A 55,092-nucleotide genomic window follows, 5' to 3' on the forward strand; every position below is an offset into this window, starting at 1 on the left:
TGCATGACCAGCCAGGTAATGATTTACAGCGGCAAGTTTTACTTCAAATGAATGTTTCATAAACTGCACCTTCAGATGTCAGATTATGTCCAACATTTGGGGTGCAGTTCATGATAGCGTCTTATCAGGCCTACACTCCGGGGGTTATTTTCCCCACAATCGGCGGGAAAAATCTTCGATCTTGCCGCTCAGTCGGCGCTTTTGCATCGTTCGCGTCCAGCTTTTCGATAACCCTGCGGCGGAGAGTAAACGGTGATACTGATCGTCATCAAACGGCATATGCCATGCGATGGCGGCAGCCTCCTGCACGGTCACATCGCTGACACGGGAAACCAACTCCAGTGGCGCATCAGCAGATACCAACCCTGGTGCAATTACGCTATACAACCACCCCACTTTACCCGTGTTTTGCATCAACTGCGCTATATCGCTGATATCAAAATGGTAATTGAGTTTATAGCAAGGTGAGCGTGGCTGGCTGACCTGAATTAATGCCTCTCCCCAGCGGAAAATATCACCAATATAAACATTACTTTCCGTCAGACCGTCGGTTGAGAGATTTTCGCCAAACGCAGGCGCAACAAACAGCTCCGCCTGTTCCGGAAATTCCCGCGCCCAGTAGAGATAATGCTCACGAGGATAATGACACAGCGCTCTGTCTGGCCCGCCGTGGATCTTTTTCTCCGCCTGTTCGTCACCTTCCAGCCCCAGGTCCGTCAGCATCAACTCACCATCAACCTGGATTTTGGCAATTGCGCTGGGTTTGCCTTCGGGATAAGCCTGAATCTTGCCTGTGTATACATCAACCGGATATCGCATCTGTTCCCTCTCCACGAGAAATTTCCCCATTAGACCATATTTATTTTATGTCAGGCGTGCTGTTTTCGCGGTAAGTATCCAGGCAGAAACGCAATTGAAAACCGGACGAACGTTAGTTCATCCGGCTGTGGGGATTAAGGAAGTTGGTTTATTTCACCGTACCTAAAATTTCGATTTTCGCCGCTCTGGCTTTGACTTTACGTGACCAGATAGAGGTAAGAATTGGCACCAGAATCGAAGTCACAATGACCGCCGTCGCTACCAGCGAAGTTGCTGCCGGAGCCATAGGTTTAAACGCAGGCACCATTTCTGCAATCAGCACAGGTGTCGCTACCGCGGCCCCTGCGGAACTGGAAGCGGCAATTCCGGCAGTGCCATCGCCACCGCCAATCAATTTATCGGCGATAATCAACGGAATACCGGTCACGATAATTACTGCCACACCCAACAGGATCCCCAGCAAACCTGTCTGGGCAATTACAGTCAAATCAATGGTATTGCCCAGTGCGAAGGCAAAGAATGGAATCAGCGTCTGCACCGCTTTGCTAAAAAATTCTCGTAACTCAGGGTCAAGGTTCCCCAGGGCAAAGCCCACCAGGAACGGCAATACTGCGCCGACGAAAACATGCGGTTCAAACGAGGCAATCCCGGCAGTGCCCAGAATAATCATCGTCATGAGCGGCCCGGACTCCAACGACATCAACACAAATGCCCCAGCTTCTTCTTTTGTGCCGTACTGCTGCATGATGGAAGCGTAAAGTCCGCCGTTGGTCATATCCATCGCCGCCACCAGCGCCAACGTTGAAAGTCCGGCAAAAAATCCAACTTCAACACCATGTTCCGGAATAATGCGCGAGGCAATTGCCGCAACCACCCACGCGACGGCAATTTTAGTTACCACCAGCGTACCGGATTTACGCAGTACCGTTCCCGTCGCGCTTAATTTTATTGACGCCCCCATGCAAAAAAACCACACCGCCAGAATGGGCACCGTACCGGTAATCATCCCGTTGGTGAATGATCCAAAATATTTCCCCGCCCCCGGCGAGAAGGTGTGGCACAGTGCGCCAAGGAATAGCGGGACGAGCATCATCCCCCCCGGGATTTTCTCAATCGAGCGTTTTATCTGCATTTCCATCACCTGTCGGCATATTTTTAAGGGCTGATGCGTCATTCCTCAACGGAGCATCAGTGTTGATGGAAACGAAGATAAACATTCATTTGATCAATAAAAGTGATCGAAACCACATCAATTGAAACGCTGTTTTATTTTTATCGGATCATTGTTTTTATTTTGAAATTGATCACAAAAAAACCACCGCCGTTGGCGATGGTTCATTTTTTAAGCTGCAATGCGGCGTAAACGCCTCATTGCAGCAGGCGGCAAATGATTATTTTTTCGCCGCGAAACGTGCCGCTGCTTCGTCCCAGTTCACCACGTTCCAGAACTCTTTAATGTAGTCCGGACGGCGGTTCTGGAATTTCAGATAGTAAGCATGTTCCCACACATCCAGGCCCAGAATCGGGAAGCCGGAAGCGCCAGAAATGGCTTCGCCCATCAGCGGAGAGTCCTGGTTAGCAGTAGAAACCACCGCCAGTTTATCGCCTTTTTGCACCAGCCATGCCCAGCCGGAACCAAAGCGGGAAGCTGCCGCTTTTTCAAATTCTGCTTTGAAATTATCAACGGAACCGAAATCACGTTCGATAGCCGCTTTCAGGTCGCCCTGCAGGGTGGTGCCTTTTTTCAGACCTTTCCAGAACAGACTGTGGTTAGCGTGACCACCAGCGTTATTGCGCAGTACGGTTTTCTTGTCTGCTGGCAGCTGGTCCAGTTTGGTGATCAGCTCTTCAACCGGCAGGTTGGCAAATTCTGGCAGGTTTTCCAGCGCCGCGTTGGCGTTGTTGACGTAAGTCTGATGGTGTTTGGTGTGGTGGATTTCCATGGTCTGCTTATCGAAGTGCGGTTCCAGGGCATCGTAAGCATACGGCAGGGATGGCAGGGTATAACTCATATTCATCTCCAGTGTTGTCGGGCGGCCGATTGTTAATGCCGCGTAAGCAGTTGGTTCATTATAGTTAATTAAATGATATTGAAAATGATTATCAATGCCGTACTTTTCATAAGGGTATGGTTTTGCAGGAAAATGCCCAAGATGTGAAGCAAATCACCCACTTAATGCCGTGATTGCCAGTAAATCGGCAGCGGCGGCAACAGGCGAAAGGTTAATCGACAGCTCAATTTTTACACTCATCTCGTCGGAGATGTGACGCGACGAAAAAATGATGAGGATAAGAAGATGAGTAACGCGATTACGATGGGGATATTTTGGCATTTGATCGGCGCGGCCAGTGCAGCCTGTTTTTACGCTCCGTTCAAAAAAGTAAAAAAATGGTCATGGGAAACCATGTGGTCAGTCGGTGGGATTGTTTCGTGGATTATCCTGCCGTGGGCCATCAGCGCCCTGTTACTACCGAATTTCTGGGCGTATTACAGCTCGTTTAGTCTCTCTACGCTGCTGCCTGTTTTTCTGTTCGGCGCTATGTGGGGGATCGGTAATATCAACTACGGCCTGACCATGCGTTATCTCGGCATGTCGATGGGAATTGGCATCGCCATTGGCATTACGTTGATTGTCGGTACGCTGATGACGCCAATTATCAACGGCAATTTCGATGTGCTGATTAATACCGAAGGCGGACGCATGACGTTGCTCGGCGTTCTGGTGGCGCTGATTGGCGTAGGGATTGTAACTCGCGCCGGGCAGTTGAAAGAGCGCAAGATGGGCATTAAAGCCGAAGAGTTCAATCTGAAAAAAGGGCTGGTGCTGGCGGTGATGTGCGGCATTTTCTCTGCCGGGATGTCCTTTGCGATGAACGCCGCAAAACCGATGCATGAAGCCGCTGCCGCGCTGGGCGTCGATCCCCTGTATGTCGCTCTGCCAAGCTATGTTGTCATCATGGGCGGCGGCGCAATCATCAACCTCGGCTTCTGCTTCATTCGTCTGGCAAAAGTGAAAGATTTGTCGCTAAAAGCCGATTTCTCGCTGGCAAAACCGCTGATCATTCACAATGTGTTACTCTCAGCACTGGGCGGGTTGATGTGGTATCTGCAATTCTTTTTCTATGCCTGGGGCCACGCCCGCATTCCGGCGCAGTATGACTACATCAGCTGGATGCTGCATATGAGCTTCTATGTATTGTGCGGCGGTATCGTCGGGCTGGTGCTGAAAGAGTGGAACAATGCAGGACGCCGTCCGGTAACGGTGTTGAGCCTCGGTTGTGTGGTGATTATTGTCGCCGCTAACATCGTCGGCATCGGCATGGCGAATTAATCTTTCTGCGAATTGAGATGACGCCACTGGCTGGGCGTCATCCCGGTTTCCCGGGTAAACACCACCGAAAAATAGTTACTATCTTCAAAGCCACATTCGGTCGAAATATCACTGATTAACAGGCGGCTATGCTGGAGGAGATATTGCGCATGACACACTCTGACCTGTCGCAGATATTGATTGATGGTCATTCCAGTCTGCTGACGAAATTGCTGACGCAAAACGCGCTCACTGCACGATGCCTCATCACAAAATTTATCCAGCGCAAAGGGACTTTTCAGGCTAGCCGCCAGCCGGGTAATCAGCTTATCCAGCAACGTTTCGCTGGATGTTGGCGGCAACGAATCACTGGTGTAACGATGGCGATTCAGCAACATCACCAACTGCCCGAACAGCAACTCAGCCATTTCGTTAGCAAACGACACATGCTGACTACTTTCATGCTCAAGCTGACCGATAACCTGCCGCGCCTGCGCCATCCCCACGCTACCTAAGCGCCAGTGTGGTTGCCCTGCGCTGGCGCTAAATCCCGGAATCGCTCCCTGCCAGTCAAGATTCAGCTTCAGCCGCTCCGGGCAATAAATAATATTCTGCAAAACCAGATCGTTAACGGAAGCGTAGGAGTGTTTATCGTCAGCATGAATATAAAAGAGATCGCCACGGGTAATGCGATAAGGGCGATCGTTGAGTACATGCAGACCATTACCGCGCCAGACAATCACCAGCTCACAAAAATCATGTGTATGTTCGGCAAAGACATCTTGCGGATAACGGTCAGCCACAGCGACTGCCTGCTGGTCGCTGGCAAAAAAATCATCTTTGAGAAGTTTTAACTGATGCGCCACCGTGGCTACCTCGGCCAGAGAACGAAGTTGATTATTCGCAATATGGCGTACAAATACGTTGAGAAGATTCGCGTTATTGCAGAAAACCATCCCGTCCCTGACGAATATCACGCGGTGACCAGTTAAACTCTCGGCGAAAAAGCGTCGAAAAGTGGTTACTGTCGCTGAATCCGCAGCGATAGGCGATGTCAGTAACGCTGGCCTCGCTGTGGCGTAGCAGATGTCGGGCTTTCATCAGTCGCAGGCGGTTCAGGTAACGCTGAGGCGTCAGCCCCGTTTGCTGCTTAAGCTGGCGATGCAGCGTACGCAATGAAAGAGAAAATTGATCCGCCACAGCGTCCCAATTCACCTCATCGGCAAAATGGTCCTCCAGCCAGGCCAGAAGCAAGTTGAGACGTGATGCGCTGTTTTCCAGGTTCTCCTGCAAACTGCTTTTACGCAGCAAGAGCAGTAATTGCATAAACAGAATTTCACGACTGGCGGTCGAGGGTAAATCATTTTCCCCTTCCTGCTGTTCCATCTGTGCAACCAGCTGTCGCACCTGCTGCAATACGCTGTGGTTAACACGCCAGTGAGACGGATACTGCCCATCCTGCTCTTGTGGCAGCAACTGATTCAGCCCGGCGAGAAACTGAAATCGATCCGGCGAGCGATACAGCACATTGGTCAGACACAGATTATCGGTATGTTCATACAGATGCCGATCATGATCGCGTACGAAACAGACCGTCCCACCGGTGATGGTATAGGGCTGCCCATTAAATACATGAATACCCGTGCCATGTTCGACAATCACAATTTCATGAAAATCATGATGATGTTCAGGAAAATCCGCCTGCGGGAGCCGGGGTTCTATCGCCACGGACGCGTTACCAGACGGAAAAAAATCCACACTATGTAATACGGTCATACTGGCCTCCTGATGTCGTCAACACGGCGAAATAGTAATCACGAGGTCAGGTTCTTACCTTAAATTTTCGACGGAAAACCACGTAAAAAACGTCGATTTTTCAAGATACAGCGTGAATTTTCAGAAAATGCGGTGAGCATCACATCACCACAATGAAGCAAATTGTGAACATCATCACGTTCATCTTTCCCTGGTTGCCAATGGCCCATTTTCCTGTCAGTAACGAGAAGGTCACGAATTCAGGCGCTTTTTAGACTGGTCGTAATGAAATTCAGCAGGATCACATTATGACCTTTCGCAATTGTGTCGCCGTCGATCTCGGCGCATCCAGTGGGCGCGTGATGCTGGCGCGTTACGAGCGTGAATGCCGCAGCCTGACGCTGCGCGAAATCCATCGTTTTAACAATGGCCTGCATAGCCAGAACGGTTATGTCACCTGGAATGTGGATAGCCTGGAAAGTGCCATTCGCCTTGGATTAAACAAGGTGTGCGAGGAAGGGATTCGTATCGATAGCATTGGGATTGATACCTGGGGCGTGGATTTTGTGCTGCTCGACCAACAGGGTCAGCGTGTGGGCCTGCCCGTTGCTTATCGCGATAGCCGCACCAATGGCCTAATGGCGCAGGCACAACAACAACTCGGCAAACGCGATATTTATCAACGTAGCGGCATCCAGTTTCTGCCCTTCAATACGATCTATCAGCTACGTGCACTGACAGAGCAGCAACCAGAACTTATTCCACACATTGCTCACGCTTTGCTGATACCGGATTACTTTAGTTATCGCCTGACCGGCAAGATGAACTGGGAATATACCAACGCCACGACCACGCAACTGGTCAATATCAATAGCGACGACTGGGACGAGTCGTTACTGGCGTGGAGCGGTGCCAACAAAGCCTGGTTTGGTCGCCCGACGCATCCGGGTAATGTCATAGGTCACTGGATTTGCCCGCAGGGTAATGAGATTCCGGTGGTCGCCGTTGCCAGCCATGATACCGCCAGCGCGGTTATCGCCTCGCCGTTAAACGGTTCACGCGCCGCTTATCTCTCTTCTGGCACCTGGTCATTGATGGGCTTCGAAAGCCAGACGCCATTTACCAATGACACGGCGCTGGCAGCCAATATCACCAACGAAGGCGGGGCGGAAGGTCGCTATCGGGTGCTGAAAAATATTATGGGCTTATGGCTGCTTCAGCGAGTGCTTCAGGAGCGGCAAATCAACGATCTTCCGGCGCTTATCGCCGCAACACAGGCACTTCCGGCCTGCCGCTTCATCATCAATCCCAATGACGATCGCTTTATTAATCCTGACGAGATGTGCAGCGAAATTCAGGCTGCGTGTCGGGAAACGGCGCAACCGATCCCGGAAAGTGATGCTGAACTGGCGCGCTGTATTTTCGACAGTCTGGCGCTGCTGTATGCCGATGTGTTGCATGAGCTGGCGCAGCTGCGTGGTGAAGATTTCTCGCAACTGCATATTGTCGGCGGCGGCTGCCAGAACACGCTGCTCAACCAGCTGTGTGCCGATGCCTGCGGTATTCGGGTGATCGCAGGGCCTGTTGAAGCCTCGACGCTCGGCAATATCGGCATCCAGTTAATGACGCTGGATGAACTCAACAATGTGGATGATTTCCGTCAGGTCGTCAGCACTACCGCGAATCTGACCACCTTTACCCCTAATCCTGACAGTGAAATTGCCCACTATGTGGCGCAGATTCACTCTACACGACAGACAAAGGAGCTTTGCGCATGACCACTCAACTGGAACAGGCCTGGGAGCTGGCGAAACAGCGTTTCGCGGCAGTAGGGATTGATGTCGAGGAGGCACTGCGCCAACTTGATCGTTTACCCGTTTCAATGCACTGCTGGCAGGGCGATGATGTTTCCGGTTTTGAAAACCCGGAAGGTTTGCTGACCGGTGGGATTCAGGCTACTGGTAATTATCCGGGCAAAGCGCGTAATGCCAGTGAGCTACGTGCCGATCTGGAACAGGCTATGCGGCTGATTCCAGGGCCGAAACGGCTTAATTTACATGCCATCTATCTGGAATCAGACACGCCAGTCTCGCGCGACCAGATCACACCAGAGCACTTCAAAAACTGGGTTGAATGGGCGAAAGCCAATCAGCTCGGTCTGGATTTTAACCCCTCCTGTTTTTCGCATCCGCTAAGCGCCGATGGCTTTACGCTTTCCCATGCCGACGACCGCATTCGCCAGTTCTGGATTGACCACTGTAAAGCCAGCCGCCGTGTTTCAGCCTATTTTGGTGAGCAACTCGGCACACCGTCGGTGATGAACATCTGGATCCCGGATGGCATGAAAGATATTACCGTTGACCGTCTCGCCCCACGCCAGCGTTTGCTGGCAGCACTGGATGAAGTGATCAGCGAGAAGCTAAACCCTGCGCACCATATCGACGCCGTTGAGAGCAAATTGTTTGGCATTGGCGCGGAGAGCTACACGGTTGGCTCCAATGAGTTTTACCTGGGGTATGCCACCAGCCGCCAGACGGCGCTGTGCCTGGACGCCGGGCATTTCCACCCGACTGAAGTGATTTCCGACAAGATTTCCGCCGCCATGCTGTATGTGCCGCAGTTGCTGCTGCACGTCAGCCGTCCGGTTCGCTGGGACAGCGATCACGTAGTGCTGCTGGATGATGAAACCCAGGCGATTGCCAGTGAGATTGTTCGTCACGATCTGTTTGACCGGGTGCATATCGGCCTCGACTTCTTCGATGCCTCTATCAACCGCATTGCCGCGTGGGTCATTGGTACACGCAATATGAAAAAAGCCCTGCTACGTGCGTTACTGGAACCTACCGCTGAGCTGCGCAAGCTGGAAGCGGCGGGCGATTACACTGCGCGTCTGGCGCTACTGGAAGAGCAGAAATCGTTGCCGTGGCAGGCGGTATGGGAAATGTATTGTCAGCGTCACGATACGCCAGCGGGTAGCGAATGGCTGGAGAACGTGCGGGCTTATGAGAAAGAAATTTTGAGTCGCCGCGGGTAAACACTGCCGGATGCGGCACGAGTGCCTTATCCGGCCTACAGATCGTACATCCGGCAACAGGCACGGACGTCCAATTAACAGGAACACAGAACATGCAAAACATAACCCAGTCCTGGTTTGTCCAGGGAATGATCAAAGCCACCACCGATGCCTGGCTGAAAGGCTGGGACGAGCGCAACGGCGGCAACCTGACGCTGCGCCTGGATGACGCCGATATCGCACCATATCACGACAATTTTCACCAACAACCGCGCTATATCCCGCTCAGCCAGCCCATGCCTTTACTGGCAAATACACCGTTTATTGTCACCGGCTCCGGCAAATTCTTCCGTAACGTCCAGCTTGATCCTGCGGCTAACTTAGGCATCGTAAAAGTCGACAGCGACGGCGCGGGCTACCACATTCTTTGGGGGTTAACCAACGAAGCCGTCCCCACTTCCGAACTTCCAGCTCACTTCCTTTCCCACTGCGAGCGCATTAAAGCCACCAACGGCAAAGATCGGGTGATCATGCACTGCCACGCCACCAACCTGATCGCTCTCACCTACGTGCTGGAAAACGACACCGCGGTCTTCACTCGCCAACTGTGGGAAGGCAGCACCGAGTGTCTGGTGGTATTCCCGGATGGCGTTGGCATTCTGCCGTGGATGGTACCCGGCACGGACGAAATCGGCCAGGCAACTGCACAAGAGATGCAAAAACATTCGCTGGTGTTGTGGCCCTTCCACGGTGTGTTCGGTTCCGGACCGACACTGGATGAAACCTTCGGTTTAATCGACACCGCAGAAAAATCAGCACAAATATTAGTGAAGGTTTATTCGATGGGCGGCATGAAACAGACCATCAGCCGTGAAGAGTTGATAGCGCTCGGCCAGCGTTTCGGCGTTACACCACTCGCCAGTGCGCTGGCGCTGTAAGGAGCAAACATGATCCGCAAAGCCTTTGTCATGCAGGTAAACCCCGACGCCCACGAAGAGTATCAGCGTCGGCATAATCCCATCTGGCCGGAACTGGAAGCCGTGCTGAAATCTCACGGTGCGCATAACTACGTCATCTATCTCGACAATGCGCGTAATCTGCTATTTGCCACGGTAGAGATTGAATCTGAAGAACGGTGGAATGCGGTTGCCAGTACAGATGTTTGCCAACGTTGGTGGAAATATATGACCGACGTTATGCCCGCTAATGCGGATAACAGCCCAGTCAGTAGCGAACTGCAAGAAGTGTTTTACCTGCCTTAATGAGTTGCGGTGCCGGAAAATATCCAGCACCGCCCTTTCATCAGAAGAAGTATTTAAAGCGAACGCGTGCGCCGTAACGGTCATCACTATCGTCGCCGTGTATCTTATCGCCGTCGCTATCCAGAATGGAGTAATACGTCCCGAGGTAAATATTAAAGTTCTCCATATCCATCACATTAGCGAACTGATAAGACGCATGAATGGTGTGAATGTTGTATGTTCCTTCATCATCAATCCAGCAATCGTTATCACAAACCACGCCACTAAATTCATCAATCTTATTATGTGCGTAGATATAACCCAGCTCGAAACGTTTCCACAGCGCGTTAATTCCAGCGGTGAAATCTTTTTCATTATTAGCATCTAAATAGGCGGTATTAAGATTAACCACGATGCCATTTTCCGGATCGGTTTTCAGGCCATTCCAGGTCATGCTCATGCCATAACCGGTACGTTCGGACTGATCGACAAAATTACCCTTGCTATCGGTATAACCATAAGCATTATTTACCACATTCGCTTCCATCGCTGCGGAAACGGTGAATTCTTCCGTCGGCGACCAGGCAATTACCGGACGCAGATAAGCAACATTTTTCTGCTGTTCCATATCGCGTCCATGATAATTACCGTCGTTATATAAAGATGTTCCGTCTTCCAGTAACGTGTTTAATTCAAAATACCAGTTATCGAGTTGTTTGCTGACGAGGAAATTACCGCCAGCGTTAGAACGTCCGCGGCCCTCTTTCATCATATAGATATAACCGCTGCCATCGTCATAAAGATCGTTCGCAGTATTACCGGAATGTTCAACAAAGGTATCCTGATTCAGCGGGAACATATCGTAGGCTTCAAAACGGCCTACTTTGACCTTCCAGTCGTTTTCTTTGCCAAAGAAGAAAACCGCATCATCGATATTTACTGAACCGTGCATATCCCCCAGCGGTTGTGCGGAGAACCCAGCGAAATAGCCATTATCCAGTTTTCGCATACCATCAAAACCTAACAGAATACGACCATTGAGATTCCACTGTTCATTAGTGGGATCGCTATTCACATCAGCGTTGGTCATTGCCAGCAGGCCATGATTACTTTCCGCATCCATATTAAATTCGACGTCACCGTAGATTTTTAAATCGCCATACCCTGAAAGCAGGAGATTAGGCGGGGTGGCGTTTTTCTTCTCTGACTCCGTCGTTGATTGACCGTTTACCGGCGTGTTGCCCTGTGCGGTTTTAATTTCGCGGATCTCGGCGGCTTGTTGTGTCTGAAGCTGTTTAACCTGCCCCTCTGCTTTTGCTGCCCGCATTTCTGCCGCTTCCAGGCGTTCTTCCAGCAATGCCATGCGTTGTTCCAGCGTTAAATGCTGTGTTTTTGCCATACCGGTACTACATGCCAATAATAAACCGATGGCTAAAGATAATGTCGATCTTTTCATTATTTACGTTCCCTGAAATAAAGGAGACCCTACGCTTTCCAAAAGGAATACGTATATAGAGAAATATAAGGTGTGCACTTTCGAATTTTTAATCCAACTTCAGCAGGCCGATGGATAGTATCCCGCCGCATAATATGAGTAAATCCGCTGATTTCCTGGAACGTGAGGAATATAACAATAGTGCCGTTTTTAACTAAATATCGTAAAAAATATTAGATATGATTCACGCTGACTCATAAGCCACAAATATAAATAACGCTTAAACAAATTATCTGAGACATTTTAACATTCACAAAATCATTAAATAATGATACTTTATTCACAAAATTTATCCTTCACTCTGCTTTATATTGTTACGACTTCGTGACATATCCGTGCTCATCACAAACCCGCCCCGCGATTACAATTAACTGTAATATTTCATCGACCATTTCGTTGTAATCGCATAACGCTCGTGGAAATGAGTCTTCGGCCATCCAGCTTGAGTTTGCGTCCTGAAGTTGCTCTTTATCCCAGTCAGAGTACGGGACTTTATCTCTGATGCGGCGAACGTATTTTTTAGCCTCGAGTTGATACTGGCCTGCCGAATTAATAAACGAGAAATTCATGCCGCTTTTATCCGCTTCTTTGGCTTGCGCCACCAGCGTTTCCAGTTCAGACACTTTCTTCATTGCCGCTTCTGCATCAAACTTATCTTGCGATATCAGGTTATTAATTTGTTTCGCTGAAATCATGACTGCCAGAGAGTAGTAGTGGAATGTTTTCCCTTTCGCAAACGCATCGTCTTTATAATTTTCCTGGGTGTAATATTTATCCATTTCGTTAATGGTATTACCCAACGCTACGGCAGCATCAATATAACTCACCGCCACGCCATCAATAGGTTGCAGCGCAGGCGTTAACGCCACTACACGCGTTTTGTTTATAAAAAAATAACAAAATTCACGAAATGAATAAGTCCTGTAATTTAATATATATCGCAGGACTTATTTTAATTAATTGCTCAAACGCTGCGGATGGGTATAAACCGTTGCCCGACCCGGTTTACAAAAGCCCACCAGCGTCAGATTACAGCGCTCAGCCACTTCTACAGCAAGTGTGGTCGCGGCAGACACCGCAAACAAAATCTCTACGCCGCACATCGCCGACTTTTGCACCATTTCATAACTGGCACGGCTGGAAACCAGCACCGCACCTTGCTGCCAGCTTTCCCCTTCTTGTGACCGGCGGCCTAACAGTTTGTCCAGCGCCACATGGCGACCCACGTCTTCATGCCCGCCGACCAGTTCGCCAGATGGCAACATCCATGCAGCGGCGTGAGTACAACCAGTCAGTTGCCCCACTGGCTGGAAATCATTGAGATGACGTAATGCATCATCCAGTTTGTTGAGATCAAACGTCTGGGTGAACGGCAGCGGCTGCACCGGTTTACCGATATCGTTAAGCTGTTCTACACCGCATACGCCACAGCCCGTACGTCCCGCCAGCGCCCGGCGGCGTTCCTTCAACCCCATAAAGCGGCGGCTGGAAAGCTCAATTTGTACTTCCAGGCCATTACAGGAAGGAACGACATCCATGCCGAAGATATCGCGCGGGCTTTCGATAATTCCTTCGGAAAGCGAAAAACCGAGCGCAAAGTACTCAAGGTCTTTGGGCGACGCCATCATCACCACGTGCGAAATGCCGTTGTAGACCAGCGCAACGGGAACTTCTTCCGCCACCTCATCTAACCGTGGGTGTTGTAAATCATCACGCCGCCATAACTCAATTTGACGAACACCTGTGATATTTGTCACATTCTCGATTTCTTTTTGCTGTGTTTTTTTCACTTTCTATTAACCAGATAAGAACACACACACCAACATTATGGTATTCTGTTACAAACCCTTCCTGGATGGAGGGAAATTGAGCCAATTCTGGACCTTTGCGGCCCCTTCCGCAAAGAAAAATAACTCCCACTCCCTGCACACGCAGCAAGCGAATGTAAATGGGACGTGACAATGTCGAAACAAGGAGCAATCCATGCAGGTCAGCAGAAGGCAGTTCTTTAAGATCTGCGCTGGCGGTATGGCAGGCACCACGGCAGCGGCACTGGGTTTTGCACCCAGCGTAGCACTCGCGGAAACCCGGCAGTATAAACTGCTGCGCACCCGCGAAACCCGTAATACCTGCACCTATTGTTCCGTAGGCTGTGGGCTGTTGATGTACAGCCTCGGTGACGGAGCAAAAAACGCCAAAGCATCTATCTTCCATATCGAAGGTGACCCGGATCACCCGGTCAACCGCGGAGCACTTTGTCCGAAAGGCGCTGGCCTGGTGGATTTCATCCACTCCGAAAGCCGTCTGAAGTTTCCGGAATACCGTGCGCCAGGTTCTGATAAATGGCAGCAAATCAGTTGGGAAGAGGCGTTTGATCGCATCGCCAAACGGATGAAAGAAGACCGCGATGCAAACTACATTGCGCAAAACGCCGAAGGCGTGACTGTTAACCGCTGGCTCTCCACCGGGATGCTGTGTGCTTCCGCGTCGAGCAACGAAACCGGCTATTTAACGCAAAAATTCTCCCGCGCGCTGGGTATGCTCGCGGTCGACAACCAGGCGCGTGTCTGACACGGACCAACGGTAGCAAGTCTTGCTCCAACATTTGGTCGCGGTGCGATGACCAACCACTGGGTCGACATCAAGAATGCCAACCTCGTCGTGGTGATGGGCGGTAACGCCGCTGAAGCTCACCCGGTCGGGTTCCGCTGGGCGATGGAAGCCAAAATTCACAACGGCGCGAAGCTGATTGTGATCGATCCTCGCTTTACGCGTACGGCGGCGGTGGCTGACTACTATGCCCCTATCCGTTCCGGTACTGACATTGCTTTCCTGTCAGGCGTATTGCTGTACCTGCTGAACAATGAAAAATTCAACCGCGAATACACCGAAGCCTATACCAACGCCAGCCTGATCGTGCGTGAGGATTACGGCTTTGAAGATGGCCTGTTCACCGGCTACGACGCGGAAAAACGCAAGTACGATAAGTCCACCTGGACTTACGAACTGGACGAAAACGGCTTCGCCAAACGTGATACAACCCTGCAACATCCACGTTGCGTGTGGAACTTGCTGAAACAGCACGTTTCCCGTTATACGCCAGATGTGGTTGAAAACATCTGCGGTACGCCAAAAGACGCGTTCCTGAAAGTCTGCGAATACATCGCCGAAACCAGTGCTCACGATAAAACAGCGTCGTTCCTCTACGCCCTCGGCTGGACGCAACACTCCATTGGTGCGCAAAACATTCGTACGATGGCGATGATCCAGCTGCTGCTCGGCAACATGGGGATGGCAGGCGGCGGCGTTAACGCCCTGCGCGGTCACTCCAATATTCAGGGGCTGACGGACCTGGGGCTACTGTCGCAGAGTCTGCCAGGTTACATGACGCTGCCAAGCGAGAAGCAGACCGATCTGCAAACTTACCTTACCGCCAACACGCCGAAACCACTGCTGGAAGGCCAGGTTAACTACTGGGGCAACTACCCGAAATTCTTCGTCTCTATGATGAAGGCATTCTTTGGTGATAAAGCGACGGCGGAAAATAGCTGGGGCTTTGACTGGTTGCCGAAGTGGGATAAAGGCTACGACGTCCTGCAATACTTCGAGATGATGAAAGAGGGCAAGGTCAATGGCTATATCTGCCAGGGCTTTAACCCTGTTGCCTCATTCCCGAACAAAAACAAAGTGATCGGCTGTCTGTCGAAGCTGAAATTCCTCGTGACTATCGACCCGCTGAACACTGAAACCTCTAACTTCTGGCAGAACCACGGTGAACTGAACGAAGTTGACTCGTCGAAGATCCAGACCGAAGTGTTCCGTCTGCCATCGACCTGCTTCGCGGAAGAGAACGGTTCTATCGTTAACTCAGGTCGCTGGTTACAGTGGCACTGGAAAGGTGCGGACGCCCCGGGGATTGCGCTGACTGATGGCGAGATCCTCTCCGGTATCTTCCTGCGCTTGCGCAAGATGTATGCCGAACAGGGTGGCGCGAACCCGGACCAGGTGCTGAACATGACCTGGAACTACGCCATTCCGCATGAGCCATCTTCAGAAGAAGTGGCAATGGAGAGCAACGGCAAAGCGCTGGCTGATATTACCGACCCGGCAACCGGTGCGGTTATCGTCAAGAAAGGCCAACAACTTAGCTCGTTCGCCCAACTGCGCGATGACGGTACAACCTCCTGTGGCTGCTGGATTTTCGCCGGTAGCTGGACGCCGGAAGGCAACCAGATGGCGCGTCGTGATAATGCCGATCCGTCTGGCCTCGGTAACACGCTGGGCTGGGCATGGGCATGGCCGCTTAACCGCCGCATTCTGTATAACCGCGCCTCCGCAGATCCGCAGGGTAACCCGTGGGATCCGAAGCGTCAGTTGCTGAAATGGGACGGCACTAAGTGGACCGGCTGGGATATTCCGGATTACAGCGCAGCGCCTCCGGGCAGCGGCGTAGGGCCGTTTATCATGCAGCAGGAAGGCATGGGACGTCTGTTTGCCCTTGATAAGATGGCGGAAGGTCCGTTCCCGGAACACTACGAGCCGTTTGAAACGCCGCTGGGAACTAACCCGCTGCATCCAAACGTTATCTCGAACCCGGCTGCGCGTATCTTTAAAGACGACGCCGAAGCATTGGGTAAAGCCGATAAGTTCCCGTATGTCGGAACCACCTATCGTCTGACCGAGCACTTCCACTACTGGACCAAACACGCGCTGTTGAATGCGATTTTGCAACCAGAGCAGTTTGTGGAAATCGGGGAGTCGCTGGCGAATAAACTTGGCATTGCCCAAGGCGATACTGTGAAAGTCTCCTCCAACCGTGGCTATATCAAAGCCAAAGCGGTAGTGACCAAACGTATTCGCACGCTGAAAGCAAACGGCAAAGATATCGATACCATCGGTATTCCGATTCACTGGGGCTATGAAGGTGTTGCGAAAAAAGGCTTTATTGCCAATACGTTGACGCCATTCGTCGGTGATGCGAACACGCAGACGCCGGAGTTTAAGTCCTTCCTTGTGAATGTGGAAAAGGTGTAACGGAGACGACATATGGCTTATCAATCGCAAGATATCATTCGTCGTTCCGCGACTAACGGTCTGACCCCCGCGCCTCAGGCGCGGGACTTCCAGGAAGAAGTGGCAAAACTCATCGACGTTACCACCTGTATCGGCTGTAAAGCCTGTCAGGTGGCGTGTTCAGAGTGGAACGACATTCGCGATACCGTCGGCAATAACATTGGGGTGTACGACAACCCCAATGATTTAAGTGCCAAATCGTGGACGGTGATGCGATTCTCGGAAGTGGAGCAGAACGACAAACTGGAATGGCTGATCCGCAAAGACGGCTGTATGCACTGTTCCGATCCAGGCTGCCTGAAAGCGTGCCCGGCGGAAGGGGCAATTATTCAGTATGCCAACGGTATCGTCGACTTCCAGTCCGAGCAGTGCATCGGCTGCGGTTATTGCATTGCGGGCTGTCCGTTCGACATTCCGCGCCTCAACCCGGAAGACAACCGCGTCTACAAATGTACGCTGTGCGTTGACCGCGTGGTGGTTGGGCAAGAACCGGCCTGCGTGAAGACCTGCCCAACGGGCGCGATTCACTTCGGTACGAAAGAGTCGATGAAAACGCTGGCGAGCGAGCGCGTGGCGGAGCTGAAAACCCGTGGTTACGACAATGCGGGTTTGTACGACCCGGCAGGCGTCGGTGGTACACATGTTATGTACGTGCTGCACCATGCTGACAAGCCAAATCTGTATCATGGCTTGCCGGAGAACCCGGAAATCAGCGAAACCGTGAAATTCTGGAAAGGCATCTGGAAACCGCTCGCAGCTGTTGGCTTTGCGGCTACCTTCGCAGCCAGTATCTTCCACTACGTGGGTGTCGGTCCGAACCGTGCGGATGAGGAAGAGAATAATCTGCACGAAGAGAAAGACGAGGAGCGCAAATGAAACGACGTGACACCATCGTGCGCTACACCGCGCCGGAACGTATCAACCACTGGATCACCGCCTTCTGCTTCATCCTGGCGGCGGTGAGCGGGCTGGGCTTTTTGTTCCCGTCCTTCAACTGGTTGATGCAAATCATGGGCACACCGCAGCTGGCGCGCATTCTGCACCCGTTTGTCGGCGTGGTTATGTTTGCCTCGTTCATCATCATGTTTTTCCGTTACTGGCATCACAACCTAATCAATCGGGATGATATCTTTTGGGCGAAGAATATTCGTAAGATCGTCGTCAACGAGGAAGTAGGTGACACCGGGCGTTATAACTTCGGTCAGAAATGCGTTTTCTGGGCGGCGATTATTTTCCTGGTCCTGTTGCTGGTGAGCGGCGTGATTATCTGGCGTCCTTATTTTGCGCCTGCTTTCTCAATCCCGGTGATCCGATTCGCGTTAATGCTGCATTCATTTGCCGCAGTGGCGTTAATTGTGGTTATCATGGTGCATATCTACGCCGCCCTTTGGGTGAAAGGCACGATTACCGCCATGGTGGAAGGATGGGTGACCAGCGCATGGGCAAAGAAACATCACCCGCGCTGGTACCGTGAGGTCCGCAAGACAACGGAAAAGAAAGCTGAATGAGTATTCGCATAATCCCGCAAGATGAGCTGGGTTCGAGCGAGAAACGTACGGCGGATATGATTCCGCCGTTATTGTTCCCTCGGCTCAAGAATTTATACAACCGCCGCGCCGAGCGTCTGCGCGAGCTGGCAGAAAATAATCCGCTGGGTGATTACCTGCGCTTTGCTGCGCTTATCGCCCACGCCCAGGAAGTGGTGCTGTACGACCATCCGCTGGAGATGGATCTGACCACGCGCATTAAAGAAGCCAGCGCACAAGGCAAGCCCCCGCTGGATATTCACGTTCTGCCGCGTGATAAGCACTGGCAAAAGCTGCTGATGGCGCTGATTGCTGAGCTGAAACCTGAAATGAGCGGCCCGGCGCTGGCAGTGATTGAGAATCTGGAGAAGGCATCGACTCAGGAGCTGGAAGATATGGCCAGCGCACTGTTTGCCTCTGATTTCTCGTCCGTCAGCAGCGATAAAGCGCCGTTTATCTGGGCTGCGCTGTCGCTCTACTGGGCGCAGATGGCTAATCTGATCCCCGGCAAAGCCCGCGCTGAATACGGCGAACAACGTCAATATTGCCCGGTATGTGGCTCTATGCCGGTGTCCAGCATGGTGCAAATTGGCACCACTCAGGGTCTGCGTTACCTGCACTGCAACCTGTGTGAAACTGAATGGCACGTAGTGCGCGTAAAATGCAGCAACTGTGAACAAAGCGGCAAACTGCATTACTGGTCGCTGGATGACGAACAGGCCGCGATTAAAGCCGAAAGCTGCGATGACTGCGGCACTTACCTGAAGATTCTTTATCAGGAAAAAGAACCGAAAGTTGAAGCCGTGGCAGATGACCTCGCCTCTCTGGTACTGGACGCGCGAATGGAGCAAGAAGGCTATGCCCGTAGTTCCATTAACCCGTTCCTGTTTCCGGGTGAAGGGGAGTAATCTCTGACGTTTTCCGGGTGGCGCTGGTCGCCCGGATTACAGCTCATAGGGTGTGACGACACCTGCTATTCCCGCAAAATCTCTCGTATTTCGCGAGGCGTTTTCCAGATATGATGTAACAGTTGCAGTTATTATAAGTTCAAGTAAAACAGCCTTGTATTAATACCAGAATAAGGGCATCTGGTTTTTTATATTCATGAATAAAAAAACTTTTGTCATTCCTTATGCTGCTTACATAGTTCTTCAACACCAACTGCCTCGTCCCTTTGCCTGCCGCCTTTTGCCTTACGCACCGGAAATTGCTGCCGCTCCAGATATTGCTCTACCGCTTCGCGTAAAATTGCAGAGCGCGAAACCTTACGCCATCCCCTGAGTTTATTCAGCCGTTTAATTGCCTCTTCTGATAAATGAAGAAAAACCGTATTCATCACCATTACCACCACCTTACATATATTACTCATTAATGTATGTGCGAAAATTACGCCGGAAAGTTAATTAACGAAAGCGGATTCTTTCATATTGTTTTGTTTTTGCGAGACGCTTTCCGGATTTTTCACGCCCGTAAATTTCCCTGTTTCCATCCAGCAAAAACGGGCGTATAAGGCTTTGCATTCGTACAGCAAAATGAGTTCTCCAATGGCACTGGAAAAAGGAATTGCAGAGTTTATCACCACGGATTTTTTCAGCGAGGCAGCGCGTACGGCGCTACGGGATGTGGCCTGGAGAGCAGGTAGGTAACTCCGGATCCAGATAAAAATTGTTTTCAACTTGAAAATATCACAGGCCTGCCTTACAGTGTTTTCAGGTTGAAAACTCGTAATGGAATTACACCATGCATGTCATCAGCCACAAACCTTTTAACGAGGCGATAAAACGCTTTCCACCTTACGAAGGTGCACTTATTGATTTATTAAATCTTCTTGAGAAAACAGAGTTTAGCGATCCGGGTGAGATGAAGAGATATATTCCCTCACTGGATAATTTTAAATACAGAGATAAATGGTGGGTTATTAATATTGCAGGTAATCATTTACGGCTTATCGCATATATTGATTTCAGGCTCCAAAAATGTTTTATCAAACATACTGTTATCTACAATGAATACGACAGATTCACAACCTGGCACCGGAGCCATAAAAATGAGAACCCATCACACCCCAGCAGAAGACTCGGCCAATTTTGGAATGCTGGTTAAGACCTTCACCCACGCAGTGAAAGACATCCCTTTATGTGGCCCTAAAGCGGATCAAGAGGAATACCATAATGCGCTGAAACTGATCGAATTTTTAGTCGATCGTGACGATCTGGAAAACCCTTTATTTGAATTACTCTGCGTGCGGATCCGCGAATATGAAAATAACGCTCCAGAATTTCAGCATTTTAATCAGAGATTAGCATCGACCCCGTGCGGTGTAAGTCTGTTACGGATCCTTATGGATCAACATGGGCTTAAAGCGGCTGATTTGGCACAAGAACTTGGCTCTAAATCTAATGTGAGTAATATTCTTAATGGTCGCCGGGCGCTCACCGTTCGCCATATCAAGGCGTTAAGCGAGCGTTTTAATCTCCCGGCTGAAGCGTTTATTGATAAGTAAAATCTCCACCCTACTCTTCTTCGTTCCCGCCCTCTTCATACGGGCCAAATGGCTTCGCGGGCAGAACGATATACGTGCCTTCAAACACTGCACCCGGCGTCTCGTCGCCAAAGATTTCGACCTGCATTTGTACCCGCGCTTTTCGTCCGCGCGCCAGACGGTCGAGATCGCCACTTAAGGCACCAAGGTCGGCTACCGCATGGGGTTTTCCGCTAATCGGTTTGCTATAGCGGATATGCGCATCCGCCAGAATAATCGTTCCGCCGAGGTGGCGTTCGCGCAGCATCAGCCAGATAAGCCCCCAACCAGTGAGCGTTGCCAGCGAGAATAAACTCCCGGCAAACAGCGTGTGATGCGGATTCTGATTGCCTGTTTCCGGCATGGTGGTGATAAATTTTTGCCCGGTATATTGCTGAATGCGCACACCCATTTTTTCACTCAGCGGGATGTGTTCATACCACGCTTGCTGGAGCTGGGCGCACCAGTCGCCGCGATGAAGAATATCATCCAGAGTGGCAACAGGTTTTATCATCAAAAAATGGCGAATAGGCGTGGTGGTTGGCGTGGTGATTTCTCCCTGATTAACAAACCCCAGCTTGGCGAAAAACTCCACCGCGTCTTCACGGGCGCTACAGGTCACGCGCTTAACGCCTTCCTGACGTGCCACCGACTCCAGGGTCATCGCCATCAGCGTGCCTAACCCTTTGTCCTGCACGTCGGGATGAACGGCCATAAAGCGAATGGACGCTTCATTGTCGGCATTAATATACAGTCGGCCTACCGCTACCAGATTACCCTGCTCGTCGACGACCATCTGGTGATGCGCCATCGCATCCCACGCGTCGCGTTCCGAACCTTTTGGTTGATGCAGGGGCTTACGCAACATTTCCCAGCGAAACTGTTAGTAACGCTCTAATTCTTCTTCTGTTTGTGGAACCCGAAGGTGATACATAGCGATACTCTCTCTTGTTTCCCGTGACAACCCTGGAAGCTGGCTCATACCTGCAACCAGAATGTCACGGGGCCATCATTGACCAGCGATACCTGCATATCCGCAGCGAAGCGTCCTGTTTGCGTGTTCATCTCTTGCTGACGGCAGCGTTCGACGAAATAGTCATATAACGCCTCTGCGCGATCCGGTGATGCGCCTTTGGAGAAACTTGGGCGCATCCCCCGTTCGGTATCTGCGGCAAGGGTAAACTGGGAAACCACCAGTACACTGCCGCCCGCCTGTTGCACGTTGAGATTCATCTTGCCTTCGGCATCGCTAAAGATGCGGTAGCCGAGCACACGCTCGCACAGACGGTTTGCTTTCTGTTCGTCGTCATCCTTTTCGACACCCAATAACACCAAAAGTCCCGCGCCAATTTCACCCGTCACTTCTCCCTCCACGGTGACGCTGGCACGGGTTACGCGTTGAATTAATGCAATCATGGTTCGTCGTCTTCTTCTTGTTCAGCAGCTTGTTTTAATTTGCGGTATTCCCCGAGAGTGACAGTAATTTCCGCGCCAAGCAAGACGATACACCATGTCCAGTAGACCCAAACAAAGAGAATGGGGATCACCGCCAGCACACCGTAAATGAGCTGATATGATGGGAACATGGTGATATAAAGCGCGAAACCTTTCTTTCCTGCTTCGAACAGGAGCGCGGCGACAAACGCGCCGACAATCGCGTCGCGGTTAGGTACACGGATGGTAGGAACGATGCTGTACAGCAGCCAGAAAGAGATCCACGACAACAGCAGCGGAAAAATACGCAGCACGTTGTCGATGACAGTATTGAGATCGCTCGCCCAGCGCAGAGACAGCAGATAGGAGCTGATCGCCAGACTGGCCCCTGCCAACAGCGGCCCCAGCGTTAAAATCATCCAGTACACGGCAAACGAGTAAATTTTGGGTCGCGCTCGTTTACTGCGCCAGATGGTATTCAACGCGCTATCGATGGAGTACATCAACAATAACGCCGTGACGATCAGCCCGCACGCCCCGACGGCGGTCATTTTGTTGGAATTGGCGACAAACTGTTCGATATATCGCTGGATAACATCGCCAGTAGCAGGCAGAAAGTTGGCAAAAATAAAGTGACGCAACTGAATGCTGACGTCGGAAAACATGGGAAAAGCGGCGAAAAGCGCAAAAACAACGGCAACCAGCGGCACTAATGAGAGCAACGACACATAGGCAAGGTTACCTGCCAGGGTTGTCATGTTGTCCTCATCAATGCGTTGCCAGAGTAGTTTTAGCCAGGCCCATAGTGGACGGGTACGATGCCTGGCTTTGTCCTGAATGGTTTTTAGCATAACACCTTCGCGAAATAGTCCGGGATGGTGGTTTTATCTTTCACCAGAATACTAGTAATGCCTAGCCGATTAGCTCCTTCTATATTATCGGCGTTATCGTCGAAAAAGACCGTATCGCTGGGTGAAAAACCTTCTGCCTGCAAAACATGCTGATAAATTCGTGCTTCAGGTTTGCGCATACCCAAGTCTTGCGACAGATAGATATGGTCAGCAGCATCACGGATTTCCGGATATTCCTCCGGCCAGAAGGTAGTATGCAGGCGGTTAGTATTGGAAAGCACCACCACGCGATGCCCCTGCTCACGCAGTTTATGCATGATGGCGATCACTTCCGGTCGTAGCGCAACAAATACCGCCTGCCAACCGTGGGAGAACTGCTCATAGCTTAGCGGCAGGGCCATCTCATGACACAGTGCCTCTGCAAACGCTTCGTCGCTAATTTCCCCACGCTCATGCTGATGAAACGCCTCGCCCATGTGGAAACTCTTCTTAAGCGTAGCCAGTGGAACACGCGTTAAATCGCTCCAGGCTTCCAGCACACGGTTAAAGTCGATATCGACAATCACATTACCTAAATCAAAGATATAGAGCATTTTTGCCTCCTTTCGCGCCACAAGAAATTAACTGTAGCGGGAAAGGATGGGTTTGGCTATGTGGCAATAAGGGTAATCTTGTGATGCTGATTGCGAAAAAGCAGAGTAATTTCACTGGCTTTTTCGCAATAGATGAATGGTTAAGATTCAGGTGTAAATTGCCAACGAGTTTCGATGACCAGCGGCTTATCTGGTGTCACAAATTCCGGCGTTAGATTTATTGCGTTAGGTGCCTGAGTCAGCGGGTTAATACAGGTGGCATCGGGCTGTTTATCAAATACCACCAGACTGTTTGCAGAAGAGGTCATGGTCATCGCGAGTTTACCAGGCCACAGTAACTTAACCTTCACCCCGTCATAAAAACCAAAACAGTCATCCCAGGGACCGACTTGAGGAGAGATACGATTTCCAGTTGGCAGTTCATCACTACCCGCTTCTTCTTGCCAGTCCGCATCAAAAAGCACCTGCAACGATTCTGTATTTTGCGGAGTCAGCTTTTTCGCAAACCACGGATGCCAGCCTGCGGAGGCCGGGAATGTATCGGCATATGAATGGACTTCCAGTTGCAAAACCAGCGCATCGTTCTCCAGCAAAAAAGTCTGAATCACTTCCCCTTGCCAGGGCCACGGTGAAGCCAGGGGCATACGTAAAGTCAGGGAATCTGCTGTTTTGTCGATGATTTCCCACGTTGAGTAACAAGCCATACCATGCAACGCATGTGGTGGTTTATTGGCGGGTAAAGAATAACATTGCCCACCAGCATTCAGCGTCGCATTCCCCAGTCGCCCTGCCCACGGCACCATTGGGAAACAGCCATACTGAAAAGCTCTGCGCTGCGGCTGCCATTGGCGTAATACTTCAGAACCAAATGCCTTTAACGAGGTTATCCTGGCACCATCATGCGGATAAATCTGCAGGTGAATATTGCCTTTTTCCAGCGTCACTAACTCTCCTACAGGCCCAGGCCATGGCGCGTCAAACGCCTGTTGTAGCGCCAGGTAATGCTCGTTTTTTCGTTCAGTTTTCATGAGATTGTTCCCTGATGTAGCGGTAAGAAGCGGTTTCTTGTTCATCGGTTGGCTCAATCAGCCAGACGCAAACAAAGGAAAGAACTGAGACAGCAAATAAAAACAGAGCGACATACCACGGTTTTCCTCCCCCTAGCGCCAGCAAACTTGAGGCGATAAGGGGGCTTAGTCCGCCAAGAATCGCGGAAAATTGATAAGCAAAAGAAAGGCCGGTATATCGTACTTTGGTACCGAACATGCGGGTGAAAAGTGTTGGCTGCACGGCAAACATCATCGTCGGACCTAAGTTGTAGCCAAGGATCATACTGCACCAGATGATGAGCGTACTTTTGCTATCCAGTAATAAGAAGAAAGGAAACGCGAACAGGACACAAAATCCTGCTCCCGACAAATACAGACTTTTTTGACCTATACGATCTGATAACCATCCAACCAATGGACAACTGAAAATACCGATCGCCGAGGCAATCAACATACCCGTCAGGGGAATATCTCGCGACAATGCTAATTGGCTGGAAATATAGACAATACCAAAGGCGTTAATAATATTAGAGGAGACACTTTCCGCCAGCCTCGCACCCAGTGCCAATAAAATATTTCGTGGATGTTTTTTGAATAATTCAATCAACGGAGGAACGGACTTTTCTTTATTATTCGTCGTTTTTTGCTTTTGAAAATCCAGCGTTTCTTCGGTATGCAGGCGGATAAACAGCCCAACGATCAACATCACCGCAGAAAGCCAAAACGGAATGCGCCATCCCCAGGAGAGAAACTGCTCCGAAGTAAGAAAATGGTTACAGAGAGCAAAAATACCGGTTGCCAGCATAATACCCACAGACGCAGCCGTTTGCGGGAGTGAACCTAAAAATCCGCGTCGGGATTCGGGCGCTGATTCTATGGTCATCAATGCCGCTCCGCCGTACTCGCCACCAAGACCAAAGCCCTGAATCAAACGCAGCACCATTAATACAAGCGGTGCCCAAATGCCAATTTCCTGATACGTCGGAATAAAACCAATCAAAAATGTGGAGCAACCGACAATAGCCAGCGTCCAGATAAGTGTTATTTTTCGCCCGATTTTATCGCCAAAATGACCAAAGACGATGCCACCTAAAGGACGAGTCAGAAAACCAACACCAAAGGTCGCAAAGGAAGCTATAAGACCTATAAAAGGATCGCTGTCTGGATAAAACAGCGGTGCAAATACCAGTCCTGCTGCCGTGCCAAAAATAAAGAAGTCATACCATTCCATTAACGCGCCTGCGAAACTGCCCATAACGACACGTCTCATGGCTTTACCGGAAAGCCCTTCACGCGGTGCGGGTAACTTTTCAGACATAATTTTCCTCTCCTGGTAGGCGAGAAATCTGGGATACGAACCACTAAACGTGGGCAGTTTGAATTAATGCGCATCGGCTTAAACCGATGCGCATTAAATTATTTCTTCAATTCAGCCAGAACCTCTGCGTCCTCAGCATCAACATTTGCACCCAGTGGTTCCCAATTAATCAATACACAGGTCAGGAATCCCAGGAATGGCACGATTGCCAACCAGTAAAACGCTTCGGTTTTCAACGCACCCCACAGCATCGGCCAGAAAATGAGTCCTGCAATTGCCCCTGTGCGCATAATAGCGCGGGCAAATCCGACCCCAGTAGGGCGAATAGCGGGAGGATAAGAGAGTGTGGCAATGGTCATGCCCAGCCCACCAGGACCCGCTGAATGGAAGAAAATAATTGATCCCAATAACCCTAAAGACAGCCAGGGATTAGTCGTTGCCAGTGCGCCTAACGACAGCAATGCTAAGGTCACAACAGCAAATCCATACATCGACTGTCGGCGAGTACCCAGTCGTTGGAGAATAAACGAGCCGATCATCCCGCCTGTCACCCCACAAAGGGCATTCACGACGGCAGAACCGGTCAACGCGCCAGTAAGCCCGCCACTTATTATTCCCGCCAACGTAAGAGGAAGATAAACACCTACGGCGTTATATTGCCACGCCTGCATGGTTGCCACGACACAGCCAAGAATGGTGCGTTTGCGGTAACGATCATTAAATAAGATGCCATATCCACCACTATATTTATTCTCTGCTTTTTCCGAGAATTTCGCTTCTGTTGTACCCGATGCCGCAACGCGAGCCTGAACACCATAACGTTTTCCCAGAATGTCGCACGCTTCCTGGTAACGCCCGACGCGTGCGGCCCACATTGCGGATTCACCAATAAAGAAGTAACGCAAAATCATGAAGATGACTGCAAAAATAGCTCCGATGAATATTCCGTAACGCCACAATTGTTCTTCAGCGATACCCGACAGAAGCAGCGGCAAAAGCACCAAATAAACAACGGTTGTCGAAACATACCAGGCCATTTGCCAGAGGTTGACCGACGTTCCGGTTTTCTTCGACGTTGAACCACGAAGCTCTGCCACGGCATTGGTTGCCAAAGGGAAGTCGATGCCTAAACCAAAGCCCATGATGACGCGGCACACCAGCACCCACCAGATACTGGGAGCAATAGCTACCGCTGCAGCACCGATGGTGCACAGCCCCATGCCAATAATAAATGCCCGCTTTTGCCCAAAGCGGTTTATTACTCGGTTCGCTAATAAACCGCCAATTAACGCGGCGATTAATACTGATGCATTGACGGTTGCAGCAAGACCCGGCGAAATGCCGAATTGAGCGGCAATGTATTTATTACCAAACCCCACCATCGCCGCCTGGTAGGCATCAATCAATATGCCGCCCAAAGCAATAAAAATAACGCCGATACTGGTGTTGATTGCAGAGTTCTTATTAACAATATCAATTACGTCCTGTGGCCGACTAATTGAATAAGTTGCAGGACTGGTGATTTGACTCATCGCAGTGTCCTTTTTAATTGTTGTAGGGTGGCGCTGACGTGACGCAGCGCCAGACAGAGATTTAGAAAATCATTCCGGCGCAAATTGCAGCATGACCTTTATGGAGTCATTTTGCTGCGCGCGTTCGAATGCCGCCGCTGCATCCTCAATGGCAAATAAATCGGTAACCAGTTCACTGGTATCAAACCGCCCATCCGCCAGCCATTCGATAACAGCATCGAAATCTTCAGGGATGTACATGCCAGAGTTGAGCAAGTCACGCTCGAAACGTTGCATCATCGGTAATGGTATTTCACGCGGCCCACTTGGTACGCCCATGCACACGACGGTGCCTCCGGCATATACACGGGTACATGCATCGTTAAGCGTGGCCTGCGCTGCAACGACATCAATCGCCCCCGTAAATCGCACATCTGCGGCCAGCTCACCTGGTGCCCAAACTTCTGCTGCGCCCAGTTTTAACGCCAGCGCGCGTTTGGCAGCGTCAGGTTCAATCACGGTAATCTTACCTGCCCCCATAATGCGCAGTGCCTGCACGATGGATAAGCCTATCGTTCCGGCACCAATCACCAGTACGCTTTCCAGAGAAGCTTTCGGCATTCGGTTAACGCAGTGACGAGCACAAGCCGCCGGTTCGGCAAAGGCCAACACTTTTAGCGGTAAAGAGGCTGGTGCGACATGGCAATTACGCGCAGGAACAATGTGTTGTGAGCGAGCAAAGCCCGGTGCGCGAAAACCAGCAACCTGCGGTGGTTCACAAAGATTAAAACGTCCTGCTTTGCAGGCTCGGCATTCCATGCAAGCCATGATGGGATCGACCACAACATGATCGCCCGGCTGTACATTTTTAACGTCGCTGCCCACTTCCGTAACGCGCGCTGCAATTTCATGACCGGGGACGACAGGCGGTTTGGCAAACGGATGACCGCCTTTCAGAACATGCAGATCCGAACCGCATATCCCGTAGAACACGGGCGCAATCCGTACTTCGTGCGGTTTAAGTTGCTGGTGTGGTACTTCAACATATTGAGTGGTGACTTTCCCAATATCTGAAAATAAAACCTGGGTAATTTTATCCATTGTTATTCTCCAGAATCGATATCCATAGGGGATTAGCGTTGCGCGATACCTTCATCGACAATTTCAGCCAGCCGTTGCAAGCGTGGAACGGAGACATCGCGCAGCATGGTTTGTGGATCTTGTGCACCAACAACCGACGCCCAAACCGCTCGTCCAGCCAGGAAGCCCGACGCACCACCTTTCATGGCAATACTTACTGCACGGCCAAAAATATCGGCATCAACGCCAGAAGAAAGAATTACCCACGGCATCTTCATCTGATCGTTAAGTTGCTGACAGGCAGCAAGTAAGGTTTTTTCATCGCCTTTGCCCCCTAATGGCATCTCGGCTTTGTAAAGATCAGCCTCTGTTCCACCAAGCTCTGCGGCGGCGGCAACAATGGCGCTTTCACGATCAAAGTCCCAACCGCGACGAGGTGGACGCACCACAGGTTCAATAATGCTAACCAGCCCGGCACTACGGCAGCGACGAACAAATTTATCAACCATTGCCAGACGTTCCTCTGCGGGTTCATCTTCACGCCAGAGTACAAGTAATTTCATTGCCTTAGCCCCCATTTCACGGGCTTTATGCGGGTCGACGGACATATCTATTTCAACGCTATCAACCGGGATGCCATTACCTGGGATAAAAAGATCGGCAGCGACAATCAGGCCGCAAGAATTAGCCACAGCGCCCTGCTCGACTATTTGTTCAAGACAAAATTGTTTATCCGCCAGAACGGCAGAAGCATAAGGAGAAAGGATTCGGGTCGCGGCAACTTTAAAATCGGTGAGTACACTGTCGGCGATGGGTTTTGGCTGCCCTGCTGCCGCAAACATCAGGCGCATGGCCTCACGCTGATCGACAGCTAACATGGCGAATCCACCACCTGGGCGGGAGATATCTTTCAGCGTAAATGGGGTGAAGTGGGATGACATAGAAACTCCTGTTAATAGATAAAATTAAAGACCAGCCTGCTGGCGAACCTGATTTAGCAGGGCGCTCCAGTCCTGCCGCCCTTTGCCGTCTTGACTTGCTGCGGCGTAATAACTTTCTGCTGCAATCCCCATATTGAGCGGCGCCCCCGTTTCCCGAGCGACGTCAACTGCAATACGCAGATCTTTCAATGCCAGGTCCACCATGAAGGCGGGAGAAAGATCACCTTTCAGCACTTTGCCAGGCCAGGTGGTCGTAAAATGTCCTTTCCCTGCTGCCGTACCACTCATCACCTTAATTGCGACATCAAGATTTAATCCCAGTGACTCACATAACACAGCGGCTTCGGAGGACAGCGCATTAAGCGCAATGCTCATATAGTTGTTAATTAGCTTCACGCGGATCCCCATTCCTGGGCCACCAGCCTCGACCAGCTCATTACCCATGCACATGAGAATCGGGCGTGCACGCGCAATCTGCTCATCAGTGCCGCCCGCTAAAATCAGCAATGTGCCATCAATCGCATTCACTGACGTTCTGCCCACGGGGGCGTCCATCATATTGATGCCTTTTTCTTGTAATTCCCGTATTAATGCATCGGTCTGTAAGGGATGAATAGTCGACATATCAATCACTAACGCGTCAGATGAAACAGTTTCACAGACGCCTTTTTCCCCCAACAGCACCTGTCGAACAATGTCCCCATTGGGAAGCATAGTGATGATAAATTCAGCGCTTGCTGCCGCTTCCGCTGGGGTTTGTGCCGCAGTGGCCCCCTGCGTAACTAGCGCATCGACGGCCTGTGTATTGACATCAAATACCTGTAATGAATGCCCTTTTTGCAATAGATTGTTAGCCATTGGGCTACCCATCTGCCCCAGCCCGAGAAATGCAATGGTTGCCATGAATACTCTCCTGTCTGACATTGACAAAATAATGACAATTGAAAATTCGTTTTCGTCTGTTTTTGAGCATATTTGTAATTTATGTTCAAAAACACGACACGCATCACTAATTTGATCATTTGTGTCATTTAAATTGACCAAAGACGACAAAATTAAACAGGACAAGACAAATATGACCAGAATTGCATGCGTGGGTATCACAGTTCAGGACAGAATTTATTCTTTGCCCACTCTGCCGGAGGGTGGCGGGAAATATCAGGCAAATCATTATCTTGAGATTGGTGGCGGCCCGGCAGCAACAGCCGCTGTTGCAATCGCAAAGCTTGGCGTGGAGGTTGATTTCATCGGTCGCGTCGGCGATGACAGTTGTGGAAATACCTTACTTGCAGAACTTGAGGGTTGGGGCGTCAATACCGCATTTTGCCGCCGATATCCTAACGCCCGTTCGTCGCAATCAGCGATCCTCGTTGATCAGCATGGCGAACGGATTATCGTTAATTATCCAAGTCCTGATCTCGGTACTGATGCCGAATGGTTAGAAGCGATCGATTTCTCTCGTTATGATCTGATTCTGGCCGATGTTCGCTGGCATAGCGGTACTGAAAAAGCATTCTCGCTAGCGCGCCTTGCGGGTGTGACAACGCTTTTAGACGCCGATATGACACCGCAGGATATTTCTCCACTTGTCGCGCTTGCCGATCACGCCGTGTTCTCAACACCAGGGCTGAAACGCATGACTGGCCTGCAGTCACCTGAAGAAGGTTTGTTCCAGGCAACGACACAAACAGCAGGTAAAGTGTATGTTACGCTGGGTTCTGAAGGATCGTTGTGGATTGAAGATGGTCATTTGTGTCAACAGGAGGCATTTTCTGTCAATGTGGTTGATACCACTGGAGCAGGCGATGTTTTTCACGGCGCACTCGCGGTAGCGTTGGCAGAAAAAATGCCAACAAAAGAGGCTATTCGTTTTGCCAGTGCGGTTGCCGCGATGAAATGTACCCAGCCTGGCGGTCGGGCCGGCATTCCTAATCGTGAGCAAACCGAATCATTTTTGTCACTTTATGCGTAAAATGGTAAACATCTACCGAGGAGGGGCAAGGGAGTATTCATGAGTATCATCGAAGTGACAGGTAATCCACGCCATGACCAACTCGTTCATCTAATCGCAGAACGCGGTTATATGAATATTGAAGAACTGGCACAACTGCTGGATGTTTCAACGCAAACCGTGCGCCGGGATATCCGAAAACTCAGTGAGCAGGGCTTGATCACCCGTCATCATGGAGGGGCCGGGCGCGTCTCCAGCGTCATGAATACCGCTTTTGAGCAACGGGAACTTTCGCTCACCGCCGAGAAACGGGCGATCGCTGAGGCAGTCGCCGATTACCTTCCCGAACGCTGTACCGTCTTTATCACCATCGGTACAACCGTAGAAGCCGTTGCCAGGGCATTACTCAACCGGCGTGATTTACGCATTATCACTAATAGCCTGCGTGTGGCACAGATTCTTTATAAGAATCAGGATATTGAAGTGATGGTGCCGGGAGGCACTTTACGCGCTCATAACGGTGGGATTATCGGCCCAGGAGCCGTGGATTTTATTGAAGGCTTCCGCGCAGATTATTTAATCACCAGTATAGGTGCCATTGAACATGACGGCACCCTACTGGAATTTGATGTCAATGAAGCGTTAGTCGCGAGAACGATGATTAAACATGCGCGGAATACATTGTTAGTGGCCGATCATACGAAGTTTACCGCGTCTGCTGCCGTTTCAATTGGCAATGCACGGAATGTCAGGGCTTTTTTTACTGATGCCCCGCCTCCCAATTCTTTCTGCCAGTTGTTAAGTGAAGAGAATGTTGAACTGGTGGTTGCCGAGCAAGAAGTATCCTGAAATTGAAACTTCGGTTGATACGGTTTTCGTTGGCCGGATTAAGCACATCCGGCCACTAATTAAGCTTCAGCCGCCAACATCTCTTTCTTACGTTGGCTAATACGCTTAACCAGCATTACGGAAACCACCGCACCACAGAATGCGAAGCAGGCCATAATGCCAAACACGATTTTGTAGCCAATAATCCCCGGATTTAAATCCAGAATGTAGCCATACAGACTGAAGCAGAACATCGCCGGGGCGTAACCAATAAAGCTACCCAACGCCATCGCCGCGCCTGTTTTATTTTCAGCAATTTTTGCTTCGCCGATAGGTGCAAAAAATACGGCTCGCTGTGTGAAGACTATAGCGCCAAAGCCCAGCGTACATGCCATCCCTAAATAGACCGGCATACTTTCGTGCGGCAGCATAATCAACAGTACGAGCGCAGCGGTACTGATGATAAAGGTGTAGCATAGATATTTACTCGGCGATTTCAGGATCTTATCTGAAATCATGCCACCAATCGGTCCTCCAATCATTTTCAGACAGTATTGGTTAATGATGCCGTAAGCCCCCACCAGAGCAACGGGCAATAGATAGATGTTTTTCAGGAATGGAATGAAGAATGTTAGGCCACAGTAAACCGCGTAAACGAAGAAGACGTTGAAAGCGATAAGCCAGATGGTTTTGTCTCTCAGCACCGAGGTCATACTGGTGTTTTGCGATGCTCCGTCTTCTTTTTTCACCTCAACGGACGATGCCTCTTCTTTGTCATTCAGGACAAAGAAAATAATAATGCCTACGGCAATCACAATAAGGGAATAGAACCAGATGCCTGCTTTAAAACCCAATAAGCCACTGCCAAACCAGGTAAATACTGCCAACGCAGAAAATGCCACCACGGTATCGACAATACCACGCCCTGTTTCGAAGAAGCCAAACAACCGACCTTGTTGTTCGCTATTGCCCAATCGACTTACCGACTTGAGCAAGACCGGCCAGTTCATCATGTCGCAAGTAACGCCAAATAGCGCCCAGACAAAGAGGATGCCCCAATACCCCGGCATTGTCGTCAAATAAACACCCAGTAATCCTGTCGCAATGAGTGAGAATGACATGGTGTATCTGCGCGGTAGTTTATCGGCAAAATAAATAGACAGAAAAAAGCCCACTGTGGTGACAAATGAGTTTACCGACATAGCATTACCAATTTGACCATTGGTCAAATGGAAATATTCCTGCATCGGGATATAAAACGCATCTTTCAGCGACGGTAATTTATAAATTGTACCGCCACACAGTGTTAATAGGCTAAATAACGCCCATTTCTTTTTCGTGAGCATAACATTCCCTAAGCGATTTTTAAAATCACTGTTTTAAAGGCAATAAGATACCGACCATTCATATGGAATGGTTTTATTAACTGCGTATGAGTTAAAACTTATTAGTTGTTCAGAAGATGGTTTGCCTCTTGTTTGATTTGTTGTAGTACGTTACGCACATGATTTATCTGATTAATTGCATCTTCTTTTTCTTTACGTAACCGCGCATCCAGTAAATGATTTTCTGGCAATGGTGTTTCACTCATCTGGCGATAAGGGATCCACGGATTATCATCTTCGTCTTCAAAGCGGAACGCCGGTGCATAATAATCAACCTCTTCTTCCAGGCCATATGCCGTCACCTGCGGCTCATCATCACCCAGGCAGATAAGGTGCGTTAATAACGCTTTGAAGGGCATATCCCCCTGACCTGAAATACAGGCTTTATGTCCCAGGCCACCCTGTTCTTTAACAATCAAAGCATCTTTGATATGGACCTGAGTAATATGCGGTGCCATCGTTTTTAAAGCGTCGATGGGATGCTCATTTGCATTGATCATGTTCGCAAAATCAAACAGTAAGGAAAGAGACTCCATCTCACTTTCTTTGACCAGCGACACCAGCTCATGACTTTTTAAATCTTCATGCTGCTCGATCGTAAAAGTCAGGCCGCTGTCCTGATACGTTTCTCGTACATAGGTAATGTCGTTAGCGATAATCGATAATACGTCACGCAAATTACCTTCATAACGCGGATAAAAACGTACGGAGGATGCCCCAGTTTTCAACGCGATGGCGACGGCTTCGTCAATAGATTTTTTATCTGAGGCGCTGGTTTCAATATGAATATCAAGGTTCAGACGGCGGGCTTTATCCCCAAAGGCAGAGAGTTCTTTATCGTCCATATTACCAAGAGAAAAACGCTCTCCATCCAGAACATGGATTTTGACGCCACGTAGATTATTTTCACTTGCGATATCAAGTAAATCAGCAGGCAACACTCTTTCCAGTCGCATATTTAAATGAAAGGCATAAGCATGTAAATAAAGAGGAAGAGTGTCGACACGTTGTAGAATCTTTCTTGCGTTATTTATTGTCACCATAAAACACCTACAGATTAATGATGAGGTCTACGGCCTCAAATCGCCAATATTCAATATCTATCTGGACAATATTGCCCTGCTGGTCGGCGCGATGCTTTTCAATTAAGATCGCTGGCATACCCGCAGAACCGCCAAGATACTTGCTGATATCGCCCGGCATTCTGACGGGTTTGAAAATCAATTTTTTTACTACCGTCTCTTTTTGGTAGCACTTTTCCCAGACTGCAGAAAATGAGTGGTTTTCAAGTTGTTCAATAAAACCCGGGGCAACTTCAGGATTAATATATGTTTCGTGATAGAAAACTTTATGTCCTTCCAGCGCTCCCCAGCCGGTGATGCGATAGAGTTCAGTTGATGGTGTCACTGTAATCAGTGGCACGAGCGTCTCGGGAATATCTCTGGTACGGCTTTTCTCGGTAAACCCCCAGGAAGGCTCCCGCCCTTGCTCAATTGCAGCCCGCTGAAAGCTCGCCGACAGCTCTGGACTGTAATTAAATCGCGGCTGGGTCACGAACCACCCTTTACGATCCTTACGGAAGATTTTGGATTCTGCCTCGAGGTTCAACAACGCCTGGCGCAGCGTCATACGTTTAATGCCCAGCAGTTCTCCCAGCTCTCTTTCTGAAGGGAGTTTTCCACCCGGCGTGGTGATGCCATCTTTCAACCACCGATCCAGTTTCTCTTTTGCATTTTCTACGGTGGATTGATTCTCCGCCATTGTTTAATCCTTTTGGTTTAAACCAGATGAGGCATCTTACGCTTACGCCAAAAAAGAAAGCAATTAACGGCGTATGACTTTGCAGATAATTGTGACAAAGCTCTCTATTGACGTAATCACAGACTTATAAGGGAGATACTCGCATTGGTGTGCGCTCACGACAGGCAAAAAAAAACCTGCCATCGCTGGCAGGTTTTTTATGACTAAAAAACGAAATTAATCGTCTTTCGGTGCGCGGTTAGCGCGACGACGATCGTTTTCCGTCAGGTGACGTTTACGAATACGAATAGAGGTCGGAGTCACTTCTACCAGTTCGTCATCATCGATGAACTCCAGAGCTTGTTCCAGAGTCATGCGGATAGGCGGAACCAGAACAACGGCTTCGTCAGTACCGGAAGCACGCATGTTGGTCAGTTTCTTACCGGTCAGGCAGTTTACAGTCAGGTCGTTAGAGCGGCTATGAATACCGATAATCTGACCTTCGTAAACTTCAGCACCGTGACCGAGGAACAGCTTACCGCGATCCTGCAGACCGAACAGCGCGAACGCGACCGCTTTACCCTGACCGTTAGAGATCAGTACGCCGTTCTGACGCTGACCCACTTCACCCGGACGTACGTCGTCGTAGTGGCTGAAGGTGGAGTACAGCAGACCAGTACCGGAAGTCATGGTCATGAACTCAGAACGGAAGCCAATCAGACCACGGCTTGGGATCACGTAGTCGAGACGTACGCGGCCTTTACCGTCTGGATTCATGTTTTTCAGGTCGCCTTTACGTTCGCCCAGCGCCTGCATTACAGAACCCTGATGCTGTTCTTCAACGTCCAGCGTCACGTTTTCATACGGCTCTTGTTTACGACCGTCGATTTCACGGAAGATAACCTTCGGACGGGATACCGCCAGTTCGAAACCTTCACGACGCATGTTTTCGATCAGAACAGACAGGTGCAGTTCGCCACGACCAGAAACGCGGAACGCATCGGCGTCTTCGGTTTCTTCTACGCGCAGCGCAACGTTGTGTACCAGTTCTTTGTTCAGACGATCCAGGATCTGACGAGACGTTACGAACTTACCTTCTTTACCGCAGAACGGCGAGGTGTTAACGCAGAAGAACATAGAAACGGTCGGCTCATCAACGGAGAGTGCCGGCAGCGCTTCAACGTTTTGCGTGTCGCAAACGGTGTCAGAAATGTTCAGTTCGCCAAGACCCGTGATCGCCACGATATCGCCAGCTTCCGCCAGATCGGTTTCGATACGTTCCAGACCGAGGTGGCCCAGCACTTTACCGACTTTCGCGTTGCGGGTTTTACCTTCGCTATCGATGATAGTAACCTGCTGGTTCGGCTTCACTTTACCGCGCTTGATGCGGCCAATGCCGATAACGCCAACATAGCTGTTGTAATCGAGCTGAGAAATCTGCATCTGGAACGGACCGTCAAGGTCAACGTCCGGCGCAGGAACGTGGTCAACAATCGCCTGGTACAGCGGGGTCATGTCTTCCGCCATATCTTCGTGGTCCAGACCCGCGATACCGTTCAGCGCAGAAGCGTAAACGATCGGGAAGTCCAGCTGCTCGTCGGTCGCGTCGAGGTTAACGAACAGATCGAATACCTGATCCACAACCCAATCAGGACGCGCGCCAGGGCGGTCAACTTTGTTGATAACAACAATCGGCTTCAGGCCGTAAGCAAACGCTTTTTTGGTTACGAAGCGCGTTTGCGGCATCGGGCCGTCAAATGCGTCAACCACCAGCAGCACTGAGTCTACCATGGACATTACACGTTCAACTTCACCACCGAAGTCGGCGTGCCCCGGGGTATCAACGATGTTGATACGGTAATCATTCCATTTGATAGCGGTGTTTTTCGCGAGGATGGTAATCCCACGCTCTTTCTCCAAATCGTTGGAGTCCATCACGCGCTCTTGGGTTTCGGCACGAGAGTCGAACGTACCGGATTGTTGGAGCAGCTTGTCTACCAGGGTGGTTTTACCATGGTCTACGTGCGCGATGATGGCGATATTACGCAATTTTTCGATCACAACTTTGCCTCAGGCATTAGAAATAGCGCGTTATTGTACACGGATTAATCGCACTACAAAACAGGATCACAAACATCCTCCGCAAACAAGTATTGCAGAGTCCCTTTGTGATCGCTTTCACGGAGCATAAAAAGGGTTATCCAAAGGTCATTGCACCAATATGGTGCTTAATGTTCCCATTGAAGCACTATATTGGTGCAACATTCACATCATGGTGCAGCCCTTTTGCACGATGTTAAGCATGATAACGCCTTTTAGGGGCAATTTAAAAGTTGGCACAGATTTCGCTTTATCTTTTTTACGGCGACACGGCCCATTTAATTGCAGATTTCGTTACCACGACGACAATGACCAATCCAGGAGAGTTAAAGTATGTCCGCTGAACACGTACTGACGATGCTGAACGAGCACGAAGTGAAGTTTGTTGATTTGCGCTTCACCGATACCAAAGGTAAAGAACAGCACGTCACTATCCCTGCTCATCAGGTGAATGCCGAATTCTTCGAAGAAGGCAAAATGTTTGACGGCTCCTCGATTGGCGGCTGGAAAGGCATTAACGAATCCGATATGGTGCTGATGCCAGACGCATCCACCGCAGTGATTGACCCGTTCTTCGCCGATTCTACCCTGATTATCCGTTGCGACATCCTTGAACCTGGCACCCTGCAAGGCTATGACCGTGACCCGCGCTCTATTGCGAAGCGCGCTGAAGATTACCTGCGTTCTACTGGCATTGCCGACACCGTACTGTTCGGGCCAGAACCTGAATTCTTCCTGTTCGATGACATCCGTTTCGGATCGTCTATCTCCGGTTCCCACGTTGCTATCGACGATATCGAAGGTGCATGGAACTCCTCCACCCAATATGAAGGTGGTAACAAAGGTCACCGTCCGGCAGTGAAAGGCGGTTACTTCCCGGTTCCGCCGGTAGACTCAGCTCAGGATATCCGTTCTGAAATGTGCCTGGTGATGGAACAGATGGGTCTGGTGGTTGAAGCTCATCACCACGAAGTCGCTACCGCAGGTCAGAACGAAGTGGCTACCCGCTTCAATACCATGACCAAAAAAGCTGACGAAATTCAGATCTACAAATATGTCGTGCACAACGTGGCGCATCGTTTCGGTAAGACCGCGACCTTTATGCCAAAACCGATGTTCGGTGATAACGGTTCCGGTATGCACTGCCACATGTCGCTGTCTAAAAACGGCGTCAACCTGTTTGCTGGCGACAAATACGCAGGTCTGTCTGAACAGGCGCTGTACTACATTGGCGGCGTAATCAAACACGCGAAAGCGATTAACGCCCTGGCAAACCCGACCACCAACTCTTACAAGCGTCTGGTCCCGGGCTACGAAGCACCGGTAATGCTGGCTTACTCTGCGCGTAACCGTTCTGCGTCTATCCGTATTCCGGTGGTTTCTTCTCCGAAAGCACGTCGTATCGAAGTACGTTTCCCGGACCCGGCGGCTAACCCGTACCTGTGCTTTGCTGCCCTGCTGATGGCCGGTCTTGATGGCATCAAGAACAAGATCCATCCGGGCGAAGCCATGGACAAAAACCTGTATGACCTGCCGCCAGAAGAAGCGAAAGAGATCCCACAGGTTGCAGGCTCTCTGGAAGAAGCACTGAACGAACTGGATCTGGATCGCGAGTTCCTGAAAGCCGGTGGCGTGTTCACGGATGAAGCGATCGATGCGTACATCGCTCTGCGTCGCGAAGAAGATGACCGCGTGCGTATGACTCCGCATCCGGTAGAGTTTGAGCTGTACTACAGCGTCTAATAGTTGAAGTTGTACTACCCGGCGCAACAACGCCGGGATTTAGTTGCCGTGGAAACTTTCAGCCCATCTCTGCATGGGCTTTTTTCTCCGTCAATTCTCTGATGCTTCGCGCTTTTTATCCGTAAAAAGCTATAATGCACTAAAATGGTGCAACCTGTTCAGGAGACTGCTTTATGGCAACAGGCACGCAGCCCGATGCTGGGCAGATCCTCAACTCGCTGATTAACAGTATTTTGTTAATCGATGACAATCTGGCGATCCATTACGCCAACCCCGCCGCGCAACAACTGCTCGCCCAAAGCTCCCGCAAATTGTTTGGTACGCCGTTACCGGAACTGTTGAGCTACTTCTCATTAAATATCGAGCTGATGCAAGAAAGTCTGGAGGCGGGGCAAGGTTTTACCGATAACGAAGTGACGCTGGTCATCGACGGGCGCTCGCATATCCTTTCTGTGACGGCTCAGCGTATGCCGGACGGCATGATCCTGCTGGAGATGGCACCGATGGATAACCAGCGCCGCTTAAGTCAGGAACAGCTACAGCACGCCCAGCAGGTTGCTGCCCGTGATTTAGTGCGCGGCCTGGCACATGAGATTAAAAATCCGCTTGGCGGTTTACGTGGCGCGGCGCAGCTGCTCAGCAAAGCATTACCTGACCCGTCACTACTCGAATATACCAAAGTGATTATCGAACAGGCGGACCGGCTGCGAAATCTGGTCGACCGTCTGTTGGGGCCGCAGCTGCCCGGTACGCGCATTACCGAAAGTATTCACAAAGTGGCTGAACGCGTGGTGACGCTGGTGTCGATGGAACTGCCGAACAACGTGCGGTTGATTCGGGATTACGACCCCAGCCTGCCGGAACTGGCGCACGACCCGGATCAAATTGAACAGGTCTTGCTGAATATTGTGCGCAATGCGCTACAGGCGCTGGGGCCGGAGGGTGGTGAAATCATTCTACGTACCCGCACAGCGTTTCAACTGACCTTACACGGCGAGCGCTATCGGCTGGCGGCGCGGATTGATGTGGAAGATAACGGGCCGGGCATTCCGCCTCATTTGCAGGATACGCTGTTTTACCCGATGGTCAGCGGCCGCGAAGGTGGCACCGGGCTTGGCTTATCCATCGCCCGTAATTTGATTGATCAGCATTCAGGCAAAATTGAATTTACCAGTTGGCCAGGTCATACCGAGTTCTCGGTTTACCTGCCTATCAGGAAATAAAGGTGACGTTTATGCAACGAGGGATAGTCTGGGTAGTCGATGACGATAGTTCCATCCGTTGGGTGCTTGAACGTGCGCTCGCTGGAGCGGGTTTAACCTGTACGACATTTGAGAACGGCGCGGAAGTACTGGAGGCGCTGGCGAGCAAAACGCCGGATGTGCTGCTTTCAGATATCCGTATGCCGGGAATGGACGGGCTGGCGCTGCTCAAGCAGATTAAACAGCGCCATCCGATGCTTCCGGTCATCATTATGACCGCACATTCCGATCTGGATGCTGCCGTCAGCGCCTATCAACAAGGGGCATTTGATTATCTGCCCAAACCGTTTGATATCGACGAAGCCGTGGCGCTGGTTGAGCGCGCCATCAGTCATTACCAGGAACAGCAGCAGCCGCGTAATGTTCAGCTTAACGGCCCAACGACCGATATCATCGGTGAAGCGCCAGCCATGCAGGACGTGTTCCGGATTATCGGTCGGCTTTCGCGTTCTTCTATTAGCGTGCTGATTAACGGCGAATCCGGCACCGGTAAAGAACTGGTCGCTCATGCCCTGCATCGCCACAGTCCGCGAGCCAAAGCGCCGTTTATCGCGCTCAATATGGCGGCTATCCCGAAGGATTTGATCGAATCCGAACTGTTTGGTCACGAGAAAGGCGCATTTACCGGCGCGAATACCATTCGTCAGGGGCGTTTTGAACAGGCTGATGGCGGTACATTATTTCTCGATGAAATTGGCGATATGCCGCTGGATGTGCAGACGCGTTTGCTGCGCGTGCTGGCAGACGGTCAGTTTTATCGCGTTGGCGGCTATGCGCCGGTGAAAGTAGATGTGCGGATTATCGCTGCCACTCACCAGAATCTTGAACAGCGGGTGCAGGAAGGCAAGTTCCGTGAGGATCTGTTCCACCGCCTGAACGTCATCCGCGTTCATCTGCCGCCACTGCGCGAACGTCGGGAAGATATTCCCCGTCTGGCACGCCATTTTTTACAGGTTGCCGCGCGAGAGCTGGGCGTAGAAGCGAAGTTGCTGCATCCGGAAACCGAAGCCGCGCTGACGCGTCTGACGTGGCCAGGCAACGTGCGCCAGCTGGAAAACACCTGCCGCTGGCTAACGGTAATGGCTGCCGGACAGGAAGTGTTGATTCAGGATTTGCCTGGCGAACTGTTTGAATCCACCGTAGCAGAAAGCCCTTCGCACATGCAGCCGGACAGTTGGGCAACGCTGTTAGCACAGTGGGCAGACAGAGCGCTGCGTTCCGGTCATCAAAACCTGCTTTCCGAAGCGCAGCCTGAGCTGGAGCGGACGTTACTGACCACCGCGTTGCGGCATACGCAGGGGCATAAACAGGAAGCGGCGCGGCTACTTGGCTGGGGCCGCAACACCCTGACGCGTAAGTTAAAAGAGCTGGGGATGGAGTGATTCACGGCTTGTGTGTAAAGATTGATTATTGAGCGCAAATTGCTGGTATTTTGCGCTTTACTGTTCCGATAAGTTCAGTATGATCTTGCCCGGAAAACGGGGAGAGTCATTATGCTGGAATCAATAATTAATCTGGTATCGAGTGGCGCAGTTGACAGCCACACACCGCAAACTGCTGTTGCTGCCGTGCTGTGTGCCGCGATGATAGGGCTGTTTAGCTGAAGCTCGTTGTTTACGCCGGATGCGGAGAAAGTCGTAGGCCTGATAAGACGCAACCAGCGTCGCATCAGGCGTTGATTGCCGGATGCGGCGTAAACGCCTTATCCGGCCTACAAAAGCAATAATTTCAACAGATTTTGCAGGCCTGATAAGCGTAGCGCATCAGGCAATCTTGTTCTCAGCACATTGATGGCGCTTTCGTTTTCTACTTTGTAAACGAAGCGCCATTCACAATTTAAATCACCCGAGAGAACTGCTGCATCCGCGCTTTCTGGCGCAGATAGGTATCAAAGCACATGCAAATGTTGCGGATCAGCAAGCGACCTTTCGCCGTCACCTGTATTCCCTTCTCATCCACATCCACCAGCCCATCTTTTGCTAACGGGGCGAGCAACTTGAGATCTTCCGCAAAGTAATCAGCGAAGAGCAAATCCCACTGTTGCTCAATAGGGGCGTAATCCAGACGGAAGTTGCAGATGAGCGACTTAATCACATCGCGGCGAATACAGTCATCACGCGTTAGCGCAATACCACGCCACAGCGCATTGCCTTGTTCATCCACTTGCTGATAGTACTGCTTCAACTCTTTCTGGTTCTGCGCGTAGCAGTCGCCAATCATGCTGATGGCGGAAACGCCCATCCCCAGCAGATCGGTATCGCCCTGAGTGGTGTAGCCCTGGAAGTTACGATGCAGCACGCCTTCACGCTGGGCCACCGCCAGCTCGTCATCCGGACGGGCAAAGTGATCCATACCGATAAACTGATAGCCCGATTGTGTCAGGAAGGCGATGGTTTCCTGCAGGATATCGAGTTTTTGCTGCGGACTCGGCAGGTCAGCGTCTTTGATTTTGCGCTGAGCAGCAAAAATGGTCGGCAAATGCGCGTAGTTAAAGACGCTCAGACGATCGGGGTTCAGCTCCGCCACGCGTTTCAGGGTAAAGGCGAAACTCTCCGGCGTCTGTTTCGGCAGGCCGTAAATCAGGTCGATGTTGGTGGAGGTAAAGCCAATCTCACGCGCATGGTTAAGCAGTGCAAAGATGAACTCTTCATCCTGCTCGCGGTTAACCAGACGTTGCACTTCTTTGTTGAAGTCCTGCACGCCCATGCTCAGCCGATTAAAGCCTTCGGCGCGTAAATGATCGAGTACATCCAGTTCGATTTCCCGCGGATCGACTTCGATCGAGATCTCCGCATCGGCATTGAACTGGACGTTTTCGCGCAGCAGCTTCATCAGACGGCTGATTTGCGCTTTGTTCAGATACGTCGGCGTACCACCGCCCCAGTGCAGCTGGCTCACCTTGCGCCCGGCAAAAAGCGGTGCACGATGGACGATTTCTTGCTCCAGCGCGTCCAGATACTGATCGGCCTTGTGCTGCTGGCGAGTAACTATCTTATTGCAACCGCAGAAGTAACAAAGCTTATGGCAGAACGGAATATGTACGTAGAGAGATAATGGACGCTCAGGATAGCGCGCCACGGCTTGTAAAAACGCCTGTTCGCCGAAGTCTTCTGAAAACTCCAGCGCGGTCGGGTACGAGGTGTATCGTGGCCCGGAATAGTTATATTTCTGGATCAGGGCCAGATCCCAGTCGATTTGCTGTACAGACATGCTCACTCCTTCCGATGGCGTCTCTGGCGGCTACGGCGTACCGGCGGATGCCCGTTTCGGGTCATCAGCCGGTTGCGCAGCCACTTTTGTCGCCGCGACAACCGCTGTAGTTTAACGAATAACCACACCAGATAACATATAACCGGAAGGGTTATCAGCAGAACGGGAAGGCCCACGGCGGCAATCCGTTAGTTGCCCCGCAGCAGACGCATCATGTCTTCTTGCTTCTCGTCTTCTTCCTCTTCTTCGTCATCGTCATAAGAGAGGCCGAGTTTCTGCATCAACTCATCAATACGATCCAGTTTAGCATCCACCCAGGATTGCTCTTCGGCGCTCAGGGTTTCGCCTGCTTCCAGACGTTCCAGCAGCGCATCCAGACGCTCATCCGTTTCCAGTAACTCCAACTCCGCCTGCGGTGAAAGCATAGGTTTCTCACTCTTCGGTTTGTGCTGTTTGGTGACTTTTTCAGTCACGCCCAATGGAATAGGGGTTTTACTGCCAATACGTGGATCTTTTGGTGCGTTCTGACCTTTGCTGCCTGACGTGGTGTTACCGCCCGCTGCGCGGCTGCCCGGCGCATGACCACGACGTTTTTTCTGACGCTTACGGTCACGAGCTTCCTGATCCAGCTCCTCGCGTGTTTTTCGACGCGCTTTTGCATGACCTTTGCTGCGTGAGTTTGAAGATGATGGTTTCATAATGGTTCGTCTTTTAGCCGTTTTATTCAGTATAGATTTGCGGCGGAATCTAACAGAAAGCAAGCAAAGAAAAAAGGCGACAGATTACTCTGTCGCCTTTTTTCCTGACTCATAACCCTTAACGGGTCTTACAATCCTTGCAGGCCGCCAACACACCCTGTTTTTCCATTAGCCGGAACAATCCGTGTTGATTCCATTTCCATTTAATTACGTCTCCGGACGTTTATCTTCCTGACAATCCTCTGTCTTCGCCTCCTGGCGCTCCTGACCCTCATCCTGAGTCATTGTTCCTGTTAGCGTCCTCGCTCTATGGGTGCTACTTTACGCCTTTGCTTTAAATAAACAATCAACCGCCATCAGTATTTGCACATTTTCAGAGTTTTATATAAAAGCAATTCACTGATTTATATAGCTTATTTGACATGCGTCGCAGAATTTTCTCTGCTATTTCGCATAAAGACTATCGGCAATGTCTCACAAAGCATATGGCTTTTACTTACAACGCTCACGCCGAAAAATCCGCCTTTTATTATGGTTCAGGTATAATCGCCGCAAAGCTTTGACTGATGGAGACGACCGCTTTGACTAATTTGAATTATCAACAGACGCATTTTGTGATGAGTGCGCCTGATATTCGCCACCTACCTTCCGATACCGGAATTGAAGTGGCTTTTGCAGGCCGTTCCAACGCAGGTAAATCCAGCGCGCTGAACACGCTGACTAACCAGAAAAGCCTGGCTCGTACCTCAAAAACCCCAGGGCGCACCCAGCTTATCAACCTGTTTGAAGTGGCTGACGGCAAGCGTCTGGTTGACTTGCCTGGGTACGGTTATGCGGAAGTCCCGGAAGAGATGAAGCGCAAATGGCAGCGCGCGCTCGGCGAGTACCTCGAAAAACGTCAGAGCCTGCAAGGTCTGGTGGTGCTAATGGATATTCGCCATCCGCTGAAAGATTTGGATCAGCAGATGATTGAGTGGGCGGTAGACAGCAATATCGCCGTGCTGGTACTGCTGACCAAAGCGGACAAACTGGCAAGCGGCGCACGTAAAGCGCAATTGAATATGGTGCGTGAAGCGGTGCTGGCGTTTAACGGTGATGTGCAGGTTGAAACGTTTTCTTCGCTGAAGAAACAAGGCGTGGACAAGCTGCGGCAGAAACTGGATACCTGGTTTAGCGAGATGCACCCTGTAGAAGAAACGCAGGACGGCGAATAATTTTCTTGCCTTAATGCTTGTGCCGGATGTGGCGTATCCGGCCCGTAAATTCAATAGATTACAATTCTACCGTTGGCCTGATAAACATGGCGTATCAGGCATTACGGATCTTTTCTTTCGCCCAATAAAAAACGCCCCAGTCATTACTGACTGGGGCGGCTAAAATATTCAGCCAAATCCGATTACGTGAAGTAAAAGGTCTGAAAGATAGAACATCTTACCTCTGTACCCTACGCGACTAACTTTACTCTTTTTTGTTCAGTTCAGAAAGCATTTTTTGTAATTTTTTTTCAGTTGTTGCATAGGAATTTCTAATAGCCATCACAAAACGTGACAGCTTATGTTGCTTACTTACGAAAAAAGGGCATGTTCAGGCGAATCTTAGTGCGCCTGATCCCAGTTTTCGCCACTCCCCACTTCCACCAGCAACGGCACATCCAGACGGGTACAGTTTTCCATCAGTTGATGAATCTGCTTCGCGACGGCATCGACATCATCTTTATGGACTTCAAATACCAGTTCATCGTGTACCTGCATGATCATACGAACGCGCGGTTGCTCAGCCTGTAGCCACGCATCAACGGCAATCATCGCCCGTTTGATAATGTCGGCGGCGGTTCCCTGCATTGGCGCGTTAATGGCTGCACGTTCAGCCGCTGCACGACGAGCACCATTGCTGGATTTGATATCCGGCAGATACAGACGGCGTCCGTCCAGCGTTTCAACGTAGCCCTGCTCTTTCGCCTGAGCACGGGTGCGTTCCATATACTCCAGCACGCCAGGGTAGCGTTCGAAGTAAAGGTCCATGTACTTCTGCGCTTCTTTACGCGGAATGTTCAATTGCCGCGCCAGACCGAAAGCACTCATGCCATAAATCAGACCAAAGTTGATCGCTTTCGCGCTACGACGTTGCTCGCTGGTGACGGTTTCCAGTGGCAAACCAAACACTTCTGCCGCCGTTGCACGGTGGATATCTTTTCCTTCGGCGAATGCGGTCAGCAAGCCTTTGTCACGCGAGAGATGCGCCATAATGCGCAGTTCAATCTGCGAGTAGTCCGCTGAGACAATCACATAATCCTCTGGCGCAATAAACGCCTGGCGGATACGGCGACCTTCTTCATTACGCACCGGAATGTTTTGCAGGTTAGGATCGGTTGACGATAAACGTCCCGTTGCGGTTACTGCCTGGTGATAAGAGGTATGTACACGCCCGGTTTTCGGGTTGATCATCAACGGCAGCTTGTCGGTGTAGGTCGATTTCAGCTTCGCCAGACCACGATACTCCAGAATCACTTTTGGCAACGGATAGTCCAGCGCCAATTCTTCCAGTACCTCTTCCGACGTTGACGGCGCGCCACCCGGCGTTTTCTTCAGCGGTTTAATGCCCTGTTTTTCAAACAGAATGGTTTGTAACTGCTTGGTGGAAGAAAGGTTAAATTCTTCACCTGCAATTTCATGCGCTTTCTTTTCCAGCTCAGCCAGACGCAAGGTGAGCTCTTCAGAGTGATTGTGCAGCACTTTCGGATCGATCTTCACACCGTTACGTTCAATGCGTGAAAGCACCGGCACCAGCGGCATTTCGATATTCTCGAAGACGTTCAACGGCCCTTTGTGTTTTTGCAGATCCGGCCACATTTTCAGATGCAACTGCAAGGTGACATCTGCATCTTCGGCGGCGTAACGTCCGGCTTCTTCGAGGGCAATCTGGTTAAAGGTCAGTTGATTTTTGCCTTTACCCGCAATCTCTTCAAAAGTGATGGTTTTGTGCTTCAACCAACGTTCCGCGAGGCTGTCCATATCGTGACGTCCGGCAACGCTATTGAGAATGTAGGACTCCAGCATGGTATCAAACGCAATCCCACGTAGTTCAATGCCGTAGTTCGCCAGAATACCGCGATCGTATTTCAGGTTTTGCCCGACCTTCAGCGCCTTTTCATCTTCCAGCAGCGGTTTTAGCAGCTCGAGTGCACGCTCGCGAGAGATTTGATCGGGCGCATCAAGATAATCATGAGCAACCGGAATATATGCCGCTACGCCTGGCTCGATAGCAAAAGAAAGCCCGACCAGGTTAGCAGAGATGTTATCAAGGCTGTCAGTTTCGGTATCAAATGCAAATACCGGCGCTTTTTCCAGCTTCGCAATCCACTCTTTCAGTGTTTCTTCATCAAGGATGGTGACGTAGTTGTCATAAGAAATCACCGTTGCCGTCACTTCTGGCGCTTCGTCTGCAACACTGGTTTCCTGCGGCCTGGCTGCGGGTTTCGCCCCTTTAGCCTGTAGCCATTTTCCCGCTTCGACATCAGCAGTCCAGCGTTTGAACTCATACTTTTTGAACAGACCTAACAACTCTTCCGCCGCCGGTGGCTGCACTTCCAGTTGTTCACAGGTCAGCTCCAGTTCAACGTCGGTTTTAATCGTTGCCAGCTGGTATGAGAGATAAGCAACTTCTTTGTTTTGCTCGAGCTTCGCTGCCATTGTTTTCGCGCCACGGAAGCTCAACCCAGCAATTTTTTCTGGCTCGGCATACAGCGTATCCAGCCCGCCAAGACCTTGCAGCAATGCCTGCGCGGTTTTTTCACCGACGCCCGGTACGCCAGGAATGTTATCAGAGGAGTCACCCATCAGCGCCAGGAAATCGATGATCAGTTCTGGCGGCACGCCGTACTTATTCACCACCTCTTCCGGTCCGAGGATGGTATTCGTCATGGTATTGATAAGCGTAATATTTGGCGTCACCAGCTGCGCCATATCTTTATCGCCAGTGCTGATCAGCACCGGACGCCCGGTTTTTTCGGCTTCGCGCGCCAGAGTACCAATAACGTCGTCCGCTTCTACGCCAGAAACCGCCAGCAGCGGCAGTCCCATCGCTTTAACCATCGCGTGCAGAGGTTCGATTTGTGCTCGCAGATCGTCCGGCATTGGCGGGCGATGTGATTTGTAATGTTCAAACAGTTCATCACGAAAGGTTTTTCCCTTGGCGTCAAAGACCACCGCTGCATGCGTCGGTTTATATTGCATGATCAGACTGCGCAGCATGTTGAGGACACCATACATCGCACCGGTCGGCTCGCCTGCGCTGTTAGTCAGCGGGGGAAACGCGTGATATGCGCGATAAAGATAAGATGAACCATCTACAAGGATAAGTGGATTTTGGGGGATCTGAACCATAATGTCCGTGCCTGTTTATCAGATTATGGGTAAAGGATGCCACAGACAGGATGAAAACATGAGTTTTTCACCGCTTTTCGTGAAAATCTTTTGTAGATCTTCTGGATCGCTCGCAAATCGTCATGTGGATAACTTTGTGCATAAATTATTTACATCGCTTTTAATTTATTATCATGCTTTTTACAGCATGATGTTTATCTTTGTTTTTCATGCAGTTAAAAATAAAGCCATCCCTAATAATTGAGATGATGGGATTTTTTCTAATGTGGATAGATATGAATTATTTTTCTCCTTAAGGATCATCCGTTATTTGGGTCGTTTTCTGCTAAAATCTGCGCCTTGCGCTTCTTTAGCGCACTGTCTATGGCTAACCTTTTGAATAAATTCATTATGACGAGAATACTCGCTGCGATAACCCTTTTGCTGAGTATCGTATTGACCATTTTGGTCACTATTTTTTGTTCCGTCCCGATCATCATTGCCGGGATTGTAAAACTATTGCTACCTGTGCCAGTCATTTGGCGAAAGGTTTCGCGTTTTTGTGATTTTATGATGTATTGCTGGTGTGAAGGTCTGGCGGTATTACTGCATCTGAACCCACACCTGCAATGGGAAGTTCACGGGCTGGAAGGGTTAAGTAAGAAGAACTGGTATCTGCTTATTTGTAACCACCGTAGTTGGGCAGATATTGTCGTACTGTGCGTGCTGTTTCGTAAGCACATTCCGATGAATAAATATTTCCTCAAGCAGCAGCTGGCCTGGGTGCCTTTTCTTGGCCTGGCGTGCTGGGCGCTGGATATGCCGTTTATGAAGCGTTATTCCCGCGCTTATTTATTACGTCATCCGGAGCGACGTGGTAAAGATGTTGAAACCACTCGGCGTTCTTGTGAAAAGTTTCGCCTGCACCCCACCACTATTGTCAATTTCGTTGAAGGCTCCCGTTTCACGCAAGAAAAACATCAGCAAACCCACTCCTCTTTTCAAAACTTGTTGCCACCAAAGGCGGCAGGCATTGCGATGGCGCTAAATGTACTGGGTAAACAATTCGATAAACTGCTTAATGTTACGCTGTGTTATCCGGACAATAACCGTCAGCCGTTCTTCGATATGTTAAGCGGTAAACTGACGCGAATTGTCGTACATGTGGATTTACAGCCTATTGCCGATGAGTTACATGGCGACTACATCAATGACAAAAGCTTTAAGCGCCATTTTCAGCAATGGCTGAACTCATTGTGGCAGGAAAAAGACCGGCTTCTGACATCGTTGATGTCATCACAGCGGCAGGAAAAGTAAGTTTTACTCGCCTCTGAATGAGCAGAGGCGAGTGAGTATTTTAATGAACAAAACGTCCGGCACGAGACATAAATTCTTCTTCGCTCATCTCCTGTCCGTTAAAAACAACTTTACCCGGTGTATAACGCAGTTGCAGCGAGGCGGTATTGTTGTCAATCGTGATTAACTGCAACATCTGACCTAATGTCATCATCCCGCTGATTTGTTTATCAGCCCGCTTTTGCGCTTTTTCCGCATCCATCCCTTCAGATAAATTAAGCTGTTTTGCGGTTTCTGTGGCGACATTAAGCGGTAACTTCATATCAAAATTGAGCGATTTAATATCTTTGTTTGTGGATGATGAAGATTTGGCGGGGTCGGCAATACTGATATCCAGATTGGCATTTAGTTCGCCGAGTGCGTTCTTCCATCTTACTGGTTGTTTAATGGTCGGCTCACTTTTTTGTAATAACGGTAAATACTCTTTGAACAATGCAGCATTCACTTCTTGCAGAGCAACTTCATCGTTTGCTAACTCAGGGTGTGCAGCAAGCTGCTTCTGCATCGCAATGTTATACTGGATGATAAATTGGCGCGCCGCTGAGGGATCAATAGACTCAGCAATCAATGACCACTCACCACTACCGAGTTGCTGATTCCCTTTTGTTAACTTATCAAGTTCGTAGGTCAGATTGACATTGATATAATCTTTGTCTTTAACGCGATCCAGCCTGGTTTTTGCAACGAAAGCATCGATTTGGGCAACGACTTCCCCCTGGTTGATAATATTAACCTGATTAAATTTCGACTCGCTTTCACCAACCGGAAATTTCTTTTCTTCTAATCGTGTCAGAGAATCAATGGTAAAACTTTTCGCCGTTACTTTGTTCATTGGTGAAAATTGCAGAACAATATCTTCGACTTTGCCTTCAATATCCAGGTTAGACAATGAACTATCATCACCATTAAAAGTAAACTGGCCTTCACCAAAAGAAAACTTTCCATACTCTGCAGGGGCAACATCTAATGTCGTGGAGAATGGGCCACCAAACGCGAATCGCAATGTCGCTTCCACGGGCGATTTATTTTTCGCGGTGATAAATAGCGGTTGTGTCAGCTCATTATTCACTAAGTTCACTTTTGCCGCTGCCAGTGCTGGGATGACATTACCATGCATTAACATTGTGATGGGCAACGGACCGTGCTCAACATCCACATCAAATACAATTTTCTGGCCTGGCTTGATATTGAGATCGGGTGCACCGTTATCAAATGTCATTTGCATTTGAAAACGGGAATTAAAAAAGCCTTTGTCAAAATTTTTATAACTTAACATCATATCGTAGGCATGTTCACCTTTCTTTTTAGCATCGTTAAAACCTTTAATAAACTTTTCGACACCAGGCTGAATTTGCGTACCTGTGTACCATGTGCCACCACCCCAGATTACGGCTAACGCAACAATGGCACCTGTAGCTGACTTACGTATCATATAAATATTCCCTGATAAAACAGCAAAAATTTGAATATCCACTTATGCTGAAATAATGTCCAGCAGCAGGAAGCATTATCAGAATGTATTTATATTTATTAAATAATAAAAAAAGCCCGTGAATATTCACGGGCTTTATGTAATTTACATTGAATTATTTTTTCTCGGACAGATATTTCACAGTATCAGCATACTGCTGAACAAAAACATCCATATTGCTGGTATCCATACCCTGCGGATTCAGCTGATATTTACCGTTAACAAACATCGCCGGAACACCACGCAATTGCACGTCAGCTGCAGCTTTTTCCTGCTGAGCGACCAGAGATTTCACCACGAAGCTGTTCCACGCCGCGTCGTACTCTTCACCTTTAATACCTGCGTTGATAAATACATCGCGGATATCAGATGCTGAACGAATGGTCTGGGTTTTTTGTACGCCTTCAAACAGCGGAACTGTGACTTTGTCTTCCACGCCCAGCGCCATCGCCACAGCCCATGCCTGAGTCAGCTCTTTGCCCAGGTCACCCCCCATGAAGTTGACGTGGTATTTAGTCATCTTCACGCCTTCCGGCAGTTTTTTCTTCACGTTATCAGAAATATGCAGAACTTCTTCAAACTGATAGCAGTGCGGGCAGAAGAAAGAGAAAAACTCCAGCACTTGCGGCGCGCCAGCAACTGGTTTTTCCAGGGTAGTGTACTGTTTACCATCTTCATACTGCGCCGCCGATGCGCTAAACGCTAAAACTAAACCAGCCAGCGCCAGCCAAATCTTTTTCATGATCTACTCTCTCCGATTAATACATAGGTGTTAATTGCAAAGGGGGTTCTTGTAGAACTTTTGCCTGTTCTATAAAAGTCACCGTCTGTCGTAGCCAGTAATCTTCCCCGGTTAACCACGGGAAATTTTTCGGGAACGCGGGATCAGCCCAACGCCGCATTAGCCAGGCAAGATAATAAACCAAACGCATGGCGCGTAAAGGTTCAATCAGTCCGATTTCAGCGGTGTCGAACTCGCTAAATTCTTCATAAGCCTCAATAATAGTTTCCAGTTGCATCCGCTGCTCGGCTTTATCACCATTGAGCAACATCCACAAATCCTGAACGGCTGGACCATTACGTGCATCATCCAGATCAACAAACATTGGACCATCGCGCCAGAGAATATTCCCGGCGTGGCAGTCTCCATGTAGCCGCAGAACGGTGAAATCTTCCCGCCAGTGTGCTGTAACGGCGGCAATCAGCTCATCTGTCGCTTTCAGGAATGCCGCTTTCAACCCGGAAGGTATCAGTGTAGCGTCCTCAAACAGCTTGCGTGGCTCAATGAGATATTCATTCAAACCGATGGTCGGGCGATGGATAAAAAGCTGTTTGCGCCCCGTCTGGTGCATACGCCCTAAATAACGCCCAACCGCTTCCATCTGATCGATATTATCAGCTTCGAACTGGCGACCACCGACGCTTGGAAAAACAGCGAAATAAAATCCCTGATGGTTCAATAAAGTCTGACCATTAAAGGCCACAGGTGCTGCGACCGGAACTTCATCGTTAACCAGCTGCAACGCAAATTGATGTTCTTCGAGGATTTGATCGGCTGTCCAACGTTCAGGGCGATAAAATTTGACGACAAAACGTCGACGATCTTCGTCCTGAAATTGATAGACACGGTTTTCATAGCTGTTAAGCGGGGTAAGACCGGAATCCACCCGAATCCCATGCTCAAACAGAGCGTCCATGATGGTATCCGGGTGTAGTGTCTGGAAAGTAAAAGCGCTGTTGTTCATCCCATCATCCGGAAAACATTACGAATGATGAAGGATATCATTTCACGATGATTTTGGTTGCGCCGCTTACAAGCTTTTACTCTTTAATTACGCCACGTGCGCGTAATAGCGCCGTTTTGAAATCTTCTTCATAATCTTTCTGCAAACCCGGGATCACCGCATCTTTCGCGGAATCACGCATTTTCAGGTGATAGATCAGAATGTCATCCGTCAAATCCGCCAGTTCGCCGTCAAAACCTGACTCTTTCGCCAGTTTCTGCAAAAATTGCAGCAGGTTAAGGTCTGGCTCTTTTTGCCAGGCTGGCTGGAGGAGTTCAATAACTTCATTCAGACGTTTACATTTCATAGTAATGCTCCTTACTCTTGAGACAGACACGTTAGCAGGGTCAATCCCACAATAAAAGAGGCGATATCGGTGAATCTGATGACGACGATAACAGGCGTTGTGCTGGCGGGCGGTAAAGCCAGACGAATGGGCGGCGTAGATAAAGGATTGCTTGAATTAAACGGCAAACCATTATGGCAGCATGTCGCTGACGCGCTTATGACGCAGCTTTCTCACGTCGTGGTTAATGCTAATCGTCATCAGGAAATCTATCAGGTAAGCGGTCTGAAAGTGATTGAAGATTCACTGGCGGATTACCCTGGTCCTCTGGCAGGAATGCTTTCAGTAATGCAGCAGGAAGCGGGTGAGTGGTTTTTGTTTTGCCCGTGCGATACGCCTTACATTCCCCATGATTTAGCCGCCCGGCTTACTCATCAGCGCAAAGATGCGCCTGTCGTGTGGGTCCACGACGGTGAACGCGATCACCCGACTATTGCTCTGGTAAACCGCGCAATTGAGCCTTTATTACTGGAATATCTGCAAGCAGGAGAACGCCGGGTTATGGCATTTATGCGTCTGGCTGGCGGTCATGCGGTTGATTTCAGCGATCGTAAAGAGGCATTTATAAACGTGAATACGCCAGAGGAGCTTGCCCGATGGCAGGAAAAACGATGATACCGTTACTCGCCTTTGCTGCATGGAGTGGCACCGGAAAAACAACGCTGCTGAAAAAATTGATCCCGGCATTATGCGCCAGAGGGATCCGTCCGGGGCTGATTAAGCATACGCACCATGATATGGATGTTGATAAACCGGGCAAAGATAGCTATGAGCTGCGCAAGGCTGGCGCGGCGCAAACCATCGTTGCCAGCCAACAGCGATGGGCCTTGATGACGGAAACACCAGACGAAGAAGAGCTGGATCTACATTTTCTCGCAAGTCGAATGGATACCTCAAAGCTGGATTTGATTCTGGTCGAAGGGTTTAAGCATGAAGAGATCGCAAAGATTGTGCTGTTTCGCGATGGAGCCGGACATCGACCGGAAGAATTAGTGATAGACAGGCATGTTATTGCTGTAGCCAGTGATGTGCCGCTTAATCTTGATGTCGCGTTACTGGATATTAATGATGTTGAGGGGCTGGCTGATTTTGTGGTGGAGTGGATGCAAAAGCAGGACGGATAGGCAAGAGTAGGCTGGAGCAAACGCGCCAGCGTCGCATCCGGCATTTATTCCGCACCAACGCAAAAAAGCCCAGTCTTCCGAATGGGCTCTTCGCTTAATTTGATGCCTGGCAGTTCCCTACTCTCGCATGGGGAGACCCCACACTACCATCGGCGCTACGGCGTTTCACTTCTGAGTTCGGCATGGGGTCAGGTGGGACCAC

The 55,092-nt window shown here is 50.0% G+C and carries 49 protein-coding genes, 1 rRNA gene and 3 pseudogenes; 21 read left to right on the forward strand and 32 right to left on the reverse strand.

Annotated features, from left to right (window positions below; genetic code table 11):
• Positions 1-144: 144 nt before the first annotated feature.
• From yiiM to sodA, 3 genes are all read right to left on the reverse strand, one after another.
• Positions 145-819: a 6-hydroxyaminopurine reductase gene (gene yiiM, locus ACJHYO_RS22215; RefSeq protein ID WP_001270237.1), complete on the reverse strand. Its 675-nt coding sequence runs from the start codon at positions 817-819 to the stop codon at positions 145-147.
• Positions 820-967: 148 nt separating this feature from the next.
• Positions 968-1,951 carry a 2-keto-3-deoxygluconate transporter gene (gene kdgT / locus ACJHYO_RS22220; RefSeq protein ID WP_001166063.1) on the reverse strand — a complete coding sequence of 328 codons (984 nt, stop codon included), beginning with the start codon at positions 1,949-1,951 and terminating at the stop codon, positions 968-970.
• Between the two features lie 259 nt (positions 1,952-2,210).
• Positions 2,211-2,831 (reverse strand): superoxide dismutase [Mn], encoded by a 621-nt coding sequence (gene sodA, locus ACJHYO_RS22225; RefSeq protein WP_001298417.1) that lies wholly within the window; start codon positions 2,829-2,831, stop codon positions 2,211-2,213.
• Between the two features lie 285 nt (positions 2,832-3,116).
• On the opposite strand from sodA, the gene rhaT reads away from it, so the two are divergent.
• On the forward strand, positions 3,117-4,151 hold the full coding sequence (gene rhaT, locus ACJHYO_RS22230; protein ID WP_000063507.1) for an L-rhamnose/proton symporter RhaT: 1,035 nt from the start codon (positions 3,117-3,119) through the stop codon (positions 4,149-4,151).
• On the opposite strand, the gene rhaR is transcribed toward rhaT, so the two are convergent.
• Both rhaR and rhaS read right to left on the reverse strand, forming a co-directional pair.
• Complete coding sequence (gene rhaR / locus ACJHYO_RS22235) at positions 4,148-4,996, reverse strand: HTH-type transcriptional activator RhaR (RefSeq protein ID WP_001298410.1); 849 nt, start codon at positions 4,994-4,996, stop codon at positions 4,148-4,150. The genes rhaT and rhaR overlap by 4 nt on opposite strands.
• A gap of 73 nt (positions 4,997-5,069) precedes the next feature.
• A complete protein-coding gene (rhaS, locus tag ACJHYO_RS22240) occupies positions 5,070-5,906 on the reverse strand; it encodes an HTH-type transcriptional activator RhaS (protein WP_000217156.1) in 837 nt (278 codons plus the stop codon).
• A 287-nt stretch (positions 5,907-6,193) separates the two neighbouring features.
• Here rhaS and rhaB point away from each other — a divergent pair, with 287 nt between their 5' ends.
• The 4 genes from rhaB (at position 6,194) to rhaM (ending at position 10,160) form a co-directional block, all read left to right on the forward strand.
• Positions 6,194-7,663 (forward strand): rhamnulokinase, encoded by a 1,470-nt coding sequence (gene rhaB, locus ACJHYO_RS22245; protein ID WP_000144110.1) that lies wholly within the window; start codon positions 6,194-6,196, stop codon positions 7,661-7,663.
• Positions 7,660-8,919 carry an L-rhamnose isomerase gene (gene rhaA / locus ACJHYO_RS22250; protein ID WP_001350266.1) on the forward strand — a complete coding sequence of 420 codons (1,260 nt, stop codon included), beginning with the start codon at positions 7,660-7,662 and terminating at the stop codon, positions 8,917-8,919. Before rhaB ends, rhaA begins: the two co-directional genes overlap by 4 nt.
• Positions 8,920-9,011: 92 nt before the next feature.
• Positions 9,012-9,836: a rhamnulose-1-phosphate aldolase gene (gene rhaD, locus ACJHYO_RS22255; RefSeq protein WP_001179744.1), complete on the forward strand. Its 825-nt coding sequence runs from the start codon at positions 9,012-9,014 to the stop codon at positions 9,834-9,836.
• A 9-nt stretch (positions 9,837-9,845) separates the two neighbouring features.
• Entirely contained in the window at positions 9,846-10,160 is a 315-nt protein-coding gene (gene rhaM / locus ACJHYO_RS22260; RefSeq protein ID WP_000619510.1) for an L-rhamnose mutarotase, read from the forward strand.
• A 40-nt stretch (positions 10,161-10,200) separates the two neighbouring features.
• On the opposite strand, the gene ACJHYO_RS22265 is transcribed toward rhaM, so the two are convergent.
• From ACJHYO_RS22265 to fdhD, 3 genes and pseudogenes are all read right to left on the reverse strand, one after another.
• Positions 10,201-11,595 (reverse strand): carbohydrate porin, encoded by a 1,395-nt coding sequence (locus ACJHYO_RS22265; protein ID WP_085455622.1) that lies wholly within the window; start codon positions 11,593-11,595, stop codon positions 10,201-10,203.
• Positions 11,596-11,948: 353 nt separating this feature from the next.
• Positions 11,949-12,503 (reverse strand): annotated as a pseudogene (locus ACJHYO_RS22270) (DUF3829 domain-containing protein); the annotation flags it as partial.
• A gap of 87 nt (positions 12,504-12,590) precedes the next feature.
• Positions 12,591-13,424, reverse strand: coding sequence for a formate dehydrogenase accessory sulfurtransferase FdhD (fdhD, locus tag ACJHYO_RS22275; protein WP_000753589.1), 834 nt, complete (start codon positions 13,422-13,424; stop codon positions 12,591-12,593).
• 193 nt (positions 13,425-13,617) lie between these two features.
• Here fdhD and fdnG point away from each other — a divergent pair, with 193 nt between their 5' ends.
• From fdnG to fdhE, 4 genes are read left to right on the forward strand one after another with little or no spacing between them, the layout of a single operon-like run.
• Entirely contained in the window at positions 13,618-16,668 is a 3,051-nt protein-coding gene (gene fdnG, locus ACJHYO_RS22280; RefSeq protein WP_085455621.1) for a formate dehydrogenase-N subunit alpha, read from the forward strand.
• A 12-nt stretch (positions 16,669-16,680) separates the two neighbouring features.
• A complete protein-coding gene (gene fdoH, locus ACJHYO_RS22285; protein WP_000331377.1) occupies positions 16,681-17,583 on the forward strand; it encodes a formate dehydrogenase O subunit beta in 903 nt (300 codons plus the stop codon).
• Positions 17,580-18,215: a formate dehydrogenase cytochrome b556 subunit gene (gene fdoI, locus ACJHYO_RS22290; RefSeq protein WP_000829013.1), complete on the forward strand. Its 636-nt coding sequence runs from the start codon at positions 17,580-17,582 to the stop codon at positions 18,213-18,215. The genes fdoH and fdoI overlap by 4 nt, the downstream gene beginning before the upstream one ends.
• Positions 18,212-19,141 carry a formate dehydrogenase accessory protein FdhE gene (fdhE, locus tag ACJHYO_RS22295; protein ID WP_000027720.1) on the forward strand — a complete coding sequence of 310 codons (930 nt, stop codon included), beginning with the start codon at positions 18,212-18,214 and terminating at the stop codon, positions 19,139-19,141. Before fdoI ends, fdhE begins: the two co-directional genes overlap by 4 nt.
• A gap of 215 nt (positions 19,142-19,356) precedes the next feature.
• Here the strand turns inward: fdhE and ACJHYO_RS22300 are convergent, their stop codons facing one another.
• Positions 19,357-19,575 carry a CopG family transcriptional regulator gene (locus ACJHYO_RS22300; protein WP_001468130.1) on the reverse strand — a complete coding sequence of 73 codons (219 nt, stop codon included), beginning with the start codon at positions 19,573-19,575 and terminating at the stop codon, positions 19,357-19,359.
• A gap of 398 nt (positions 19,576-19,973) precedes the next feature.
• On the opposite strand from ACJHYO_RS22300, the gene ACJHYO_RS22305 reads away from it, so the two are divergent.
• Together ACJHYO_RS22305 and ACJHYO_RS22310 are read left to right on the forward strand one after the other, a co-directional pair.
• Positions 19,974-20,336, forward strand: a complete 363-nt coding sequence (locus ACJHYO_RS22305; protein ID WP_000558156.1) for a type II toxin-antitoxin system HigB family toxin — start codon at positions 19,974-19,976, stop codon at positions 20,334-20,336.
• Positions 20,281-20,736 carry a type II toxin-antitoxin system HigA family antitoxin gene (locus ACJHYO_RS22310; RefSeq protein ID WP_001534936.1) on the forward strand — a complete coding sequence of 152 codons (456 nt, stop codon included), beginning with the start codon at positions 20,281-20,283 and terminating at the stop codon, positions 20,734-20,736. Before ACJHYO_RS22305 ends, ACJHYO_RS22310 begins: the two co-directional genes overlap by 56 nt.
• 10 nt (positions 20,737-20,746) lie before the next feature.
• Here ACJHYO_RS22310 and fabY read toward each other — a convergent pair.
• The 10 genes and pseudogenes from fabY to yihU all read right to left on the reverse strand — a co-directional run bounded on the left by fabY (position 20,747) and on the right by yihU (position 30,434).
• Positions 20,747-21,688 (reverse strand): annotated as a pseudogene (fabY, locus tag ACJHYO_RS22315) (fatty acid biosynthesis protein FabY).
• A 44-nt stretch (positions 21,689-21,732) separates the two neighbouring features.
• Positions 21,733-22,170 carry a D-aminoacyl-tRNA deacylase gene (dtd, locus tag ACJHYO_RS22320; RefSeq protein WP_000560983.1) on the reverse strand — a complete coding sequence of 146 codons (438 nt, stop codon included), beginning with the start codon at positions 22,168-22,170 and terminating at the stop codon, positions 21,733-21,735.
• Positions 22,167-23,039: a virulence factor BrkB family protein gene (locus ACJHYO_RS22325; protein ID WP_000920762.1), complete on the reverse strand. Its 873-nt coding sequence runs from the start codon at positions 23,037-23,039 to the stop codon at positions 22,167-22,169. Before ACJHYO_RS22325 ends, dtd begins: the two co-directional genes overlap by 4 nt.
• Positions 23,033-23,632 carry a glucose-1-phosphatase gene (gene yihX / locus ACJHYO_RS22330; protein ID WP_085455620.1) on the reverse strand — a complete coding sequence of 200 codons (600 nt, stop codon included), beginning with the start codon at positions 23,630-23,632 and terminating at the stop codon, positions 23,033-23,035. The genes ACJHYO_RS22325 and yihX overlap by 7 nt, the downstream gene beginning before the upstream one ends.
• A gap of 140 nt (positions 23,633-23,772) precedes the next feature.
• Positions 23,773-24,660, reverse strand: coding sequence for an aldose 1-epimerase (locus tag ACJHYO_RS22335; protein ID WP_001298595.1), 888 nt, complete (start codon positions 24,658-24,660; stop codon positions 23,773-23,775).
• Positions 24,650-25,999: an MFS transporter gene (locus ACJHYO_RS22340; protein WP_001291199.1), complete on the reverse strand. Its 1,350-nt coding sequence runs from the start codon at positions 25,997-25,999 to the stop codon at positions 24,650-24,652. Before ACJHYO_RS22340 ends, ACJHYO_RS22335 begins: the two co-directional genes overlap by 11 nt.
• Positions 26,000-26,097: 98 nt before the next feature.
• Positions 26,098-27,531: an MFS transporter gene (locus tag ACJHYO_RS22345; protein WP_000078433.1), complete on the reverse strand. Its 1,434-nt coding sequence runs from the start codon at positions 27,529-27,531 to the stop codon at positions 26,098-26,100.
• Between the two features lie 69 nt (positions 27,532-27,600).
• Positions 27,601-28,611, reverse strand: a complete 1,011-nt coding sequence (locus ACJHYO_RS22350) for a zinc-dependent alcohol dehydrogenase (protein ID WP_000357981.1) — start codon at positions 28,609-28,611, stop codon at positions 27,601-27,603.
• A 32-nt stretch (positions 28,612-28,643) separates the two neighbouring features.
• On the reverse strand, positions 28,644-29,531 hold the full coding sequence (locus ACJHYO_RS22355; RefSeq protein WP_000094544.1) for an aldolase: 888 nt from the start codon (positions 29,529-29,531) through the stop codon (positions 28,644-28,646).
• Positions 29,532-29,555: 24 nt separating this feature from the next.
• The gene (yihU, locus tag ACJHYO_RS22360) at positions 29,556-30,434 is read right to left on the reverse strand and encodes a sulfolactaldehyde 3-reductase (protein ID WP_001468132.1); all 879 of its coding nucleotides are present in this window, start codon (positions 30,432-30,434) and stop codon (positions 29,556-29,558) included.
• A gap of 172 nt (positions 30,435-30,606) precedes the next feature.
• On the opposite strand from yihU, the gene ACJHYO_RS22365 reads away from it, so the two are divergent.
• Together ACJHYO_RS22365 and ACJHYO_RS22370 are read left to right on the forward strand one after the other, a co-directional pair.
• On the forward strand, positions 30,607-31,503 hold the full coding sequence (locus ACJHYO_RS22365) for a sugar kinase (RefSeq protein WP_000196715.1): 897 nt from the start codon (positions 30,607-30,609) through the stop codon (positions 31,501-31,503).
• 39 nt (positions 31,504-31,542) lie between these two features.
• Complete coding sequence (locus ACJHYO_RS22370) at positions 31,543-32,331, forward strand: DeoR/GlpR family DNA-binding transcription regulator (RefSeq protein ID WP_000022287.1); 789 nt, start codon at positions 31,543-31,545, stop codon at positions 32,329-32,331.
• Positions 32,332-32,390: 59 nt separating this feature from the next.
• Here the strand turns inward: ACJHYO_RS22370 and ACJHYO_RS22375 are convergent, their stop codons facing one another.
• The 4 genes from ACJHYO_RS22375 to typA all read right to left on the reverse strand — a co-directional run bounded on the left by ACJHYO_RS22375 (position 32,391) and on the right by typA (position 37,496).
• On the reverse strand, positions 32,391-33,656 hold the full coding sequence (locus ACJHYO_RS22375) for an MFS transporter (RefSeq protein WP_001357068.1): 1,266 nt from the start codon (positions 33,654-33,656) through the stop codon (positions 32,391-32,393).
• 101 nt (positions 33,657-33,757) lie between these two features.
• Positions 33,758-34,738, reverse strand: a complete 981-nt coding sequence (locus tag ACJHYO_RS22380; RefSeq protein ID WP_085455619.1) for a sugar phosphate isomerase/epimerase family protein — start codon at positions 34,736-34,738, stop codon at positions 33,758-33,760.
• A gap of 7 nt (positions 34,739-34,745) precedes the next feature.
• Entirely contained in the window at positions 34,746-35,456 is a 711-nt protein-coding gene (locus tag ACJHYO_RS22385; protein WP_000829801.1) for a GntR family transcriptional regulator, read from the reverse strand.
• A 216-nt stretch (positions 35,457-35,672) separates the two neighbouring features.
• Complete coding sequence (gene typA, locus ACJHYO_RS22390) at positions 35,673-37,496, reverse strand: ribosome-dependent GTPase TypA (RefSeq protein WP_000570668.1); 1,824 nt, start codon at positions 37,494-37,496, stop codon at positions 35,673-35,675.
• 372 nt (positions 37,497-37,868) lie between these two features.
• Here typA and glnA point away from each other — a divergent pair, with 372 nt between their 5' ends.
• The 4 genes from glnA (at position 37,869) to ACJHYO_RS22410 (ending at position 42,144) form a co-directional block, all read left to right on the forward strand.
• Positions 37,869-39,278, forward strand: a complete 1,410-nt coding sequence (glnA, locus tag ACJHYO_RS22395; protein WP_001271717.1) for a glutamate--ammonia ligase — start codon at positions 37,869-37,871, stop codon at positions 39,276-39,278.
• A gap of 173 nt (positions 39,279-39,451) precedes the next feature.
• Positions 39,452-40,501 (forward strand): nitrogen regulation protein NR(II), encoded by a 1,050-nt coding sequence (gene glnL / locus ACJHYO_RS22400; RefSeq protein ID WP_000190574.1) that lies wholly within the window; start codon positions 39,452-39,454, stop codon positions 40,499-40,501.
• A gap of 11 nt (positions 40,502-40,512) precedes the next feature.
• Positions 40,513-41,922 carry a nitrogen regulation protein NR(I) gene (glnG, locus tag ACJHYO_RS22405; RefSeq protein WP_001188778.1) on the forward strand — a complete coding sequence of 470 codons (1,410 nt, stop codon included), beginning with the start codon at positions 40,513-40,515 and terminating at the stop codon, positions 41,920-41,922.
• Positions 41,923-42,033: 111 nt separating this feature from the next.
• Positions 42,034-42,144 (forward strand): YshB family small membrane protein, encoded by a 111-nt coding sequence (locus ACJHYO_RS22410; RefSeq protein WP_000893994.1) that lies wholly within the window; start codon positions 42,034-42,036, stop codon positions 42,142-42,144.
• Positions 42,145-42,376: 232 nt separating this feature from the next.
• On the opposite strand, the gene hemN is transcribed toward ACJHYO_RS22410, so the two are convergent.
• The 3 genes and pseudogenes from hemN to ACJHYO_RS22425 form a co-directional block, all read right to left on the reverse strand.
• Positions 42,377-43,750, reverse strand: a complete 1,374-nt coding sequence (hemN, locus tag ACJHYO_RS22415; protein WP_000116113.1) for an oxygen-independent coproporphyrinogen III oxidase — start codon at positions 43,748-43,750, stop codon at positions 42,377-42,379.
• A gap of 188 nt (positions 43,751-43,938) precedes the next feature.
• Positions 43,939-44,448, reverse strand: a complete 510-nt coding sequence (yihI, locus tag ACJHYO_RS22420; protein ID WP_001295266.1) for a Der GTPase-activating protein YihI — start codon at positions 44,446-44,448, stop codon at positions 43,939-43,941.
• Positions 44,449-44,566: 118 nt separating this feature from the next.
• Positions 44,567-44,733, reverse strand: a pseudogene (locus ACJHYO_RS22425) (hypothetical protein).
• Between the two features lie 296 nt (positions 44,734-45,029).
• Here ACJHYO_RS22425 and yihA point away from each other — a divergent pair.
• On the forward strand, positions 45,030-45,662 hold the full coding sequence (yihA, locus tag ACJHYO_RS22430) for a ribosome biogenesis GTP-binding protein YihA/YsxC (protein ID WP_021513898.1): 633 nt from the start codon (positions 45,030-45,032) through the stop codon (positions 45,660-45,662).
• Between the two features lie 381 nt (positions 45,663-46,043).
• On the opposite strand, the gene polA is transcribed toward yihA, so the two are convergent.
• Positions 46,044-48,830: a DNA polymerase I gene (gene polA / locus ACJHYO_RS22435; RefSeq protein ID WP_021513897.1), complete on the reverse strand. Its 2,787-nt coding sequence runs from the start codon at positions 48,828-48,830 to the stop codon at positions 46,044-46,046.
• 363 nt (positions 48,831-49,193) lie between these two features.
• Here polA and ACJHYO_RS22440 point away from each other — a divergent pair, with 363 nt between their 5' ends.
• Positions 49,194-50,126 (forward strand): acyltransferase, encoded by a 933-nt coding sequence (locus ACJHYO_RS22440; protein ID WP_001350867.1) that lies wholly within the window; start codon positions 49,194-49,196, stop codon positions 50,124-50,126.
• Between the two features lie 40 nt (positions 50,127-50,166).
• Here the strand turns inward: ACJHYO_RS22440 and ACJHYO_RS22445 are convergent, their stop codons facing one another.
• The 4 genes from ACJHYO_RS22445 to ACJHYO_RS22460 form a co-directional block, all read right to left on the reverse strand.
• On the reverse strand, positions 50,167-51,597 hold the full coding sequence (locus ACJHYO_RS22445; RefSeq protein WP_410232576.1) for a YdgA family protein: 1,431 nt from the start codon (positions 51,595-51,597) through the stop codon (positions 50,167-50,169).
• Positions 51,598-51,751: 154 nt separating this feature from the next.
• Positions 51,752-52,378 carry a thiol:disulfide interchange protein DsbA gene (dsbA, locus tag ACJHYO_RS22450; protein WP_000725344.1) on the reverse strand — a complete coding sequence of 209 codons (627 nt, stop codon included), beginning with the start codon at positions 52,376-52,378 and terminating at the stop codon, positions 51,752-51,754.
• Between the two features lie 16 nt (positions 52,379-52,394).
• Positions 52,395-53,381 carry a stress response kinase SrkA gene (gene srkA / locus ACJHYO_RS22455; protein ID WP_001065498.1) on the reverse strand — a complete coding sequence of 329 codons (987 nt, stop codon included), beginning with the start codon at positions 53,379-53,381 and terminating at the stop codon, positions 52,395-52,397.
• Between the two features lie 76 nt (positions 53,382-53,457).
• Positions 53,458-53,727 carry a YihD family protein gene (locus ACJHYO_RS22460; RefSeq protein WP_001295263.1) on the reverse strand — a complete coding sequence of 90 codons (270 nt, stop codon included), beginning with the start codon at positions 53,725-53,727 and terminating at the stop codon, positions 53,458-53,460.
• A 69-nt stretch (positions 53,728-53,796) separates the two neighbouring features.
• On the opposite strand from ACJHYO_RS22460, the gene mobA reads away from it, so the two are divergent.
• Positions 53,797-54,381 (forward strand): molybdenum cofactor guanylyltransferase MobA, encoded by a 585-nt coding sequence (gene mobA, locus ACJHYO_RS22465; RefSeq protein ID WP_001052187.1) that lies wholly within the window; start codon positions 53,797-53,799, stop codon positions 54,379-54,381.
• Entirely contained in the window at positions 54,363-54,890 is a 528-nt protein-coding gene (mobB, locus tag ACJHYO_RS22470; RefSeq protein WP_000907613.1) for a molybdopterin-guanine dinucleotide biosynthesis protein MobB, read from the forward strand. The genes mobA and mobB overlap by 19 nt, the downstream gene beginning before the upstream one ends.
• A gap of 104 nt (positions 54,891-54,994) precedes the next feature.
• On the opposite strand, the gene rrf is transcribed toward mobB, so the two are convergent.
• A 5S ribosomal RNA gene (gene rrf, locus ACJHYO_RS22475) occupies positions 54,995-55,092 on the reverse strand; the annotation flags it as partial.

Origin of the sequence: Escherichia sp. WS1118 (genome assembly GCF_046487695.1) — a bacterium.
Taxonomy (GTDB): domain Bacteria; phylum Pseudomonadota; class Gammaproteobacteria; order Enterobacterales; family Enterobacteriaceae; genus Escherichia; species Escherichia coli.

Excerpts from the sequence above, each read along its gene's own strand:
- ACJHYO_RS22385 (WP_000829801.1), bottom strand. The coding sequence starts at position 35,456 with ATGGCGGAGAATCAATCCACCGTAGAAAATGCAAAAGAGAAACTGGAT.
- fdoH (WP_000331377.1), top strand. The coding sequence starts at position 16,681 with ATGGCTTATCAATCGCAAGATATCATTCGTCGTTCCGCGACTAACGGT.
- ACJHYO_RS22355 (WP_000094544.1), bottom strand. The coding sequence starts at position 29,531 with ATGTCATCCCACTTCACCCCATTTACGCTGAAAGATATCTCCCGCCCA.
- glnA (WP_001271717.1), top strand. The coding sequence starts at position 37,869 with ATGTCCGCTGAACACGTACTGACGATGCTGAACGAGCACGAAGTGAAG.
- ACJHYO_RS22340 (WP_001291199.1), bottom strand. The coding sequence starts at position 25,999 with ATGTCTGAAAAGTTACCCGCACCGCGTGAAGGGCTTTCCGGTAAAGCC.
- ACJHYO_RS22325 (WP_000920762.1), bottom strand. The coding sequence starts at position 23,039 with ATGCTAAAAACCATTCAGGACAAAGCCAGGCATCGTACCCGTCCACTA.
- rhaD (WP_001179744.1), top strand. The coding sequence starts at position 9,012 with ATGCAAAACATAACCCAGTCCTGGTTTGTCCAGGGAATGATCAAAGCC.
- srkA (WP_001065498.1), bottom strand. The coding sequence starts at position 53,381 with ATGAACAACAGCGCTTTTACTTTCCAGACACTACACCCGGATACCATC.
- polA (WP_021513897.1), bottom strand. The coding sequence starts at position 48,830 with ATGGTTCAGATCCCCCAAAATCCACTTATCCTTGTAGATGGTTCATCT.
- yiiM (WP_001270237.1), bottom strand. The coding sequence starts at position 819 with ATGCGATATCCGGTTGATGTATACACAGGCAAGATTCAGGCTTATCCC.
- sodA (WP_001298417.1), bottom strand. The coding sequence starts at position 2,831 with ATGAGTTATACCCTGCCATCCCTGCCGTATGCTTACGATGCCCTGGAA.
- glnG (WP_001188778.1), top strand. The coding sequence starts at position 40,513 with ATGCAACGAGGGATAGTCTGGGTAGTCGATGACGATAGTTCCATCCGT.
- ACJHYO_RS22365 (WP_000196715.1), top strand. The coding sequence starts at position 30,607 with ATGACCAGAATTGCATGCGTGGGTATCACAGTTCAGGACAGAATTTAT.
- ACJHYO_RS22335 (WP_001298595.1), bottom strand. The coding sequence starts at position 24,660 with ATGAAAACTGAACGAAAAAACGAGCATTACCTGGCGCTACAACAGGCG.
- rhaM (WP_000619510.1), top strand. The coding sequence starts at position 9,846 with ATGATCCGCAAAGCCTTTGTCATGCAGGTAAACCCCGACGCCCACGAA.
- rhaA (WP_001350266.1), top strand. The coding sequence starts at position 7,660 with ATGACCACTCAACTGGAACAGGCCTGGGAGCTGGCGAAACAGCGTTTC.
- rhaS (WP_000217156.1), bottom strand. The coding sequence starts at position 5,906 with ATGACCGTATTACATAGTGTGGATTTTTTTCCGTCTGGTAACGCGTCC.
- ACJHYO_RS22380 (WP_085455619.1), bottom strand. The coding sequence starts at position 34,738 with ATGGTGACAATAAATAACGCAAGAAAGATTCTACAACGTGTCGACACT.
- ACJHYO_RS22370 (WP_000022287.1), top strand. The coding sequence starts at position 31,543 with ATGAGTATCATCGAAGTGACAGGTAATCCACGCCATGACCAACTCGTT.
- fdhE (WP_000027720.1), top strand. The coding sequence starts at position 18,212 with ATGAGTATTCGCATAATCCCGCAAGATGAGCTGGGTTCGAGCGAGAAA.
- dsbA (WP_000725344.1), bottom strand. The coding sequence starts at position 52,378 with ATGAAAAAGATTTGGCTGGCGCTGGCTGGTTTAGTTTTAGCGTTTAGC.
- ACJHYO_RS22445 (WP_410232576.1), bottom strand. The coding sequence starts at position 51,597 with ATGATACGTAAGTCAGCTACAGGTGCCATTGTTGCGTTAGCCGTAATC.
- yihU (WP_001468132.1), bottom strand. The coding sequence starts at position 30,434 with ATGGCAACCATTGCATTTCTCGGGCTGGGGCAGATGGGTAGCCCAATG.
- rhaB (WP_000144110.1), top strand. The coding sequence starts at position 6,194 with ATGACCTTTCGCAATTGTGTCGCCGTCGATCTCGGCGCATCCAGTGGG.
- hemN (WP_000116113.1), bottom strand. The coding sequence starts at position 43,750 with ATGTCTGTACAGCAAATCGACTGGGATCTGGCCCTGATCCAGAAATAT.
- yihI (WP_001295266.1), bottom strand. The coding sequence starts at position 44,448 with ATGAAACCATCATCTTCAAACTCACGCAGCAAAGGTCATGCAAAAGCG.
- ACJHYO_RS22460 (WP_001295263.1), bottom strand. The coding sequence starts at position 53,727 with ATGAAATGTAAACGTCTGAATGAAGTTATTGAACTCCTCCAGCCAGCC.
- glnL (WP_000190574.1), top strand. The coding sequence starts at position 39,452 with ATGGCAACAGGCACGCAGCCCGATGCTGGGCAGATCCTCAACTCGCTG.
- ACJHYO_RS22375 (WP_001357068.1), bottom strand. The coding sequence starts at position 33,656 with ATGCTCACGAAAAAGAAATGGGCGTTATTTAGCCTATTAACACTGTGT.
- ACJHYO_RS22350 (WP_000357981.1), bottom strand. The coding sequence starts at position 28,611 with ATGGATAAAATTACCCAGGTTTTATTTTCAGATATTGGGAAAGTCACC.
- ACJHYO_RS22310 (WP_001534936.1), top strand. The coding sequence starts at position 20,281 with ATGAGAACCCATCACACCCCAGCAGAAGACTCGGCCAATTTTGGAATG.
- mobB (WP_000907613.1), top strand. The coding sequence starts at position 54,363 with ATGGCAGGAAAAACGATGATACCGTTACTCGCCTTTGCTGCATGGAGT.
- dtd (WP_000560983.1), bottom strand. The coding sequence starts at position 22,170 with ATGATTGCATTAATTCAACGCGTAACCCGTGCCAGCGTCACCGTGGAG.
- ACJHYO_RS22410 (WP_000893994.1), top strand. The coding sequence starts at position 42,034 with ATGCTGGAATCAATAATTAATCTGGTATCGAGTGGCGCAGTTGACAGC.
- ACJHYO_RS22265 (WP_085455622.1), bottom strand. The coding sequence starts at position 11,595 with ATGAAAAGATCGACATTATCTTTAGCCATCGGTTTATTATTGGCATGT.
- yihX (WP_085455620.1), bottom strand. The coding sequence starts at position 23,632 with ATGCTCTATATCTTTGATTTAGGTAATGTGATTGTCGATATCGACTTT.
- ACJHYO_RS22345 (WP_000078433.1), bottom strand. The coding sequence starts at position 27,531 with ATGAGTCAAATCACCAGTCCTGCAACTTATTCAATTAGTCGGCCACAG.
- ACJHYO_RS22300 (WP_001468130.1), bottom strand. The coding sequence starts at position 19,575 with ATGGTGATGAATACGGTTTTTCTTCATTTATCAGAAGAGGCAATTAAA.
- ACJHYO_RS22440 (WP_001350867.1), top strand. The coding sequence starts at position 49,194 with ATGGCTAACCTTTTGAATAAATTCATTATGACGAGAATACTCGCTGCG.
- ACJHYO_RS22305 (WP_000558156.1), top strand. The coding sequence starts at position 19,974 with ATGCATGTCATCAGCCACAAACCTTTTAACGAGGCGATAAAACGCTTT.
- fdoI (WP_000829013.1), top strand. The coding sequence starts at position 17,580 with ATGAAACGACGTGACACCATCGTGCGCTACACCGCGCCGGAACGTATC.
- kdgT (WP_001166063.1), bottom strand. The coding sequence starts at position 1,951 with ATGCAGATAAAACGCTCGATTGAGAAAATCCCGGGGGGGATGATGCTC.
- rhaT (WP_000063507.1), top strand. The coding sequence starts at position 3,117 with ATGAGTAACGCGATTACGATGGGGATATTTTGGCATTTGATCGGCGCG.